Origin of the sequence: Denitratisoma sp. (assembly GCA_032027165.1) — a bacterium.
GTDB lineage: Bacteria > Pseudomonadota > Gammaproteobacteria > Burkholderiales > Rhodocyclaceae > Desulfobacillus.
This window is the reverse complement of sequence record JAVSMO010000001.1, coordinates 3142573-3198435: the sequence shown is the minus strand read 5'-3', so window position 1 is coordinate 3198435 and position 55863 is coordinate 3142573. Positions and strand designations below refer to the sequence as shown.

The following is a 55863-nucleotide window of genomic DNA, read 5'->3' as shown; positions in this document are numbered from 1 at the left end:
TGGCGCTGGTTGCCGTCACCTTCAACACCATCCGCCTGCAGATCCTCACGCAGGGAGCGGAAATCGAGGTGAGCCGGCTGCTGGGCGCCACCGACGCCTTCATCCGGCGGCCGTTCTACTATTTCGGCGCCCTGCAGGGCCTGGCGGGTGGCCTGGTCGCCTGGGGAGCCGTACTCGTCGCCACCTTGCTGCTGCGCGGGCCGGTCGCCGACCTGGCCGACCTGTATGGCGTCGAGTTTGCACTGCACATCCTGCCCCTGCCCGATTCGGTCCTCCTCTTCGGCCTGGCCGCCCTGCTCGGCTGGGCCGGTGCCTGGCTTTCGCTTTCCCGCCATCTATGGGACTGATTTATAAAACAACAGGTTAGAAACAACCCACAGGGGGAACTTCCCCCTCGCTTAGCACTCTATGTGATGGAGTGCTAAAATGATTACAGGAGGTTGAATCCTATGACGCATGTCCTGAATCTGCCCGCTGTACCCGTTGCCGTCGGCAATCTGGAAAGTTATATCCAGGCTGCCAATCGCTTTCCTCTTCTCAGTGAAGCGGAAGAATTGGATCTGGCGCGGCGATTCCGCCGGGATGGCGACATCGAGGCGGCGCGTGGATTGGTGCTTTCGCATCTTCGCCTGGTGGTTTCGGTGGCACGCGGCTATCTGGGCTATGGCCTGCCGCATGCCGACCTGATCCAGGAAGGCAACGTGGGCCTGATGAAAGCAGTCAAGCGCTACGATCCCGAGCGAGGCGTGCGGCTGGTTTCTTTCGCCATCCACTGGATCAAGGCCGAAATCCACGAATACATCCTGCGCAACTGGCGGCTGGTGAAAATCGCCACGACCAAGGCGCAACGGAAGCTGTTTTTCAACCTGCGCAGCCTCAAGCAGGGCCTCAACACCATGAGCGGCGAAGAGGTCGGCGCCATGGCGAGGCAGCTCGGCGTGAAACCGGAGGAGGTGCGCGAGATGGAAATGCGCCTGACCGGCCGCGACATCGCCATGGAGGGCAGCGCCGAGGATGATGACGAGGCGTTCGCGCCGATCGCCTATCTGGCCGATCCGGCCGAGGAGCCTTCCGAGGCGCTGGCGAACCGCGAGATGGAACGCCTGCAGGACGAAGGGCTGAAGCACGCCCTGTCGCAACTGGACGAGCGCAGCCGGCGCATCATCGAGCGTCGCTGGCTGGCTGAAGGCGAGGCGGCGACCCTGCATGAACTGGCCGGCGAGTACGGCGTTTCCGCCGAGCGCATCCGCCAGATCGAAGCGAAAGCCATGCAAAAGATGAAGGGCATGCTGGCGCACGCTGCCTGATCCTGCGAGGCTGAAAAACCAAAGGCCGCTGCGGAATCCGCAGCGGCCTTTCTGTTTCTGGGATACGCCTACTTCCCGGCTATCAGGAGCTTGAGGTCCTTGGCGATCACCTCGGGTTTTTCGCCATGCTTGATGTAAAGGCGCAACCGGCCCTGGGGATCGTAGACATAGCTGCCGGCCGAATGGTCCACCGTGTAGGTCGTCGGCGTGCTGCCCGGCTGCTTTTTGTAGAAGACGCGGAACGCCTGGGCGGTTTTCGCGATGGTCTGCGCATCCGCATAGAGCCCAAGGAAGCTCGGGTTGAAAACGGGCACGTATTGCGCCAGCAATTCCTGTGTGTCGCGCTCGGGGTCGACCGTGACGAAGAGCACCTGCACCTTGGCGGCATCCGCACCGATCAGTTTCATGGCCTCGGCCATGCCGGTCATGGTCGTCGGGCAGACATCCGGACATTGCGTGTAGCCGAAGAAGATCACCACCGCCTTGCCGCGGAAATCGGCCATCGTGCGCGGCTTTCCGGTGTGGTCGGTCAGCGCGAAGTCCCGCGCATAATCCGCTTCGCTGATATCGGTATTGCCGAATTGCGGCTGGCTGTCGCAGCCGGCCAGCAACAGGGCCAGCGTGAGAAAAAGCAGTCGAAGCATCAGAACTTGAAGTAGTGATCCACCAGCAGGGCGGCGAACAGCGCCGCCAGATACCAGATGGAGTAGCGGAAGGTCTTGTGCGCCAGCTTGTCGCTGTAGGCCCGGAACATGCCGATCGCATAGGCGAGGAACACTCCGCTCAGCACCACGGCGCAGGCAAGATAGATGAGGCCGCTCATGCCGATCATGTAGGGCATGAGCGTGACGCCGAACAGCAGGATGGTGTAGAGCAGGATCTGCAGGCGGGTGTATTCCGGCCCGTGCGTCACCGGCAGCATCGGCATGCCGACCTTGGCGTATTCCTTCGTGCGGTAGAGCGCCAGCGACCAGAAATGCGGCGGCGTCCAGACGAAGATGATGAGGAAGAGCAGCAGGGCTTCGGAGGTCACCTCGCCCGTCACGGCAGCCCAGCCCAGTATCGGCGGCATGGCGCCGGATGCGCCGCCGATCACGATGTTCTGCGGCGTCGCCGGCTTCAGAAAGATGGTGTAGATGATGGCGTAACCGACGAAGGTCGCCAGGGTCAGCCACATGGTCAGCGGATTGACGAACCAGTACAGCAGGGACAGGCCGATGCCGCCGATCACGCCGGAAAACAGCAGCGTCTGCCGGGAATTGACCTCGCCGCGCGGCAGCGGGCGGCCGCGCGTGCGCGCCATGACGGCGTCGATTTTCTGTTCGATCAGGCAGTTCACCGCTGCTGCCGCACCGGCGATCAGGGCTATGCCGGTGGTGGCCGCCACGAGAACCACGGGAGGCACGGCGCCCGGCACCGCGAGGAACATGCCGATGACCGCGCAGAACACGATGAGGGAAACCACCCGGGGCTTGGTCAACTGGAAATACTGGTACAAGCGGTACCCCAGAGTTTGTTCGGGAGAGGGTAAAGCCTTCATGCAAGCCCCTGGCTGGCGGTTGGCCGCCGGTTCAAAGGTCGGAATTTACCACGGCGGGCCCCGGGAATAAACCTTGTTTGGACAAGGTTTAACGCTCTCAACATTTAGCCCGCACCAATGCGGGATGGGCGCAACAGGCGCTGCAGATCCTTGATCATGCGGGTCGGATCCGGTTTTTCCGGAAAGCGCATCATCAGATTCCCCTGCGGGTCGACCACATAGAGATGGGCGGCGCGATCGACCGGCGCCGGAAAAGCGGCCAGCACCTCGCTTCCCGCCGCGCGAACCACCAGGGTGCCCTCGTACTCCGCCAGCAGGTCGGGGGCCGGACGGCTTTCGTCCGACACCAGCCAGACACGCTCCAGGCGCACCATGTCCTTGCCCTGCGCCAGCCGGATCTGGCGCATGGCATACAGTTTTTCCCGGCAGCGCGCCTCGCAGTTGCCGGAATCGATCTGCAGCAACAGCCACTTGCCCTTCATTTGCTCAAAGCGGAACTCTCCGCCGGGCAACAGGGGCAGCGGCTGCGCCGGCAGGGGAGCCGGCTGCAACAAGTCCCCGTGGTTCATGCGGGCTGCCGGCGGCGAGAGATAGTAGAAAAACAGCGCGGCCACGATCGGAAAGGCGCTCACCAGCCCGACGCCGAGCACGATGAGCTTCTGCTTATGCTTCATGTTTCCTGCGCTCCACTGAAAAAACGACGGCTGCAGCCGCAGCAGCGGCGGCCGCCAGATACCATACCAGGGCGAATCCCCAATGCTTCAGGGCGCCGCTGTCCGCCGGCAGCCAATCCCGTACGAGTCCGTCACCTGCCGCGTCGGTTTGCAACAAGACGACCGGTTGCAATTCCAATCCTGACCATGCCCGGAAGCGCTCCAGCGACAGATGCTGCCAGACCACGCCCTGGGCACGATCAGGTGCCAGCTCGAATGTTTTCTCCAACGGGAGCCGCGCGATTCCCTTCACCTCCACCGGCGTTTCCGGCAGCACAGGCAATCGCGGCAGTTCGCTACGCAAGCGGGGCGCGGCCACCCAGCCGCGGTTCACCAGGATTCCGATGTGTGCGCCCTCGATGCGCAAGGGTGTGACGACATGGTAGCCGGCAATTCCGTTATGCGTCCTGTTGTCGATGAGGACGGTCTTCTCGCTCACCCAGTGGCCGCGCGCAGCGACCGGCTGTCGGTCGAGCAAGGCAGCATCGATCGGCGACGTGGCGATCTGAATCGGCGCACGATGACGGGCGCTCTCGATCCGGTCGAAGGCGCCCTGCTTCTGCTCCGCACGGCCGCGCTGGAGATTGCCGATCATGACGGCTGCAACAGAAAAAGCCAGCGCGGCAAGCAGGGGAACGAAACGGAAGGCAAGGCGGATTTTCAAGCGTGGCGCCTGTGGCGGGAGGAGAAGTGATAGGCTAGACCGTCCCGAAGGATATTCCAAACATGCGCATCGTCGTCATCGTATTCCTCGTCGCCATCGTCGCCAGCCTGGCCTCCGCACTGGTGTTTCTGTTTCGTGACCAGGGCCGCGACCGCACGCGCATGGTCAAGGCGCTCGCCGTGCGCGTCGGGTTGTCCATCCTGCTTTTCGTTCTGCTTGTCGCAGGCTACTATTCCGGCCTGATCACCGGCAAGCTCTAAAAAATACGCCGCACGGCGTGCGGCGCATTTCGTCACTGCGGGCGGCACCTCCGCCCGACGATTCGCTATAGCCAATACACCACGACGAAGAGGAACAGCCAGACCACGTCGACGAAGTGCCAGTACCACGCCACCGCCTCGAAGGCGAAGTGATGATCCGGCTTGAAATGGCCGGCCATGACGCGGAAGAAGATCACCAGCAGCATGGTTGCGCCGATGGTCACGTGCAAGCCGTGGAAACCGGTCAGCATGAAGAAGGTCGAGCCGTAAACGCCGGTGGTCAGCTTCAGGTTCAGTTCCTGATAGGCATGAACGTACTCATAGACCTGCAGGCTGAGGAAGATCAGGCCGAGGGCGATGGTGAGCATCAGGCCGAGCTTCAGTTGCCCGCGCTTGCCGGCGACCAGACCCCAGTGCGCCCAGGTCAGGGTGGCCCCGGAGGACAGCAGCAGCAGGGTGTTGATGAGCGGAATGCCCATCGCGCCCATCGGCGTGAACTGCTCGGCGAACTTCGGCCCGGCGCTCGGCCAGTCCGCGTTGAAGCCCGGCCACAGGAGCTGCTGCTCGGGGCTCGCCAGATCGGGCACGGAAAGCACGCGGACATAGAACAGGGCGCCGAAGAAGGCGGCGAAGAACATCACTTCCGAGAAGATGAACCAGCTCATGCCCCAGCGGAAGGAGACATCGACCTGCTTGTTGTACCTCCCATGCTCGGATTCATCGATGACCCGGCCGAACCAGCCGAACAGCATGAACAGCAGGACAACGAAACCGGCCAGCACGACATAGGGGCCGAAGGCGATCTTGTTCATCCATAGCACGGCGCCCGAAGCCAGCAGGAACAGGGCGGCTGAACCCACCAGCGGGAAGTGCGACGGCTCCGGAACGAAATAGCGGGATGCCTGCTGATTCATGTCTACCTCCAGATCGTTGTGTTTTTACTTTATGGCGACGAATTGCACAAAGGCCACGATTGCCAGGACGAACACCGCCACCACGATGATGCCGGCGACGATCACCTGGCCCGGGTGCAGCCCTGCGGCATCCTCCTCGTGCATCCGGCGGTGCCGCACGCCGAACAGCGCCGACAGCACCGTCCTCAGCACCTGAAGCGGCCCCGCTCTGCGCGCGCCCATCATGGCTCCGGCATTCATGCGCCCGGCCTGCGCTGCTGTGGCGCGGGCTCGGCCACCGCTCCGGCCACCTCGAAGAAGGTGTACGACAGGGTGATCGTGTTCACATCCGTCGGCAGTGCCGGATCGATGACGAAGACGACGGGCATTTCCCGCGATTCTCCCGGTCCCAGCGTCTGCCGCGCAAAGCAGAAGCACTCCATTTTCTTGAAATGTGCGGCGGCCAGCTGCGGACCGTAGCTGGGGATCGCCTGGCCGGTCACCGGATGGTTGCGCGTGTTGCTGACGCGATAGACGACATGTACCAGTTCGCCCGGATGCACCGAAACGCTGGTCTGGCCCGGCTTGAAGCTCCACGGCAAGCCGTGCAGATTGGCATCGAACTCCACGGTCACCTTGCGGCTGGTATCGATCTGGGTGTTGCGCAGCGCATCGTCCGGGTTGAGCAGGTTGTTGATGCCGGTGACCTCGCAGAACTTCTGGTACAGCGGCACCATGGCATAGCCGAAGCCGAACATGAGCCCGGCCACCGCCAGCAGCCTGACGAGGACGCGCCGGTTGTCGGCGTTCCGGTTCGCGCTCATTTGAACAACCAGTAGCGCAGGACAAAGCCGGCGAACATCGCTGCCGCCACCGCAGCGAGGATCAGCGCCGTCCTGCGGCTTCTCTCGTTCTGCATTGGGCTCACAAGTGGCCTTTCCCCGCGGCCACCACCGGCGGCTCCTCGAAGGTGTGGTAGGGCGCCGGCGAGGGCACCGTCCACTCCAAGCCGGTCGCACCCTCCCAGGGCTTGGCCGCCGCCTTCTCGCCGCCGCGAATGGCCTTCAGCACCACATACAGGAACAGCAGCTGGCTCAGGCCGAAGCCGAATGCGCCGATCGTCGACACCTGGTTGAAGTCGGCGAACTGCAGGGCGTAGTCCGGAATGCGGCGCGGCATGCCGGCCAGACCGAGGAAATGCTGCGGGAAGAAGGCGATGTTGAAGGAGACGATGGACAGCCAGAAGTGCCACTGGCCCAGCGTCTCGTCGTACATGTGGCCGGTCCACTTCGGCAGCCAGTAGTACACCGCCGCAAAGGCCGAGAACAGCGCCCCTGCCACCATCACGTAGTGGAAATGGGCGACCACGTAATAGGTGTCCTGCAGCTGCACGTCGATCGCCGTGTTGGACAGCACCAGGCCGGTGAAGCCGCCGATGGTGAACAGGAAGAGGAAGCCGAGGGCGAACAGCATGGGGGTTTCGAAGGTCATCGACCCCCGCCACATGGTGGCCACCCAGTTGAACACCTTCACGCCGGTCGGCACCGCGATCAGGATGGTGGCGTACATGAAGTAGAGCTGGCCGGCGACCGGCATGCCGACCACGTACATGTGGTGCGCCCAGACGATGAAGGAAATCAGCGCGATCGAGGCGATGGCGTACACCATCGAGGTGTAGCCGAAGATCGGCTTGCGCGCGAAGGCCGGGATGACGTGCGAGACGACGCCGAAGGCCGGCAGGGCGATGATGTACACCTCGGGATGGCCGAAGAACCAAAAGATATGCTGGAACAGCACCGGATCGCCGCCGCCGGCCGCGCTGAAGAAGCTGGTGCCGAAGTGGCGGTCCGTCAGGATCATGGTGACGGCGCCGGCCAGCACCGGCATCACGGCGATCAGCAGGAAGCCGGTGATCAGCCAGGTCCAGCAGAACATCGGCATGCGCATGAGCGTCATGCCGGGCGCGCGCAGGTTGAGGATCGTCGTGACGATGTTGATCGACCCCATGATCGACGACATGCCGAGGATGTGCACCGCGAAGATCGCCATGTCCATGCCGATGCCCATCTGGATGGACAGCGGCGGATAGAGCGTCCAGCCGGTGCCGGCGGCGCCGCCGGGCACGAACATCGAGGCCGTCAGCAGGATGCCGGCTGGCGGCAGCAGCCAGAAGCTCCAGTTGTTCATGCGCGCAAAGGCCATGTCGGGCGCGCCGATCATCATCGGGAGCATCCAGTTGGCGAAGCCGACGAAGGCCGGCATGATCGCGCCGAACACCATGATCAGGCCGTGCAGCGTGATCATCTGGTTGAAGAATTCCGGCTGGACATACTGCAGGCCCGGCTGGAACAGCTCGGCGCGGATGATCAGGGCCATCACCCCGCCGACCATGAACATGGCGAAGCTGAACCACAGGTACATGGTGCCGATGTCCTTGTGGTTGGTGGTGGTGATCCAGCGCATGATCCCCTTCGGATGATGCGAATGACCGTCCCCGTGTGCGTGACCTGCGCCGTGAGCGTGGGTGGCTTCCATCTTGTCTCCTTGTCCGCGAATTCGGTTTATTTGCGCGCCGCCTTGATCTCGGCAGGCTGCACGACGTCGCCGGTCTTGTTGCCCCAGGCGTTGCGCTCGTACGTCACGACGGCCGCGATGTCGCCGTCGCTGAGCTGGCCGCCGTAGGCCGCCATGGCGGTGTTGGGCTTGCCGTGCAGGACGATGTCGATGTGCGCCGCCTTCGGTCCCGTGGCGATCTTCGAGCCGTCGAGCCCCGGGAAGGTGGGCGGCAGACCCTTGCCGTTGGCCTGATGGCAGGCCACGCAGTTGGCTGCGTAAACCTTCTCGCCGCGGCTCTTCAGCTCGTCCAGGGAATAGGTTTTCGCGCCCTCGTCGGCCGCGGCGGCCATCTGCTGCTTCTGCGCCCCGACCCATTGCGTGTATTTCTCGGCCGAGACCACCTCGACCACGATCGGCATGAAGGCGTGGTCCTTGCCGCACAACTCGGCGCACTGGCCGCGGTAGATGCCCTCCTTCTCCGCCTTGAACCAGGTATCGCGCACATAGCCCGGAATGGCATCCTGCTTCACCGCCAGGGCCGGCACCCACCAGGAATGGATCACGTCGGTCGCCGTGGTCAGGACGCGAACCTTCTTGCCGACGGGGACGACGAGATGCCGGTCGACCTCGAGCAGATAATTGCCGCCCTTGGCCGCCGCGCCGCGAATCTGCTCCGGCGGCGTGGACATCAGGCTCATGAAGCGGATGCCCTCGCCCTCGCCCTTGAGGTAATCGTAGCCCCACTTCCACTGGTAACCGGTCGCCTTGATGGTGATGTCGGCCTGGGCGGTATCGCGCATGTTGAGCACGGCCTTGGTGGCGGGCCAGGCCATGCCGATCAGGATCAGCAGGGGAATGACGGTCCAGGCGATCTCGACCAGGGTGTTGTCGTGAAACTGGGCGGCCTGATGGCCCTTCGACTTGCGGTGGGCGAACACCGAATAGAACATCACCGCGAAGACGCCGATGAAAATGACGACGATGATGATCATCATCAGGTCGTGCAGGTCGATCACCGTCTGGGCGGCCTTGGTGGCGGGCGTCTGGAAGTTGAGTTCCCAGGCGGCCAGCGCCATGCCCGACCAGGCCATGAGCGCAAGGCCCGCCAAACGCGACTTAGTCTTGTTATGCATTCCCATCAGCCACTCTCTCCTTGAAGGTTGTTCGTCGCGTTTCGAGCAGACATGGCATGTGCGCCGGCCGGGGAGGACGCCCTGAACGTCGTTCCCATCGGCAGGCACTATCCACTCAGAAATCCCCCGGCGCAGATCGCGCGACCATCATTATTTAGATATAAAGTTTCCAGTACGCTAACACGCGGCCCGGATTCTTTCAAGAAGCATTGATCCAGATCAAAAACACTTAGGGATTGTGGGGATTTAACTCGCCCGGAAAGGCGAGGATGGGGGGGGCTTCGGGCGCGCGCCCTCAGCGGCCGGCGGGACGGCGGTCAGCGGGAAGCGAGGGCTTCGAGCAGCCGGCCATGCACCCCGCAGAAGCCGCCATTGCTCATGACGAGCACATGATCGCCCGCGCGGGCAGCAGCCGAAACCGCCGCGACAAGGGCGTCGATATCCTCAAAGACCTGCGCCCGCTCGCCGAGCGGCTGCAGGGCACCGCGGACATCCCAGCCCAGGCCGGCCGCGTAACAGAACGTCAGTTCGGCCTCGCGCAGGCTGTCCGGCAATTGCGCCTTCATCACGCCCAGTTTCATGGTGTTGGAGCGCGGTTCCAGCACCGCTAGGATGCGTCCGCCAGCGATACGCTGACGCAAGCCGGCGATCGTCGCCGCGATGGCCGTCGGGTGATGCGCGAAATCGTCATAGACCGTCACATTGCCCGATGTGCCACGAACCTCCAGTCGGCGCTTGACGCCACCGAAGCACGCCAGCGCCTCCAGCGCAGCGGCCGGCGGCACGCCGGCATGCCGCGCCGCGGCAACGGCCGCCAGCGCATTCGCCCGGTTGTGGGCGCCGGCCAGCGCCAGACGCAAGCGGCCGACCTCGCCGCCCGCGAAACTCACGATGCAGGAACCGTCCGGGGCCAACTCACCCAGATTCCACCCATCCGCGTTGCCGAACCACTCGACCGGCGTCCAGCAACCGCGCTGGAGAACCCGCTTCAGGCTGGCTTCGGCCGCATTAGCAACGATCAGGCCGGATTTAGGCAGGATCCGCACAAAATGGTGAAATTGCGTCTCGATGGCTGCAAGATCGCTGAAGATGTCTGCGTGATCGAATTCAAGATTATTCAGGATTGCGGTCCGCGCCCCGTAATGAACAAACTTCGAGCGCTTGTCGCTGAAGGCCGTGTCGTATTCGTCCGCCTCGATGACGAAGAAAGGGCTGGAAGTCAGTCGCGCCGACACGCCGAAATCCTGCGGCACGCCGCCGATGAGAAAGCCGGGGTTCATCCCGGCGTGCTCCAGGATCCAGGCCAGCAGCGACGAGGTGGTCGTCTTGCCGTGGGTCCCCGCGACGGCCAGCACCCATTTGTCGCGCAACACATTCGCGGCCAGCCATTGCGGGCCGGACACATAGGCCAGCCCCTTGTCGAGAATCTCCTCCAGCAGCGGATTGCCGCGGGAAATGGCATTGCCGATCACGAACAGGTCGGGCGCCAGTCCGGCCTGCGCCGCGTCGTAGCCCTCGATCAGTTCGATACCCTCCGCCTCGAGCTGTGTGCTCATCGGCGGGTAAACATTGGCATCGCAGCCGGTCACGCGATGGCCGGAAGCCCTGGCCAGCAGAGCGATGCCGCCCATGAAGGTGCCGCAGATGCCGAGGATGTGGATATGCATGGCGATCAAGCTAGAATAGCGGCGAATTCTAACCGATCCCTCAGCGTCGCCCGCCATGTCCCATCATGATCGGAACTCCCTGCGACTCAACGCCATGCGGCGGAGCATTGCCGCGCTGGCGGCCCGCCTGATGGCCGAGGATGGCATTGCCGACTACGGCCTGGCCAAGCGCAAGGCGGCCCGCCAGCTCGGCGCGCCCGAAACCGAAGCCCTTCCCAACAACGCCGAAATCGAGGCTGAACTGCGCGCCTACCAGGCGATCTATCAGGAGGAGGAGCAGCGCGAGCGCCTGCAGGAAATGCGCGAAACGGCCGTCGAAGTCATGCGCCTGCTCGATCCCTTCCGGCCTTACCTGACCGGCGCGGTACTGGACGGCACAGCCGGGCGCTATGCCGAAATCGAACTGGAAGCCTTCCCGGACAGCAGCAAGGAAGTGGAGATATTCCTGCTCAACCAGGGCATTCGCTTCGAGCAGAACGAACCCCGGCGTGGCGGGGCAGAGGCGCCAGAGTGCGTACTCACATTCGACTGGAATGATCTCCCCGTAAGGCTGTCCCTGTTCGAGCCGGATGCCGAACGCGCCCATAAGCGCCGCAATGGCAGGATTTCCGAACGCGCCCGCCTGTCTTCGGTGGAAGCCCTGCTGGGTGCCGCTGCAGCATGAGCCGGGTGGTTCGCCATTCCCTGCTGATCATTGCGGTCTCGACCTTAGCCGCAACTGCAGGTTACTTTTACGGCAGGCCGCAGCCGGTATCCCCGCCGCCTCGCGAGTCTGCGCCGACCGCCGATGCGCCAGCCCGCCTGCTCGCCCTGACCCTGCCCGACCTGGAGGGCAGACTTCAATCGCTGTCGCAATGGAAGGGCAAGGTACTGGTGGTCAATTTCTGGGCAACCTGGTGCCCGCCCTGCAAGGAAGAAATGCCGGAATTTTCGAGAATCAGCAGTAAATACGCCGCGAACGGCGTCCAATTCATTGGCATCAGCATCGATTCCGCAGAGAAAGTCCTGGCATTCCGGAAAGAGATCGAGATTTCCTATCCGCTTCTCATCAGCAATCTGGAAACGCTCGACCTCTCAAGCGATTTAGGCAATCGCGCCAAGGCCTTGCCATTCACGGTCATACTTCGTCCGGACGGTACGCCGCAGCAAGTCAAGTTGGGCAAATTCGCCACGCCGGATCTGGAAAAAGCCATTCAGTCGGCGCTCCTGCCGAACTGACTTTTCAGGATAACACCCGCAAATCTGGACAAATTGCTGCGATTTGCGGCAAACTTGCGCACATGAATGCCAAGAAAGCCCGCCCAAGCACAACCAAGAATGCCAAGGGCAAGCAACGCATACTGGTCCTGCATGGGCCGAATCTCAATTTATTGGGTCTGCGGGAGCCGGAAATCTACGGACGCGAAACGCTGGCGGACATCAACGCAAGCCTTGCCAGGCAGGCCAAGTCGGCCTCGGTCGACCTGATTACCTTCCAGAGCAACCATGAGGGCGACCTGGTCGACCGCGTCCAAGCGGCCCGCAGCGAAGGGGTGGCCTTCATCGTCATCAACCCGGGCGGCTACACCCATACCAGCGTCGCCCTGCGCGACGCGCTGGCTGCAGTGGCCATACCGTTCGTCGAAGTGCATCTGTCCAATATCCACGCGCGAGAACCCTTCCGCCGGCATTCCTATTTCTCGGACATCGCCGCCGGCGTCATTTGCGGCCTCGGCAGCCACGGCTACCGGCTGGCCCTCGACTACGCGCTCAACCGCATTCGCTAGTTATCGTTCCGCAGCGGGGCTCCTGGACGGCCGCTGCGGCGTTCTTTAATGGAGGGAGAGAAAAAATGGACCTCAGAAAACTGAAGGCCTTGATCGATCTGGTGGAAAAGTCCGGCATTGCCGAACTGGAAATCACCGAAGGGGAGGAGAAGGTGCGCATCGCCAAGCAGGGCGGTTCAGCGCCAGCGCCCTCCTTTCATATGCACCACGCCAGCCCGGCGCCGCAAGCAGTGCCCGCCGCACCGGCTGCCGCGCCAGCCGAGCCGGTCGCCGCCGAACCGGAAGGCCATGCCGTCAAGGCGCCGATGGTCGGCACCTTTTACCGCTCTTCCGCGCCGGGCGCCCAGTCCTTCGTCGAAGTCGGCCAAACGGTCAAGGCCGGCGACACCCTCTGCATCATCGAAGCCATGAAGCTCATGAACGAGATCGAGGCGGACGCCTCGGGCGTGATCAAGGCCATCCTGGTCGAAAACGGCCAGCCGGTGGAGTATGGCCAGCCCCTCTTCATCATCGGCTAAATTCCCGCCATGTTCGAAAAGATCCTCATCGCCAACCGCGGTGAAATAGCCCTGCGCATCCAGCGCGCCTGCCGCGAAATGGGCATCAAGACGGTGGTCGTGCATTCCGAGGCCGACACCGAGGCCAAATACGTCAAGCTCGCCGACGAATCGGTCTGCATCGGACCGGCTCCCTCCTCGGCCAGCTACCTCAACATCCCGGCCATCATCTCGGCGGCCGAGGTGACGGACGCCGAGGCCATCCATCCCGGCTACGGCTTCCTCTCCGAGAACGCCGACTTCGCCGAGCGGGTGGAGAAGTCCGGCTTCGTCTTCATCGGCCCGCGGCCCGAAACCATCCGGCTGATGGGCGACAAGGTGTCCGCCAAGGACGCCATGAAGGTCGCCGGCGTGCCCTGCGTGCCCGGCTCGGACGGCGCCCTCCCGGAAGATCCCAAGGAGATCGTCAAGATCGCCCGCGCGGTCGGCTACCCGGTCATCATCAAGGCCGCCGGCGGCGGCGGCGGGCGCGGCATGCGCGTCGTGCACACCGAGGCGGCGCTGCTCAACGCCGTCACCATGACCCGCGCCGAGGCGCAGGCCGCCTTCGGCAATCCGATGGTGTACATGGAGAAGTTCCTGGAGAATCCGCGCCACATCGAGTTCCAGGTGCTGGCGGATTCCTACAAGAACGCCGTCTGGCTGGGCGAGCGCGACTGCTCCATGCAGCGCCGCCACCAGAAGATCATCGAGGAGGCGCCGGCGCCGGACATCGCCCGCCGCCTCATCACGCGGATCGGCGACCGCTGCGCCGAGGCCTGCCGCAAGATCGGCTACCGCGGCGCCGGCACCTTCGAGTTCCTCTACGAGAACAACGAGTTCTACTTCATCGAGATGAATACCCGCCTGCAGGTCGAGCACCCGGTGACCGAGTTCATCACCGGCATCGACCTGGTGCAGCAGCAGATCCGCATCGCCGCGGGGGAAAAGCTCGCTCTCCGCCAGCGCGACATCGAGCTGAAGGGCCATGCCATCGAGTGCCGCATCAATGCCGAGGACCCTTTCAAGTTCACGCCCTCGCCGGGGCGCATCGTCTCCTACCATCCGCCCGGCGGACCCGGCATCCGCGTCGATTCGCATGCCTACAGCGGCTACAACGTGCCGCCGCACTACGACTCGATGATCGGCAAGCTGATCGCCTACGGCGACACCCGCGACCAGGCCATCCGCCGCATGCGCATCGCGCTTTCGGAAATGGTGGTCGAGGGCATCAAGACCAACATCCCGCTGCACCAGGAACTGATGCAGGACCACCGCTTCGTCAAGGGCGGCACCAGCATCCACTACCTCGAGCAGAAGCTGGCCGCGAAGGACGAGGCCGTCAAGGGCAAGTGACGCCGGCCCATGTGGCTCTCCGTCTCGATCGCCACCGACGCCGCGCATGCCGAGGCGCTCTCCGACGCCTTGCTGGCACTGGGCGCCGTCTCGGTCGGCGTCGAGGATGCCGATGCCGGCACCGAGCGCGAGACGCCGCAGTTCGGCGAACCGGGCAGCTCGCCGGCGCCGCTGTGGGCGCATAGCCGCGTCGTCGCGCTTTTCGAGAAGGATGCCGACATCCCCCTGATTGCCGCGGCAGCGGCGGGCGAGGCAGGCCTGGCAGCCACCCCGCCATACGAAATCGCCGAAGTCGCCGAGCAAGACTGGGTGCGGCTGACCCAGTCGCAGTTCGAGCCGATCCGCATCAACGAAAGGCTGTGGATCGTGCCGTCCTGGCATGACGCGCCGGATCCCGGCGCGATCAATCTGGAACTGGATCCGGGGCTGGCTTTCGGCACCGGCAGCCACCCGACGACGCGGCTGTGCCTGGAATGGCTCTGCGCTCATGTGCAGGGCGCCGCCAGCGTGCTCGATTACGGCTGCGGTTCGGGTATATTAGCCATCGCCGCAGCAAAGCTCGGTGCTGGCCGCGTGACGGGCGTCGACATCGACGAGAACGCCCTCCTCGCGGCAGCCGGCAACGCCGAGCGCAACGGCGTGACGCTGCACCTGGTGCATTCCGCTCAGCCCCTCGACATGCAATTCGACATCGTCGTCGCCAACATCCTCACCAATCCGCTCTGCGTGCTGGCCCCCCTGCTCGCCGGGCGCACCCGGCCGGCCGGGCGGATCGCGCTCTCGGGCATCCTGTCCACTCAGATCGAGCAGGTCCGGCAGGCCTATCGGCCCGCATTCGACCTGACCGTCTGGGCCGAAAGGGAGGGTTGGGCCCTGCTGGAGGGCGTGCGGAAATGATGCTGACCCGCTGCCCGACGTGCAGCACGGCCTTCCGCGTCACCCCGGAGCAGCTCAAGGCGCGCGCCGGCAAGGTGCGCTGCGGCCATTGCAAGGCGGTATTCAATGCGCTGGAGTCGCTGGAGGACGCGCCGCCTGTCGCCGAGGCGGCGCCGCAGCCCGCTCCTGCCGCAGAGCCCATTCCGGCGGCTCCCGCCACAGCGCCTCCCGCCGAAACAGCCGCACCGGAAAATATTCCACCCGAGCCGCGCGCAGACGAGGCCGGGGCAGAAGCAGAGGCGGCTGAGGCCGAGGCGGATACGGCCGCTACCGGATCCGTCGACATCCTGCTCGAGGACATCCAGGCAACTGAGGTGCCGCCGCCCGCCCGGCAAGGCGGCACGTATGCCTGGGCCGCGGCCGGCGTGCTCGCGCTGGCCCTGCTGCTGGCGCAGGCCGTCTATGTCTTCCGCGCCGAACTGGCGCTCTCCCAGCCCGACTGGCGTCCGCAGCTGGAGGAACTGTGCAGCCAACTCGGATGCGACATTCCACTGCCGCGCAAGACCGATCTGGTCAGCATCGAGGCCTCGGACCTGCATCCCGATCCGCAGCAGAAGAACCTGCTGGTGCTGGCGGCCACGCTGAAGAACCGAGCACCCTTCGTGCAGGAATATCCGCACCTAGAGGTAACATTGACCGACATGCGCGACCAGCCGATGGTCCGCAGGGTTTTCGCGCCGGCCGAGTATCTGTCGGAGGGCGCGAATGTCCGCGCCGGCTTTGCCGCCAACGGCGATCTGGCGGTCAACCTCTGGCTCGACACCGGCAATGTCGGCGCCAGCGGCTACCGGCTGTACCTGTTCTACCCCTGAGCAACCCCCAACCTAGGAGAAAAACCATGACGACCGTTACCCTTGCAGGCAATCCCATCCATCTCAGCGGCGATCTGCCCAAGCCCGGCAGCGCCGCGCCGGCCTTCTCGCTGGTCGCCGCCGACCTGCGCGACCTGACTTTGAAAGACTTCGCCGGCAAGCGCAAAGTGCTCAACATCGTGCCAAGCCTGGACACCCCGGTCTGCGCCACGTCCACCCGCAAGTTCAACGAGCAGGCTGGCAGCCTGCCCAACACCGTGGTGCTGGTGATCTCGGCCGACCTGCCCTTCGCCATGAAGCGCTTCTGCGAGACCGAGGGCCTGAAGAACGTCGTCTCGCTGTCCACCATGCGCGGCCGCGAGTTCCTGAAGAACTACGGTGTCGGCATCGAGGACGGGCCGCTCGCCGGCATCACCGCGCGCGCCGTCGTCATCATCGACGAGAACGACAAGGTGGCCTACACCGAGCTCGTGCCCGAGATCAAGCAGGAGCCGAACTACGACGCGGCCCTTGCCGCACTCAAGTAATCGACAAGGAAAGGATCCCCGCGCAATGAGGACGCTGATCTGCGGCTCGATGGCCTACGACACCATCATGGTGTTCCATGACCGCTTCAAGAACCACATCCTGCCCGACCAGCTGCACATCCTCAACGTCGCCTTCCACGTGCCGGATATGCGGCGCGAGTACGGCGGCTGCGCGGGGAACATCGCCTACAGCCTCAAGCTGCTCGGCGGCGAGCCGCTCATCATGGCCACCGTCGGCGAGGACAGCGGGCCCTACCTGCAGCGGCTGGAGCGCCTGCAGCTCGACCGCAGCCACGTCAGGGAGGTGCCCTCGACCTTCACCGCCCAGGCCTTCATCACGACCGACCTGGACGACAACCAGATCACCGCCTTCCATCCGGGGGCGATGAACCACTCGCATTTCAACCATGTCGCCGATGCGCAGGGACTGACTATCGGCATCGTTGCGCCCGACGGGCGCGACGGCATGATGCAGCATGCGCAGGAATTCCACGACGCCGGCGTGCCCTTCATCTTCGACCCCGGCCAGGGGCTGCCGCTCTTCAACGGCGGCGAACTGCTGAACTTCCTGCAGCTGGCCGACTACTGCTGCGTCAACGACTATGAGGCCAGGCTGCTGTCGGAGAAAACCGGCAAGCCCGTCGAGGAATTGGCCGGCATGGTGGACGCCTTCGTCATCACGCTCGGTGCCAACGGCGCGGAAATCCATGCCGGCGGCCGGCGCCTCGCCATCCCCAGCGTCAGGCCGGACGACCTGATCGACCCGACCGGCTGCGGCGACGCTTTCCGCGCCGGACTGCTGTATGGCATCGCCAGCGGCATGGGCTGGGAGAAGGCGGGACGCCTCGCCTCGCTGATGGGCTCGATCAAGATCGCCCACCGCGGCGGGCAAAACCACAAGCTGGTGCGGGAGCAGATTGCCGGGCGCTACGAGGCCGCGTTCGGCGAGAAGCCCTGGTAAAGGTCCGAGCTACAGCGCCGCGCGCAGCTGTGCGGCGACGCGCTCCAGTTCTTCGCGCGAGGGATTCTTCACCGGCCAGGTGAACGTCAGGCCGTCGTTCTCCCAGCGCGGCAGCACATGGATGTGCGCATGAAACACGGTCTGTCCGGCCGCGGCGCCGTTGGCCTGATAGACGGAAATGCCGGCCGGCTTGAACACCGCCTCGATGGCGCGGGCCGCGCGCGCCGCCGAGCGGAACATCGCACCCGCCAGGGCCTCGTCCATGCCCTGCAGGTTCTCGACATGCGGCTTCGCCGCCACCAGCATGTGGCCGGGATTCACGCTGCCGATGTCCATGAAGACGAGGGTGTGCTCGTCCTGCAGCACCACCGTCGCCGGAATCTCGCCGCGCACGATCTTGCAGAATACGCAATCGTCCAATTTCTCCTCCATCACGTAACGTCTTCGCCCGCACAGTCGATCTGGAACACTTCCCGCTCAGGCAGGCGCACCGCCGTCAGATGCCGCCCCCACAGGCAGCCCGAATCGAGCGCCAGCAGGTTCGGCTCGATGCGGAGTCCCAGCGCCGACCAGTGACCGGTCACCAGGACATGGTCGGCACTCCTGCGACCGGGCACGGCGAACCACGGCAAATAACCCTCCGGCGCATCGGCCAGCTCGCCCTTGGTCTTGAATTCCATGACGCCGTCCGGCGAGCAGAAGCGCATCCGCGTCATGGCATTCACGATCACCCGCAAGCGCGGCCAGCCGGTCAGGTCATCACCCCATGACGGCGGCTCGCTGCCCCACATGTTGGCGAGGAAGTCGCGGTAGTTCTCCGCCTGCAGCGCTGCCTCGACCTCGCCAGCCAGTCGTTGCGCCTGCGCCACCGTCCACTGCGGCAGCAGGCCGGCATGCAACAGGGCATGACCGTCCTCGACATGCATCATGGGGCAATGGCGCAGCCAGTCGAGCAATTCGTCGCGGTCGTGCGCCTCCAGAATGGCATCCACCGTATCGTCATGATGCTTCTTCGAGTAGCCCTCGGACAGCATCAGCAGGTGCAGGTCGTGGTTGCCCAGCACCGTGATTGCAGCATTACCCAGTTCCTTGACGAAGCGCAGCGTCTCCAACGAATGCGGGCCGCGATTGACCAGGTCGCCGACCAGCCAAAGGCGGTCGCGCGCCGGATCGAAGCGGGCCAGGTCGAGCAGGCGGCGGAAGGAGTCGAAGCAGCCCTGGATGTCGCCGATGGCGTAGGTGGTCATGTCAGGAACAGGGCGGCAGCGGGGTGTGCCGGCATACGGCCAGACTGAACATACTTCACCAGTTCTCCCGCAACCTCATCCACCTTGAAGCCGCCGACCCGAACGGATGCCGGCAAGTCGCTGCCGCGAACGATCGACCTCACATAACCTTGAATGAAAACCCGCTCGATGATCTGGATGTCGCCAAGCTCGTAATAGGCGGACATCCCGAGCACATAGTCCGCCTTCACGAAGTCCACGAACGATATCGGCAGCATGCCCGCCCTCAGCAAAGGCAGATTGGCGGCAAGGCGGGAAGTCCTCTTGTTGCCGTTTGCGAAGGCCTGCAGATAAGGAAGGCGCGTCATCAGATAAAGCGCCGCCGCAACAGGTTCCAGTTTCACGGCCGTATCGACAACCAGTGCCAGCGCCCTGCCAATGTAACCTGTCCCGGGACGGAAAGGCGGCCCGTAGGCTGACCGCCCCAGCCGCACCTCCTCGTATTCCCTCGGCACGCCGAGTTGCCCGTCGGGCAGGAAATGCTCCGAATCCGCAGCATCGGCAAGCCCATGCCGGTCTGTAAGCAGGGAATGAAGCCGGCACAAGGTTTCGACGGTAAGTTCGCGGTGCGACCACAGATACTCGATGGCATTCTTGTGATTGAGAATGAGCAGCGCATCCTCGACCGGCTTGTCCGGATTGCGTTGGCCGTATTCGATCAGCGCCTGGGTATCGATGGCCGAGTAAGTGCCGCCCTCGAGCAACGACGAGGCCCATGAAAAATCGATCAGGAAATCCGCCAGAAACTTCCTGTCGAGCGGGCGCGAAATGGCATTGAGCTTGCGCAACCGCGCCGCCTTTTCCGGGGAGATCCCGGGTTCCGGCAATAGCTGCTCTTCACGGAAACCAACGGAGGGCCGCGCCTGCCAGTCGGTTTCAAAATAGCGCCGTATATCCTCCTCCGGGAATTGCGCCCCAGAAACATAGCGTATGCCAGGCCCCTTCCCGATCGCCTTGATGCGCCCTTCAGTCACCAGATCTCGCAGGCGGCGATTGAGCGTAGATCGGCTGATTCCGGCAAACCGTGCCCCCAAAGCATCGGGGGTGGCCCCATAAGGCCCCGCGACGACAATGGCTCGCATCAGATCTTCCGCAGACAAGGCCTTTGTTCGCGCCATTTTGACAATATTATTGTTTCCCTAACACATTGTAATATTAAGAATAACAATCCATCACGTCAAATTATCCGGAAAGCAGGAGATATGCGTCTTTTCATCGTGGCCTGCAATCTCTGGCCAGGGTGGCCTACCCGGCGTAGCCGTTCGGATTCATGCTCTGCCAGCGCCAGGCATCCCGGCACATCTGCTCTAGGCCGCGCTCGGCGCGCCAGCCCAGCAAGCGGGCGGCCAATTCCGGGTCGGCGTAGCAGGCGGCGACATCGCCCGCGCGCCGGGCAACGAAGCGATAGGGGATATCCCGGCCCGAAGCCTGGCGGAACGCCTCGACCACTTCCAGTACGCTGTAGCCGCGCCCGGTGCCAAGATTTGCGGTGATCACCGCGTGGCTTGTCGCCAGCTTCTCCAGCGCCGCCAGGTGGCCGCGGGCGAGATCGACGACATGAATATAGTCCCGCACTCCCGTGCCGTCCGGCGTCGGGTAATCGTTGCCGTACACATTGAGCGCCTCGCGCCGGCCCACCGCCACCTGGGCAATGAAAGGCACGAGATTGTTCGGCACACCGCCCGGATCCTCGCCGATCAGACCGCTCTCGTGGGCGCCGACGGGATTGAAATAGCGCAGCAGCGCGATCTTCCAGGCGGAGTCGGAACGGAAAAGATCCTGCAGGATCGACTCGACCATGACCTTGCTGCGGCCATAGGGGTTCGTCGGCCGCAACGGATGATCCTCGCCAACCGGCACCGCATCGGGGTCTCCGTATACCGTGGCCGACGAACTGAAGACCAGTTGCCTGACCCCGGCTTCAGACATCGCCTCGCACAACGTCAGCGTGCCGCCGACGTTGTTCTCGTAGTAGTCCAGCGGTCGCGCAACGGACTCCTCGACCGCCTTCAGGCCGGCGAAATGCAGCACCGCGCCGATGGCGTGTTCGCGGAACACCGCGCGCAGGGCTGCCGCGTCGCGCACGTCGCATTCGTGGAAGGCGACCGGCCGGCCTGCGATCCGCTCGATCCGCCCAAACACCTCGCGGCGGCTGTTGCACAGGTTGTCGACCACCACCACGCCATAACCGGCCTGCAGCAATTCAATACAGGCATGGGAACCGATGTAGCCGGCGCCGCCCGTTACCAGAATCGTGTTTGCGGATTTCATAAGCTCATTCCGGCTGGCGGGGTCGATACTCCGGGACGAACCGCGTCAGGTGTTGCTTGACGGCCTGTTCTCCCTGCGGCGCACCCAGCAGCCAGGCCACAAGATCCGCCATCTCCACCGCCGACAGCGCAGCCTGCGCCCGCGCGATGCGCAGCTTGGGATGCGGCGTCGGCAGCGTATGTTCGCCGTCGGCGAGCAGCTCTTCGAAGAGTTTTTCGCCGGGGCGCAAGCCGGTGAAGACGATCCTGATCTCCTCCTCGGTGTAACCGGAGAGCCGGATCATGTCGCGGGCCAGATCGACGATCTTCACCGGTTCGCCCATGTCGAGGACGTAAATTTCGCCGCCCTGCCCCATCAGGCCGGCCTGCAGCACCAGCTGCGCCGCCTCGGGAATCAGCATGAAGTAGCGGATGATGTCCGGATGCGTCACCGTCACCGGCCCGCCGCGGGCGATCTGCTCGCGGAACCGTGGAATCACACTGCCGCTGCTGCCCAGCACGTTGCCGAAGCGGACCGTGACGAAGTGCGTGCCCCCGCTCTCCGCCTGCAAGGCCTGGCAGACCATCTCCGCCAGGCGCTTGCTGGCGCCCATCACGTTGGTCGGATTCACCGCCTTGTCGGTGGACACCATGACGAACTTGTCGATGCCGGCCGCCATCGCCGCGCGCGCCACGCGCCAGGTTCCAAGCACATTGTTGCGCACCGCCTGCCAGGCGTTCTCGTTTTCCATGAGCGGCACATGCTTGTAGGCGGCCGCATGAAACACCACATCGGGCCGATACGTGGCAAAGGCGGATGTCAGGCTGGCCTCCTCCTTGACGTCGCCGACAAGGCAAACAATGCGAACTTCCGGGAAACTTGCGGAAAACTCCTGCTCGATGCGATAGAGGGCGAATTCGGACTGCTCGAACAACACCAGCTGTGCCGGCGCATAGTTGGCGATCTGGCGGCACAACTCGGAGCCGATCGAGCCCCCGGCGCCGGTTACCAGCACCCGTCGGCCCGTCAGCAGGCGGTGCAGCCCCTCGTCGTCGAGCTGAATCGGATCGCGGCCGAGCAGGTCTTCCAGTTCGACCTTGCGCACCTGCGAGACGGACACCTTGCCCGACAACACATCGGCCATGGCCGGCACGGTCAGCACAGTCAACCCCGCAGCGCCCGCCAGTTCCGCCGCCCGGCGGCGCTGTGCGGCCGACACGTTCGGCATGGCAATGATGGCATGCGTCACGTCGAGGCGCCCGGCCTGTTCGGCCACGGCAGCAAGCGGTCCGAGGATCGGCACGTCGACGAGGCGCCTTCCGTGCTTGGCTGCGTCGTCGTCGAGCAGGCCGACCACCCGCCACGCCGTACTGCGCGACAGATCCTTGAGCAGCATGGCCGCAGCGTCACCGGCGCCAAGCACCAGCACCGGCTGCCCGTCGTGCAGGTTCCGCGAGAAGAGGTGACCATCCTTCCAGGCCCGATACAGGAAGCGGTTGCCGCCCATCGCCAGCAGCAGCAGGATGGGGTGCAGCAGCAGGATCGAGCGCGGAATGCCGGCCGCCTGGATCATGTAGACGATGCCGGCCGTGGCAACCGCCCCCAGGCCCACCGCGATCAGCAGCCGGCGCAGATCGCCCATGCTGGCATAGCGCCAGATGCCGCGGTACAGACCGAACTTCAGGTAGATCACCGCATAGAGCGGCATCACCCAGGCCAGTGCCTTCCAGGAGGTCGCCACGAAATCCGGGGGGGTATCGAAATTGAAGCGGATCCAGTAGGCAGCCAGCCACATGAGGGCCGTCGCCGTCAGGTCGTGAATGAATGCGAGCAGTGCGCGCCAGTTCATTATTTATGTATCGCCCGAATTCCCAGCCATGCCAGAAAAGTCAGCCACGCCGGCACGGCGATCCACTGCATCCAGGCCGGCAATGCCAGCAGCGCCACGGCCATCAGCACGCCTGCCACCATCAGGGCGGCCCAGCGCAGCGTCATGCCGCGGTGTCCGTAGCCCATCTGCACCATGCGCTGATAGACATGTTCGCGATGCGCCTCCCACACGCGCTTTCCTTCCAGCGCGCGCCTCACCAGCGTCGCCGACGCGTCGAGCACGAACGGTGCAAACGCCAGCAGCGGGAACCACAAGGGCCAGGCGCCCTGCCATGACCCGACCAATCCCAGCCCGCCTGCCAGAAACCCTAGGGGGATCGATCCCACGTCCCCCATGAAGATTTTCGCCGGCGGCCAATTGAAACACAGAAAGCCGGCGCAGGCTGCCGCCGCCGAGGCGCACCACGTGGCCATGTTCGAGTCGCCGGCAATGGCGAAGCCCACCGCATAGGCCGCGAATCCCGCCACTCCCTGGCTTCCCGCCAGTCCGTCGGCGCCATCCATGAAATTGTAAAGGTTCGTCATCCAGCCGACGGCCAGCATCGCCGGCAGCCACCACCAGGCCGGCAGCGCGACCAGATGGCACAGTGACGCGGCTGCACCCAGATGCGCCGCCAGCCTCAGCCAGAACGGCAGGTGCCACAGGTCGTCCGCCAGCGAGAGCAGTGCCAGCCCCAGCACCATTGCCAGCAGGAGGTTCGGCATTCCAAGCCAGACTCCGGTCGCCAGCAGCGCCAGGACGATGCCCAGCCCGCCGCCATGCGGCGTCGGCCGTTCATGCAGGGATCGATGGTTGGGCCGATCCAGGCCGCGATCCGCAAATTTCAGGCGCAGCCGGACGATCGCCCAGGAAAGCGCGAAGGAAACCGGCACGGCAAGCCACAGCTTGCCTGTCATCATCGCCTCAGTTCAGCGCAAGTCATACCAGACTCCACGACCGCTGCCGTGTTGATTCAATACGCCGCGTTCGACCAAGGCCCGGAAGTGCTGCTTGAGGGTATTGCGACTGGCGCCTGTGAGCCTGATCGTCCCGCCGATCGTCACACGGCCATGCTCTCGAGCAAACTCGACAATCCGGAGCTGAAGCTCTGGCATGGCCGCCAGCACGATCTTCTCCCGCTCGATCTTCTTCTCCAATCGCTGTACCTGCTCAGCCAGGGAACGGAGGAAGAACACCAGCCACGGTTGCCAATTCGGCGACTCCGTGCGGATCGTTCCCTGGGTTTGGCGCAGCGCCAGGTAATAGGCTTCCTTGCTCTGTTCGATCACGCTTTCCAGCGAGCTGTAAGGCACATAGACGTAGCCGGCCTGCAGGAGCAGGAGTGTTGTCAGCACGCGGGAGAGCCTGCCGTTGCCGTCCTGAAAAGGATGAATTTCCAGAAACACAACGACGAACAGGGCGATGATCAACAAAGGGTGCAGGCGGGCCCCATCCACGCTTTGGCGTTCCTGATTCACCCAGGACACGAGTTCCGTCATCAGGCGAGGAGTGTCGAACGGTATTGCGGTCTCGAACACGATTCCGATCTGCGACCCATGCTCGTCGAAGGCGGCGACGCTGTTCGAGCTGGTCTTGTAGTTGCCGCGATGCCATGCGTCCTTTTCGCTGTGGCGCAGCAGTATCTGGTGCAACTGCTTGATGTGGTTCTCGGTGAATGGAATGTCGCGCCAGGACGAGAACACCAGATCCATCAGCTCGGCGTAACCGGCCACCTCCTGCTCGTCACGAGTGGAGAAAGACCTGATTTCCAGATTCGACAGAAGTTGCTCCACCTCACGATCGGACAGCTTGCTGCCCTCGATGCGAGTGGACGAGCCGATGCTTTCGATGGTGGCCACGCGCCGCAGGGCAGACAGACGATCGGGCGCAAGCGCACCCAAGGCGCGCCAGGCACCTTTGAATTCGTCGATCCTGGTGACGAAACTCAGGATTTCAGAAGTGATTTGTATCGTTTCAGAACGAAGCATGCGCCAATGCTACGCCCATTTACGCCCATTTTCCAGAAATGGGCGTAAATGGGCGGGATTCAGCCCGACATCTGCACTAACCAATCCCCAGCATCTCCCGCACGCCCTCCGCGAGGCCGATGCCAGCATGCCAGCCGAGCTCCCGGTCGATGCGGGCCGGCGAGTAGCAGGCCGACCCGAGCAGCCGATCCGTCACTTCCGAATTCAAGGGCAATGTCCGGCCGGCGAGTTTTCCCAGGCCATCGCCCAGCCATCCGCCAGAACGCAAAAGGACTGCCGACACCTGCCAGCGCGCGGGCGGCTTTCCAAGCGCGCGGCGAATCGCATCGTAGATCTCGCGCCCCGAATACGCCCTCGGGTCGGCCACGATGTAGGTGCGCCCGTTCGCCGCCGGCGCCTGCGCAACCAGGCGCATGGCCGCCACCACATCGCCCACATGCACCAACGAGCGGCGGTTGCCTGTCTCCGGCAGCGGCGGGAACCAGCCGGCACGAATGCCGCGCGCCATGCGCTCCAGATTGCCTCGTCCTCCTCGGCCATACACCATCGCCAGCCGCAGATTCACCACGTGCATGCCGTACTTCGCGCCCGCCTCCAGCACCGCCTCTTCGGCTGCGCGCTTGGCGCGGCCATAGGGCGTGTCCGGCTCGCCGGGCCAGTCCTCATCGACGCAGGCGTCGCCAGGTTCCGCCATCGCCTTGACGCTGGACAGGAACACGAAGCGGCGCACCCCCGCCTCGCCCGCGGCCATGAGCAGGTTGCGCGTGCCCTCGAAATTGATGCGCCGGTGTGCGTCGGGATCCGATGAAGAGAAGGCGTGGGCGTAGCCGGCGCAATGGAAGATGCTCTCGACGCCCTCGCAGGCCACCCGCAGCGATGCCGGATCGAGCAGGTCTCCCACGGCTGCGCCCGGTATCGCGCCGGCGCGGCGGACCAGCGCCCGGACATTCCCCTCACGGCTGAGTGCCTCCGTCAGTCGGCCGCCGACGAACCCGCTCGCACCCGTGACCAATGCCGGCATTCAAGCCTCCTTGCGGCCGGAAAGCGCTGTGTGCGCCGTCCCGCCGCGACTGACTTTTTCAGCGCTTGCCGCAATGTAGTGGCTGCTGCGGAAGAGGAAACGTTTTTCCACCCCATGCCACATCAGCACCGCGCCGGCCGCGACGGCGACGACCACCGCCGACAGGAACAGTCCGGGGCTGCCGCCGAACCAGCCCGCCTGCACGAACAGCTGGATGATCGGGAAATGCAGAATGTAGACGCCGTAGGAAAAATCGCCGTGCTTGCCGAAATTCCCGACATAGGGGAACAGTCCGAAAAACACCACGACGACCGCCAGGGCGAAGGGCTCGAACGCCGGCAACGGGACAATCCGGTCGACCGCCAGCACCGCAACCGCCGCCGCCAGAAAGTAAGCCTTGTGGCGGACGAAGAACGGCAGGTAGTAATAGAGGAAGGCGCCGGACATGAAGTAGGAAAGCTGCCCCGGCAGCTGCCGCGCGAGTTCGTGGTAGAGCCCGCTGCCCGTGCGCTCCGCCGCCGCCGTCAGCAAGGCGAAATAGGCCACCGAGGCGATGTAGACAAACAGCAGCGCCGGAAGACGGGGCACCTTGCGGAACAGGTAAGCGAACACCGGCACCGAAACGTAGAACATGACCTCGATCTTGAGGGTCCACAGCGCGCCGTTGACCGCAGACATGTGGTTCGCCTCGAAGACGCCTGGCAGGGTCGGCTGCAGGAAGTTCAGGAAAACGAGGTTGGCCAGAACGTACTTGAACCAGGCGGGCGAGAAATACTCCGCGAGCGGGCGCGCGCTGGCGAACGCCAGACCGAGTGCGCACAGCATCACCACCGTCAAATACGCCGGATAGATGCGCCGGACGCGCTTGCCCGCGTAGGCGCCGAGCGACGTCGAGCGCTCGTGGCTCATGAAAATCAGGAAGCCGCTGACCACGAAGAAGGCCTTCACCGCCACGGCCGTCGACAGGAAAGAGGCGATCCACGCCAGCTCGCGGAAGCCGGAGAGCTCGTAGGCATGCACCAGGCAGACGGTGCCGGCGAACAGCAGGCGCAGCAGGTCGAAGTTGTTCCTCGCCAGCCATTGCTCCGGATGCGACACGTCCGGCTCCGTCACCTTCGCGCCCCGGCCGCCGGCAGCCTGCCCCAATGCCGGATGAAATAGCGCGCCATGCTGCCGAGGTGCCAGGCCAGATGGCGCAGGTTGCGGTGGCTGGCGCGCTGCGCCGCATGCACCGCCGCGGCCTGCGGGCAGAGCACGATCTTGCGTCCCGCGTTCCACAGACGGATGCACAGGTCCACGTCCTCGTAATAGAGGAAGTAGTCCTCGTCGAAACCGCCCAACGCTGCATAGTCCGCCGCGACGAACAGCATGAACATCCCCGCCACCCAGTCGGGATGGAAAGGCGGATCGCTTCTCGCGTATCGGTAGCGCCCGTCCGCGACGCCCAGCAGTTTGGCGAACAGGCCGAGAAAGCCGGGGAAATGCCGAGCGCTGTCCTCGATCTCGCCGGCCGGGCTCGTCACCGCCGGCGCGCACAAGGCGACGCCGTCCTTCAGGCAGCCGAGCAGTGCCGGAAAGGGATTCGCGTCGAGCCGCACGTCCGGATTCAGGACGCAGTAATACGGCGCGTCGCAGTGCGCGAAGGCCGCATTGTGGTTGGCGCCGAAGCCCTTCGGCGCCGCGTTGCGCAGCACGACGATGCGGTCGGACAGCGCGACCGGAACCACCGGCTCCTGCTCGGGCACGTTGATCGTCAGGATCACGCGCGTCACTTCCGGGCAGCCGGCCAGGTCGCCCAGCAGCGCATCGATCATGCGGCCGTGGCCGTGGCTGACGATGGACACCGCAATCAAGGCCGTCCTCCCGCAGCGGCAAGCACCGCCTCCCGATAGACGCCGAGGACCCGCAGGGCATTGCCGTCCGCATCGAAATGCGTCTCTGCCAGCTGCGCCGCATTGCGGCCCAGCTCGGCCCGCTTCTCCGGGTTGGCGTAGAGGGACAGGATCGCCTCCGCCAGCTGGCGCGGCTCGCGCGGACGCACGGCCAATCCCGTCACGCCGTCGACGATGGTGTCGCCCATGGGCTTCGACACGGCTGCGATGCTCGGCACGCCGAAGAACGCCGCCTCGAATATCGGGCGTCCCGGCGCATCGAAATGGCTCGGGAAGCACACCACGTCGAAGCGGCGGTAAACGCTCGCCAGATCCGTCGTGAACGGCCAGAACTCGACCGCGTCCGACAGCGCCAGGGCTTCGATCCGCGCCTTCAGCTCCTCTTCGATCTCCTGCGACAGCCCGAGCCGCCGCAACACGAAGTCCCTCAAGGGCGAGCGGCGGCGCATGCTCTGGCCGACGAAAACAAAGCGGATGTCCGCCCCCTGCGCCCGGCACAGCGCGGCCGCCTCGACGAACTCCAGACAGCCCTTGGCGCGGGACAGCCCGCCCACCATGCCGACGGTGAACCTGTCATGCGCCGCAGCGGCAGACTGTTCGCCCCGCGTGACGCGCAGGCCGTTGTGGATCACCACCGTATCCAGCGACGGATCGAGGCTGGCCTTGACCGTTTCGTCGATGGCGATCAGCCGCGCCGCATTGTTGCGCAGCACCGCAGAGACCAGCCGGCCGCGCCAGCCCCGCAGCGGCTGCTGCACCGAGCGGACATGCACGATCACCGGACAGCCGAACAGGCGCCGCGCCAGCCAGATCGCCGGCAGCAGCGTCAAATCGTTGATGTGCACCAGGTCGACGCGGCCCCATTTCCGCTTCGCCGCCAGCAGGCCGCGCAGCGTCGTCGGCAGATAGGCCAGTTCGCGCAGCAGGACCAGCCAGCGCCAGCCCCGGTAATGGCTGTAGCGCGTGTTGTCAAACTGGGACACGCCCCCGCAGCCCAGCACCGCTACGCCCGCAGCCTCGAGGATTTCCTGGAACTGCCCGCTTCGCGTCAGCACGCGGGGCAGCACGGCGCCTGCCGGAAAACTCCGGATCAGTTCCAGCAGGCTACGGGATGCGCCGCCGAACGGCGCGGCGTGGTGCACGTAGAGCACCGTGATCGGCTTATCCGTGTGAGCTTGCGGCAAGCTCATTCGGTCAAGCCAGCGCCACCTGGAACCGCTTCACCCAGGCGGCAAAGCTGATCATGCGCCAGACCGTGAAGTCGAAAGGGCGTCTGCCGGCGATCACGTCGTCGGCAAGCCGCAGCGCCTCCGGCCGCAGCACTCCCTGCGACGCGGCCACCGCCTCCCCGACCGCCTGCCGGAATGCCTCCGGCGCCTCCTCGCGCATCCAGTGCTCCTCCGGCGTCACGAAACCCAGCTTGCTCATCCTGGTGCGAATTGTCTCCGGCAGCACGCCGCGCAGGCCCTCGCGCAGAACCCGCTTGGTCACCCCCCGATGGATCTTGCAGGCATCGGGCAGGCCCAGCACGAACTCCACCAGTTTGTGGTCGAGGAACGGCACCCGCGCCTCGATGGAATGCGCCATGGAATCGCGATCCTCCCAATGCAAAAGCATCTGCAGGTTGCTGCGCGTCAGCTGGCGGTAGGAGAGCTCGCCGATCGACATCGAAGCTCCCGTCTCGCCACGCATCGGATCGCACGGCGCCGCCCCCAGCCGCTGCAGATCGAGCCAGGCCGGCGCAGCCGTCTCCTTTCCGACCATCGCCCGCAGAGGATAGCGCAGCGCCGCCGGCAGCAGGGCGTCGGCCAGATACTTGATCGCCCACAGCGGGCCGTGGCCATGCACCTGCCTGGCGGCGCGTATTTCCCGCCAGAGCTCGATCCAGCGCAACTGCCGGAACAGGCTGGCGTACAAGGCGCCGTGGTAGCCCTGATACCCCGCAAGCTGCTCGTCCGCTCCCTGCCCGTCGAGCATGACCTTCACCCCATTGTCCGCCGCGAGGGCGAACACCGACCACTGCGCGAAGATGCTCGTCGAGCCGAACGGCTCGTCCTGATGCCAGGTGATGCGGTCGAGCTCGTCGAACAGGCGGCCGAGATCGGGGTAAACGTAATGCGCCTCGATGCCGGTGTGCCTGACGACTTCCTCCACATACTCGCGCTCGTCGAAGCGCGGAATGGCCGAGCACGACGAAAAGGCGTGCTGCCGCTCCTGCACGCCCTCCCCTCGCAGCAGGTCGTTCATGGCGCACACGATGGAGGACGAATCGAGGCCGCCCGACAGGCACGAGCCGACGGGCACGTCCGCCCGCAGGTGCGCCCGGACGGAAGACTCGAAGCGTTCCCGGAAGCGCGCCGCGGCCTCCGCCAGGCCGCCCGCGAAAGGGCTGCCGGCAAGCCGGTACCACTCGTGTGACGCCAGCCGTCCCGCCGGCTCGACAGCCAACGGTCGCCGCAAATCGAGCCGCACCGATGTCCCCGGGCGCAGCTGATAAACGCCGCGGAACATCGTCTCGTCGGTATGGTCGAGGATTCCCCAGGCCAGGAAATCGTAGGCGCGCTGGCCGTTGAGCACCGCCCGCCAGCCCGGCAGCACGGAGAACTGCTTGATCTCCGACGCGAACGCCACAATGCGATCCGGCGCCGCCCAGTAATACAGCGGCTTGATGCCGAAGCGGTCGCGCGCGGCGAAGAGCGTCGCCTCGACGCGATCGACCAGCACGAAGGCAAACATGCCATCGAGCCGCTCCAGGCACGCCTGCCCCCATTCCGCATAGGACGCCAGCAGGACTTCCGTGTCGGACCGGGAGACAAAGCGATGCCCCGACGACTCGAGCTCACGCCGCAACTCGAGATGGTTGTATATCTCGCCGTTGAACACGATCCAGTAGCGTCCGTCCCGATAAGACATCGGCTGGTGCCCGCCCGGCGAGACATCGAGAATCGACAGGCGCCGGTGGCCGAGCACGGCGCGCGCGCCTTGCGGCACGGTCGCGCCCGACACCGGCGCGTAGGGCAAGGACGCCGCGTAGCACGCCGCCGGCGTGTCCGTGCCGCCGCCGCACGAAGCGGCCAGGTTCGCTCCCTCGAAAGCCGCCCATCCCTCGTCGTCCGGGCCGCGATGCCGGATCGTGTCCAGCATCGCCTGGATTGAAGGCGACGGCTGGTCCCCGATTCCGAAAAGAGCGGCGATTCCACACATGATTGGTTATCGCAAGGACATTAGGATTTCAGCGCCCCACGAATCATTCGCAGGAGTTCCTCTCCCGACTCCTGCGACGATAGCTGACGCGCTGCGCGATGGGCATTGTCCTTGAACCGCCGGACTTGTTCCGTGGTGAGCCCATTGAGCAGTTTTGCCAGGGTGGCCGGGGAAAAGTCCTCGGCCACCAGGCCCAGGCCATGGTCCGAAACCAGACGGGCCATCTCCGGGCTCGGCCCGATGGCAATGCCCAGCCGCCCCTGAACGAACTCGAAAAACTTGTTCGGCAAGGCATGCATGTTGTTGAAGTTGCTGAATGGCAGAAGGTATACGCCGATGTCGTACCGATTCAGCACCGACGGAATTTCCTGCAAAGGCACCGGTTCGACAAAGCGTATGCGCGGGTTGCGGCCTGCCCGCTCGCGCAGCTCCCCGAAATATTTCGCATCGGTGCTCACCAGCATCAGATCGAGGGTGAATCGTTCGTCCAGGAAATCCATCAGATCGATCATCAGCTCGATCTGTCGCGATCGATTTATCCCGCCATGGTGGATCAGGCGAATCCGTCCCTCCTGCACCTCGGATGGCTGCAGATCCCGATATTCGGCCGCATTCATCACTATCGAGCAACGAACACTGAAATTGCGTTCGTACTCGTCTGCGATTCCCCGGGAAACGGTGCAGACCGCATTGGCGCGCGACAGATACTTGCGGCATAACCAGGACTTGTAGCGCTGGAAGAACAAACGCCATTTCCATCCTTCCATCTCCCTCGGCGAGTATTCATGTGCATCCAGAATGACCGGGGCACCCTTGGCAATTTCCAACGCAACCGGCAGCGCCTCTACGTCGTTGGCCAATACCAAGTCGAATTTCTCGCTGGAGAACTTGTCGCGTGCCGCAATGGCGGCCGGACGTTTCCAATAATGAAAGGTGAAGGCTCCGGAAAGAAGCTGGATTGCCTTGGCCGCCTTGTGCACAAAAGATCGCCCGTCCTCCGGCAACATCGCCATGGAAACACCGGCCATCTGCAGGCGGCCGAACCCCGCCACTACCAGTTCGAACTCGTCCTTCAGGAGCGCCAGCTGACGACGAACTCTCGGGTCGGTCTCAATCGTCGAAAACGATATGATCAGCAGCCGCCGCATGTCGTCAGTGAGGGCGAAGCCTGCGAATCAGTCCCAGCCCGGCCTTTGCAGCACGCAGGGCGATCGGGTGGCCGTCCAGGGCCTGCCGGACGTTCTGCCTGATGGCCTGGGCCCGCCACTTCCTGGCATATTTTCGCGGCATCTCTTCCTGATATTTCCTGATGGCTGCTTCGACGGGTGCCGCAGGCGAATGGACGTTTTTCCGTCCTAGGCATTCGGTTATCAGACCAACCAGGCGCTCGGCTTTTGCCGAATATCGCAACTCCTTCGTGTCCAGAATGGTTGCCCGGCAGTTTGCCGTCAGTTGCCCGACCAATCCGTGGTCGCGCATGGCTGCAGCGACATTATCGAAGTCAGAAGCATCGGCACGAATCGGAATGTAGTGTTCCCACGGACGAACGATGCCGCTGTAATCGCCTTCCACCAGGATTTGGCAGCTGTTCAACACTGCGGCCTCAAGCACGCGCGGAGAGATCGCCGTGAACTCGTATTTCCCGTCGAGCCCCTTGAAGAACTTCTCCTCAATTTCCTCGAAGGTGGCGGCCGGGTGTTCCTTGAGATATGCCCGGATTCCCCGTTGAATTTCACCCCGCGGATCCAGGAGACTGCTGCCGCTGTTCGCTCCGAGCGTAAACTTGCTGTCGTTGATGAAATCCAACCATTTCCTTCCCAGCAACGTCCCCTGATCGCCCAGTACGATATCCGTTACAAAGCCATGCGGGCGAGCAGCGGCCTCAACGGCAGGCCCGATTCTCCATTTCGTCTCACCCAACCGGCCGAAATATGGCGGAAGCTTCTTGGCGCGATAGCCTATGTCGATGCGTCTTTCCAGCCAGGGCTTCAATTCGAAGCTCAGCAACGATTCATCGACATAGCCTGTGTAGCCAAGAACAACTCTTCCGATCTTGCTGTACTTAGGAAAAAGCACATCCCAGTGCTTCGCGACCACCGAAACGACGACATCCACCCCCCATTCACACATCCACTCATCGAGCAGTTCGTTGCAGTCGTATTCGTCCTGGGGTAGCGCAATTTTGACGGCATTGGATTGCCGTACGAAGTCATAGGCAGACTTCAGCCGCTGGAAGCGTTTTGGTAGCGACCAACGATGCCAAAGAAAAGTGACATCCAAAATAATGGCGTGAAACGCCACAGTTTTTACATATTCGGGCAGCTCAAGCGCAACGTCATGGTAGATGTAATTATGTCTTGGTAAATTTCTGGAAAGGCAATAGACGTGTCTCGACAAAAAATCTGCAGTGTTAGATGGATTTCCCAGTCCGTGCAGAACGAGGATATTCAACCGATCCATTAGTTGTCAGCCAAGCACGCCACTTAACTTTTTACGCTTGGCTAGCATCAATGAAATGACGATGCCAAAGCTCCAAGCTTATGAGTGCCCACAGATTTCTGCCATAATCACTTTGTGAATCAAGTACCGCATCCAGCGGGATTTTTTCTCGTAAGTACGGTCTCGTCTGTGCTTGGCTTGTCCCCAATAAGTCCCCGATAAAATCACGCGCAAGACCTCCGCGCTTCAACCAGAGATTCAATGGTACTGGGAACCCCATCTTGTCTTTTCGGTCTCTAATTACTGTCGGCAACTTCGGCGAAAATACCGATCTGAGTAGCCGTTTCAACTCACCGTTCTTAAACTTAATATCTGCTGGAATAGTTGCAGCAAACTCCACGAGCGGATGATCAAGGAACGGCACTCTCGCCTCAACCCCGTGGGCCATGCTCATTCGGTCTTCCACTTGGAGAAGTGCCGGCAGGAGCGTTTTGAAATCAAAATGCGTCATTGAATCAAAATATGACTCACTACCAACGTTACTACCCCAATAAATCTCTTTGAATTCCTCAAAGGTATTTGTCTGATCGAGGACGTCTGTTGTCAGTATCCCTCCAAAGGTATTAGCGCGGTTAACAAGACGCCAATAACGCTCGTCACGCTCTCCAAATAATCCTTTCGCCCAAAATTCGCGCAGCATCGGCTTGTATTGGCGCAATGTTTCCAGATTGGGAATGATCGATTCATAGGTCACCAGATAATTGCCGCTGTGCAGAGTGCCTTCGATAGCACCCTTGATGCACTGTTCGAAGTACGCCACAAGGTAGCGCGCATATCCCCCGAAAATCTCATCGCCGCCCTGTCCGCCCAGCACGACCTTGATGCGTTCGCCAACCCGCTTCGAAACCATGTACTGGGGAAAGGATCCTGGGCCGGCAGTCGGCTGATCCAGATGCCAGATGACCTTGGCTATATAATCAACAAAGTCCTGCTCGCCAATATCCGCGACATGCAATTGCATATCGCGCTCATCAGCAAGAGCCTGTGCATAACGCGACTCATCGAAATTCAAACCCTCTGTAAAGCGCCCGTTGAAAATTTGAAAACGCGTTCCGGGCCTTACATCGCGCGCCAATACAGCAAGCAAACTTGAATCAACACCGCCGCTGACATAACTACCAACTTCGACATCAGCGCGCAGATGAACGCGCACAGAATCTTCCAGCAAATCGACCAACCGCTCTGTAAACCATTTTTCCGTGTGGTCGTAATCGATCTCGTAATGAACTTCCCAGTAACGCTTCGGCCGTGGTGTTTCTCCTGGTCTGCACTGCACGAGATGGGCTGGTGGCAGTTGCCAGACTCCATCCATTAGATTCTTCTCGCCAAGGCAGAATTGGAAGGTAAAGTAGTCGGAAAGAGCAGCCTTATTTATCTCGCGACGATCAAGAAAAGGTAATATGGCCTTCAACTCTGAAGCAAAATATAGACCTGATGATGACTTGGCCCAATATAGGGGTTTGATGCCAAAACGATCTCGCGCCAAGAACAATTTCTTTTCAACGTCATCCCAGATCGCAATCGCAAACATTCCGCGCAATCGACTGACGCAATCAGTTCCCCACTTTTGAAATGCTCGGAGAATTACCTCAGTATCAGAATGTGTGCGGAATGCTTGTAACCCAAGTTCTTCACGTAGCTCTATGTAATTGTAGATTTCACCGTTATAGATGATGGTAAATCGCCCATCATCGCTTTTCATTGGCTGCGCTCCAGCCTCCAAATCGATGATTGACAATCGCACATGCCCCAGCCCTATCTGGCCATTTCCAGACACCCAGGTACCTGCACCATCGGGGCCCCGGTGACGGAGAAGGGTCATTCCCCTTCCCAACTCGCTCGTAGATGTTTGTATTAAGCGAGGTTGGTTTAGGACAAAGCCGAAAATTCCACACATATATCTGCCTTACTATTCAACTATGGCCGCCGTAAGCTGCCAAACTCTAGAATAGTACGTATTCGTTGTGCTACAGGGCGCAACACTTTTCGCACCTGATCCGGCAGCTTGCTCCAAATAAATTGAAGGAAATAAACAAAGCGCATGCTGTTTTGTTTGAGCACCCGTGCTGTTACGCATGAATCTGCGCCCATCACAACTATTTCGAGCACAGCGCTCGGTTCGTCAGATTTCCGAATCAGAACTTGAAGCGTGTCAATGGATATATCTTCTAGGGAGCAATCAATCTGTTGGAAGGCCTTTCTACTTAAATTTTCCTGAGTCCATTGCTTCGCAATCTGCCCCTCCTTTAAGCCAACGATTTCAAAAATCTTCGGGGGAGGCGCACATTCTGTATCCCAGCGAATAGCCACACCTTCAACCTTAATGGTTCGCTCTAAAACAAACTCGATACCACTAGCATTGGCGTCAAGCTCTGGGCCTTTTATGGTTGGACGGTTAGCTCTCTTTGCTGAAAAGAAGAACGAGTGATCATGAAATTTTTGTGTATTCCAGCTTTGAATCGCTGGAAAGTGGGCTTTTAGCCATTCAAACTCTTCGTCCAGGTAGGCATTCTTTGCTGCCACAAAGGAGGGACGCCACTCCTCCTGCATAATCCGATCTACAAGCTGGACCATGGCCCTATATGAATACTTCTCGTTTTTTGCCACTTCCTCGTAGGCTTGCTGGATAATTTCGCCTGCAGCTTCTGGAGAGCGTAGGATGCGGACCACCTCATCCATGTTTGAATGATCTCGCTTAAGCGGAACATAATGACGCCAAGGCGTAAGCACACCTGAATAGTGCCCCTCATACAGAATCATGAGTGTTCGTAATGCTGCCGCTTCAAAACAACGAGGGGAGATCACGTTCATCATGATCTTGCCGTCTTCGTCTTTAAAGTACAGATCATGAAGTCTGTCGAAACTCTCATTAGGGTGCCGGCTAAGATGTGCTTCAACATTCCGCTGTATGTCCCCTGTAAAATCACAGACGCTCGCTCCGCTTTCTGTACCTAGAGTGGCTTTACAGTTCGTAAGAAATTCAATCCAGTGATCTCCATAAATGCGGTCTTCTTCGCTACAAGAAATATCCACCTTAAGCCCATACTGCGGCGCGTCCGCAAGAAATTTCTCAGCGATTTGCCATTTTTGCAGTGTGTGTGATCCCATCCAGGCAGGCAACTTCCGCGCCCGATACCCCACATCTAGATTTCTCTCAGTGTATGGTTTAACAGTAATGTTCACTAAGTCCTGTGGCACGTAGCCTGCCAAGACTGTCGTCTTTCGAACTCCCGGCAATTTCGTTGGGCTATAGACCTGATCGATAATTTCAGGTCCTGTTAGAGGAAAGAGTGCGTGAATGCCCATATAGGCAAACGCGTTCACGGTATCGTTAATCCATCGGTAATCGTCTTGCACAAACGCTGCCTTAAACCCCGCAAATTCTCGAATACGAAGTCGATCGGCCGGTGAAATGTAGTTGTCGTAGGAAGCAATAAGGCTGTAATGAAATACCAATGCGTCAAATCGAGACAGATCCAACCACTTCGGCAAATTTCCAAGTATGGAAAGTATGTAGTAATCGTTCTCAGAGTGGTTGGGGAACGCAAAAATGTGATCGAAAATCGTCCCTGCAGCACCCGGATAGTAATTGCATAGAAGCAATACTTTCTTTTTCGATTGGCCACCCAACTTCTCTTCTCCGACAAAGATATTCCGGTCAGGGCAGCCTGATCAGCTTGAAACCCCAAAGTCGCGCCAGATGCGAAAATTGATCCGGGTTGAAAGCTTTCACAACAGGCAAGACCTTGCTATGAAAATCACTGTGTCCGGTAGCGTTTGACGCGCCTACAAGAGAGGGGTAGACAGCCCTAGTTAGGAAATCGAAACAGCCAGTATGAAATTCGTCCTGAAACTCGAAGTTCTGCTCTAAGAAAACCTTCATTTCTCCCAAGCGGCTGTAATAGTTAATCTTGGCTGGAGCAAGCGGGTCAATACCCGATTTTCTACGCAGCCTATTTAACTCTTCAAAACCGTCAATGTAACCCTCCACAAGCAATAGGCGGCCGCCAGGCTTCAAGGCTTTACGCATATTGTTGAGCGCAGCTTTCTGCTCCTCAAAATCACGGAGATTGATAAGCACACGAACGCATACAATAGCGTCATAAGGTCCTTGCCAGAACTTGGGCTCCAATACATTGTCGTGGAAAAATCGATTGTTCTTTTCGCCATACTTGTTCTTAGCTTGAACAATCATGTTTTCTGCGTAATCGAAACCATCTACATAGGCCACGTTTTCGCGGAGTATGTTGGTCAAAAATCCATTGCCACAACCTACCTCGAGTACCCGGTCAGTACTCTTTACATGCTGAAGTAAAAATTCAGTTTCCAATTCGCGCTGTGATACGTCGGCAATGTTCACTAGTTCAGCATTGGCTTCCCGCACCGCTCTTTCGTTCCAGTGAAAATCAGTCGAACTTTTTGCCATTTCTCTTCTCCTTAATTACTTGCTTAACCGCCTCAACAATATACACGAATATTGCAGAGGCATATTTCTCGTGACCTAGTTGGCTTAAATGCAACACGTCAGGCTCAGGCAGTAGCATGGTGCTCAACTGGTCTCTATCAACGTTTGCAAACGCCTTTTCAATATCACATAGGATGACATTTGCCTCCTTAGCTACTTCCCTAACGATTTCGTTGTATTGGACACGCCGCTCCTCCAACGTCTGTCCGCAAATCAGTTTCCGGTGACGAAGTGTTGGGTGATTTGTGGACAAGATAATATGCGCCGCACCAAATGCCCGTGCGCGGGCGATCATTTCTAACAAGTTCGCTCTATATGCCGCCTCAGATACTCTGGGTAGCCCGCGGTCTGTGTCCCAGCAATTACAGTCGTTCAAGCCGAATTGAAGAGTCATTACATTAGGCTGCAATACCTGCACGTCTCGAGGGAAACGCTCTAGTCCTTGCCGGGTAGTTTCACCAGAAATCCCCCGGTTGAAAAAGTGAAGCTGGTCCGTGTCGATCAGGTCTGATGCGAAGGTACGTATCTCACGTGTAACCCGCTCTGTCCACCTTTGAGAATGGTGAACATATTGCCCTTCTGTAATGGAATCTCCCATGAATACAATCGTAATCGGCTCTATTTGCACAGCTACACCCCCTCGTTACCTACCTTATTGATTCGAACACAAAATAACAGCGTCATGAAGCATCGTTCATTGAAGTGATTATTCTTCTTTTTCTAGCGATCACAACAATCTCTAATGGCTTCATCACCGCCCTTCCTATCCAATTTGGGATTTTGCTCACGTCGCTTTCGCTTGGGTAATACCTTTTAAGCAGCGCCGCTAGCTTTCTCTTTCCGATTCCTTCCTTAAATGGAGATCTTCTGCGATAGAAGTAGTACCCGTCATAATGAATGCGTTCGATCTGAAAACCCGCTTGGTTCAAAATAAGCGAGAGATTGCGTTTTGAGAAATTCCGCAAGTGTGCAAACTTGTATTTGCATCCCAACAGCTTAGAGTACTGAAGCATGTTGTCTTCAAAAGGGACTCGCAACGCCATTAGCCCATCAGGTTTGAGCGCGATATTCACACTTAATAAGAAATCAATCGGATTGATAACGTGTTCAAGAATGTCCGATGCGACAACCAGATCAAACTCTTCCTTAAACGGAAGATTCTCAGCATTCGCCGCCATGCACTCCACATCCACAGTGGATTTGACGTATTTTAAGAACGGGATTGAGATATCAACTGCCGTGATATTGGCAGAATCGTATTTTTCCTTAAGCTTTCTAAGCAAAAATCCCTGACCAACACCAACCTCGAGAATAGATGCATAGCCATCTGCTCCTAAATATGTAATTAACTTCGCTGCTTGATTATTTAAGTACGCGCCGTCAACAATTTCCTGTTGTAGATCTCCCTCCGACAGATTTTTATAGTTGCTTACATAATCAACAAATGAACTGTCGCTTTGATCGGAATTTGATAGATAAACCGGTATGCCGTCATGTTGTTGTGGCTCCCAACCGCAAGCCTCGCAAGAAACACCTGGGGCTCGCAATTCATTCCGGCAATTTGGGCATAGTCGCATTGATTGCTACCTTGGTCATTGGTTAGTGTCTAGGTGCTGACGTTGTTCATGTGTCGGCTCGAAGCACCATTCAGCTGAGGGGATAAACGCCCCCCCCAAAATTGACAGAGAGTCCGGCATTTCAATGCTGATAGAAAAGCTTCTGCTTAACAAATCATATCGACACGCAGTATTTAGTTGTTCTAATGGCGTGTTGTCTAAAATGCTTATACCGATGGTGTAGTCCCCGGGCCCAATTTGAACTGGGTTCAATATTATTTCTATCTGCCGATGTTCACCTTGTGTAATTTCAAACTGATCGGGTGGGCTGAAAATTCGCGCAACCCCGGCACCAAGGTGATTATCAATAGCTATTCCATAGCGGCAGTGATAACTACCTCCCCTCTCGGCCAAAACGGAAATAATAACTTTAGCGGGCCTCAGGGCAACCAATTGATTCGTACGCCCTCTTTCGGTAACCACCGTAAATCCGCATACTTTCAAGCCAGGTTCGGATTCCCACCGGGAGACTCCACCAGGAGCCACAAAATCGAATTGATTGCCGATATTTACAACGGGAAAACTAGGTGTTTCCGCGTGCGGGAGAAATCCTGGTGCGTTTAAAAAGACTTCCTTAGGTAGTTTAATTGATCGAGCAATAACCGATTGGAAGGGCTCAGTTGGGGTATTGATATTAGCTGCGGATGAATCGTTGGTATTTTTCTGTTTCGCTGCTGTGACATCACCCATTGCTCTTATGATAGGGCCATGCAAGTACTCCTCATAAGCCTTAACAACGAGAAATGCCTCGCCTCTCATGCGCAAACAACCTTCATCAAGCCAGATAGCCTCATCACATAGCTCAAGCACCTGTTGCATGGAATGCGAAACCAGGAGCATGGTGCACCCAGACGTTATCAATCGCTCAACTCGTTTTTTGGATTTCGCTACAAAATATGCGTCTCCAGCCCCAAGAACTTCGTCAATGATCAAAATATCTGGGCGAATTGCTGTAGCCGCCGCGAACATCAAGCGTGCCTGCATTCCCAGTGAGTAGGTTTTGAACGGCTGATCTAGGAAATCGCCCAGTTCGCAGAATTCGATGATGCCATCCATCGCCTGCTGGTATTCGTTGCGATTCAGTCCATTGTACTGAAGAGATGCTTCGACGTTCTCTCGGCCGGTGTATTCCGGATGGAAACCCAAGCCGACATTCATCAGTGCCTGTACCTCACCATTTACCTCGACAGTGCCACTGGTCGGGGCAAAGTTTCCACAGAGCAACTTCAGCAGAGTGGTTTTACCAGCCCCATTTCGGCCAACAATTCCTATTCTGTGCCCGCGTGGCACTTCCAAGTTGATGTTATCCAGCGCGATGAATTCCTTGCAAGGTACCCTCGGTTTGATGCCAAAGCGATGCAAACCCAGTATGTCGACAAGCTGGTCTCGTTGGCTGCCATGCAGTTTGTATATTTTTGATACGTTCCGCAGTCTTATCGCGTAATCGTTAGGCATAGTCAAAGAACACGAATTTTGCTTTTAGGAATACGGCGTAGCCCAGCAGAAAGCTTCCCAGTCCCAGAATAAGCGAGCCCAGCACCGGCGTCAGGTCTGGCCAGGTACCGTATGCAATCAATTGCTGGAATACCAGAACAAAGTAGGACAAGGGATTGAGATAGATGATGAACTTCATGGCCGATGGCACCATTTCCGGGGTGTAGGCAAACGGGCTCAAGATCATCATCAGCATGACTATCAGACCTAATGCGTGCTGTATGTCCTTTGCTACTAACGAAAACAAGGAAAGCAACCAGCCTAGCCCCACTGCAAACATAACCAGCAACAGCCAAAACACGGGCACCAATAGGATGGCTTGCCAACTGGTTCGACCTAGTACAAACCCCAGTATCAGTGTAATCACCAGCCCAGACACTCCTGGTACGTGGGCTGCCAATGCTGACCGTAGCGGAATCAGTTCCGCAGGAAATACGGTATTCAGAAGTAAGTTTTTGTTGGCGGTGAGCGAACCAGTTGAGGATGTAAGTATCGCGCTAAAGGCCAACAAGGGTACCAACCCGGAGAAGACCAGCAAGACATATTGCCATTCGGTTAGGCCAGAAGGCCGTACCTTGAAGATAACGGCATAAAGTCCGGCAAAAATACTGAGTTGCAGCAAGGGGAACAGGAAAGCCCAAAAGATGCCTAAGACTGAGCCTGTGTACTGCTGACGCACATCCAACATCACGCCCTCCAGCAGGCGACGACGATAGCGCGTGAGGTTACTTAAAGATCGAAATACGCCAGTACTCGAACTCATACTGTGCTGTCCTTAATCGGTTAAGAGGTCACCTGCGACATCAGCTTGTCGTGCTTGGCAATACTGCATTTAATCAGTTCAGCATTCGCTCTGGTCCACTCAACTGTACGGCGCAGTCCTTCGCGCATCTCCACCTGTGCGGCAAATCCGAGTTGGCGTTGCGCCTTCTCAGTGGAAGCGAAGCGTTTGCCGGAGCGATCCCAATCCCGTGCCGGCCGCAAGTCCAGGGGAGTCTTGTTGCCGGTGTATTCGTTGATAATCGTCGCCAATTCCAGGACGGTGGTCTCCCGGCCCGTAGCCAGGTTGTAGACTTCGCCAGCCGCACCCTTCAAGGCACAGGCCATCAGGCCGCGCGCCATGTCTTCAACGAAAATGAAGTCGCGGCTGGTGTTGCCGCCATTGTCCAGCGGCAAAGCCTCGCCGTTCAGCGCGCGCCAGATGAACGTAGGTGTCACGTTGCGCCAGACGGTATGCACCGTCCCGCGCCATTGCCCTGCCCCGAGGATTTCGCGCGGGCCGTAGACGTTAGAAAACCGGGCCTTGACGATGGGCAGCTGATAGCGCTGGAAATAGTAGTTTCCGTAGAGCTCGCCGATGATCTTGGAAATCGAGTAGGGGCTGTCGTGGTAAAGAGTAACCGGCTGATCCTCAGTCGTCGCCGTCGGCGCGTCATAGGTCTTCTCGGCGACGGCGCAAGCGGCGGCGGCATAGACGACCTTCTTGATGTTCTTGATGTTCTTGAGGCGATCGAACAACTTCAGGGAAGTGAGCGTGTTGTTGTCGTGATCCGCCATCGGGTCGGCGATGGACGACTGGTTGCCGTGGTAACAGGCGAGATGGAAGGCATAGTCAAGGTCCGCAGGCAGCGCGGCGAGAATCCTGTCGTCGGTGATCGAGCCGAAAACGAAGCGGGCGCGCGCATCGGCGGGAATGTTGGCCACGTCGGACGACAGCAGGTTATCGACTATGATGATCTCGCGCGGGTTCTGCTCGAGAATCTGGTGGACAAGGTTGCTGCCGACAAAACCCGCACCGCCAACCACCAGCACGCGCGAATTCGAAAAATCAGTATTGCTCATGGGTCTCACTTAGCGGCCGAAGCCTTCAGGTGTGAATAAACGTCGGAAATGCCGTATTGGTCATACCACTGCAACTGCCGGCGGATGGTATCGGCAAAACTAACCTTGGCCTGCCAGCCGAAGGATTGCAAAGTGGCCGATGCATCGAGCGAGACCACGGGCACATCATCCGCGGCGGGCGGGACGATGGGCACGTCGATGCGACCCAAGCCGAGATACTCTGCGACCAGGTCGAATATCTCCTTGATGGAGTGTGCTTCACCGCTGGCGATATTGAATGTCCCGACGGGCGCATCCGCCTTGATGGCGAGATCCATGAAGGCAAGAAAATCGCTCATATCGAGGAAATCACGCGCCGTGTCCGAACAGAAGCAGCCTTGCCCGGCCTTGAGGCGCTTGTAGAAGGTAGGAATCGGGCCAATGGCCAGCCTCGGGCCGGTGACGTTGGCGATGCGCAAGGTCAGCGTCGGCACACCCGAGAGCAGCATGAATTGCTCGCCCGCCGTCTTGGTGATGCCGTAGCTGGTGAACGGCGCCGTGGGGTGGGTCGCCGGAATCGGCAGTTGCTGCGGCCGGCCATAGCAAAGCGCCGTCTGGAAATTGACCAGGCGTTCCACGCCGTTGGCCTTCGCGGCCCGCGCCACATGGATGCTGCCGGCCACGTTGGTGCGGGTGTCCTCGATCCAGTCGTCCGGGTCTTTATAGGCAGCGGCCGAATGCACCACGATCTCCGGCCTGAATGCGGCGAAGCATTCGTTGACCACCGACTCATCGGCAATACTGCCTTCCCTGACCGTGAGCCCCTGCACTTCGGGAACGACTTCACGCTTGCCGGTGACGAAATTGTCGATGACGAAGATTTCATGGCCTTGCGGCAGCCAGTGCTCGATGAGATTGGAGCCCAGGCAGCCCGCACCGCCGGTGATGAGAATACGCATGCTCGAGTGCCTCGCTTATTTTTTGTCCTGCAACAGACGAAGGTGGGTGTACTCGCCCAGGGTGCCATGCTGCTGGTAGTAGGCAATTGCTTCGGAAACCGTCGTTTGCAGCGGCGTGAATTCGATCTTGCCGAAATCCTGGAAGGTGCGGGACGGATCGAGCAGGATCGAGAAGACGTCGTCCGGCCCGAGCTCCTTGACGTCCGCCTGGGGCCTGCCCGGCACATTCATGGCTTCGACCACGGCATCGTAGAGCTCCTGGATGGCGACATCCGTGCCGGAGGAGAAGTGATAGGCGCCATGCCCGACGCCATCGCAGGCCTTGACGGTAACGGCGGCAAGATCCTTGACGAACACGAAGTCGCGGCGCGACTTCGTGACGAAGCACTTTTTACCGTCCTTCAGGCGCTGATAGAAGATCGGCAGCGGGCCGGCCACGTTGCGCGGGCCGATGACGTTGGCCAGCCGGAAGGTGACGAAGTCGATTCCCGAAAGCTCGATGTAGTACTCGTTGGCCGTCTTGGAAATCGCGTAGCTGCTACCCGCCGGGTTGCGCGGATGATCGAGGCGGATGGGCTGCTGCATCGGCTTGAGGCCGTAGCACAGCGCCGTCTGGTAGTAGATGAAGCGCTTGACGCCGCATTTCCTGGCGAGGTCTACCATGAGCGACCCACCGACGCAGTTGGTCAGCGTGTCGTTGTACCAGTCATCCGGATCCTTGTAGGAACACGCTGCATGAATGATCACATCAGGACGCATGTCGCCGATCAGTTGCTCCATCAGCGGCTTGTTGGCAATGCTGTCGATGACGACAGTCAGGTTTGGGTGATCGGCAAGGTGCTCGCGCCGGCCAGTCGCCAGGTTGTCGACGACGATCACTTGGTCGCCGCGCGCCAGCATCATTTCCACGACATGAGAACCGATTTGACCGAGGCCGCCGGTTACGAATGCTTTCATTTTTACCCCCTACACCAAATTAAAAAGTTGAAATAGATCTTTAAGCTAGCAGCGCAACAATTTTTCCCGCCGCATCGCCATCGCCATAAGGTTTATCTTCAATCGCAATGCGCGCCTTGCTCATCACGCCATCCGTTGCGGCCAGGATGGCGGGAGCCGAAGCGCCGACCAGCCGGTTTGCTCCTGTACTGACCGTTTCCACCCACTCGGTTTCATCGCGCATGGTGATGCATGGAACGCCATAGAAAAACGCCTCCTTCTGCACCCCGCCCGAATCGGTGAGGATCACCCTGGCGGCCTGTTCCAGGGCAACCATGTCAAGGAACGGCAACGGTTCAGTGACCTTGACGCCGGCCAGCTTGCCGGCCAGGCCGTGGTCGGCAAGCAACTTGCGCGTGCGGGGATGCAGCGGCAGCACTACGGGAAGCCTTTCGGCAATCCTGCCCAATGCCGAAACAATGCCGCTCAGTCTTTCTAGGTTGTCGGTGTTTTCCGCGCGATGGCAGGTCGCCAGGGCAAACCCGCCTTCCGGAAGGTTCAGTTGCTGGAGGCATTTGCTCTGCGATCTGGCCTTTTCGCGATAGAACAGGGCCACGTCATACATCACGTCGCCGACGTTATGCACCCCTTTTGTGATGCCTTCGGCCTGAAGATTTGCGACGGCCGTTTCCGTCGGGCAGAAGAGCATCGCAGACACGCGATCGGCAAGGATGCGGTTTATTTCCTCAGGCATCCGCATGTTGAACGAGCGCAGCCCCGCTTCGACGTGGGCAACGGGCATGTGCAGCTTGGCGGCAGCAAGCGCACCGGCCAGGGTGGAGTTGGTATCCCCGTAGATGAGCACCCAGTCGGGTTTTTCCTGCAAAAGAACGTTTTCGACGGCTTCGAGCATGCGGCCCGTCATGGCGCCGTGATTGCCGCCGGATATCTCCAGGTTGTAGCGCGGCCGGGGAATGTCGAGCTCGTCGAAGAAGACCTTCGACATGTTGTCATCGTAGTGCTGGCCGGTATGCACAAGCACTTCCTCGATCCTGCCGGCATGGTGATCGCGGATGACCCGTGAGATCGCCGCAGCCTTGATGAACTGCGGACGCGCGCCGATGATCGTTACGATTTTCATGGATTCAGGAAACAATTTGCGAGACCGCCTGAGACAGCGCGGAAACGATTCGGTCTTGATCGGATTCGGACAGATCCGGGCCCATCGGCAGGCTCACCACCCGACTGGCAACCCGCTCCGAATGGACAAGCCCGGCATCATCCGACTTGTAGGCAGGCTGGCGGTGGAGCGGGACGGGGTAATGCACGGCGGTCGGGATGCCGGCGGCCTTGAAGGTGTCGAGGACCTGCTCGCGGTTGTCGACGAAGACGGTGTATTGGGCGTAGACGCTTGTTCGGTCTGAGTGGACAGTGGGCAGTTGGCAGTTATCAGTGGGCAGTTTGCAGTTGGCAGTTATCAGGTTGTTGTAGCGGGTGCCTAATTCCATTCGGCGTTTTATTTCCCAATCGAAGCGATCAAGCTTGGCGAGGACGATGGCGCATTGGAGGGTGTCCATGCGGCCGCCGACGCCGACGCGGGTGTGGTAGTAACGCTTTTCCTGGCCGTGGACACGTATTTCGCGCATGGCCTTCGCCAGCGCGTCGTCGCTGGTGAAGATGGCGCCGCCGTCGCCGTAGCAGCCGAGCGGCTTGCTCGGGAAGAAGGAGGTGCAGCCGATGGTGGAGAGGTTGCAGCTCTTGCGGCCCTTGTAGCTGGCGCCGAAGCTTTGGCAGGCATCCTCGATCACCGGCAGGCCGTGCTTCGCGGCGATAGCGTTGATCTCGTCCATGTCGGCCGGCTGGCCGTAGAGGGACACCGGCATGATGGCCCTGGTGCGCGGCGTGATCGCGGCCTCGATCAGGGCGGGGTCGATGTTGCAGGTGTCCGGCTGGATGTCGACGAACACCGGCTTGGCGCCCAGCAGGACGATGACCTCCGCCGTGGCGACAAAGGTGAACGGCGTGGTGATGACTTCGTCGCCGGCGCGGATGCCCAGCGCCATGAGGGAAATCAGCAGGGCCTCGGTGCCGGAGGCGACGGTGATGCAGTGCCTGGCGCCGGTATAGGCTTCCAGCTTCTCTTCGAGCTCACGCACCTCGGGGCCCATGATGTATTGGCCGTGATCGAGGACGCGCTGGATGCGGGCGTCGATCTCCTGCTTGAGGGCGGCGTATTGGGCTTTTAGGTCGATGAAATGCATTCTAGTTGGCAGTTGGCAGTTGGCAGATATCAGTGGGCAGTTGTCAGTTTGCGGGGATGCAGGTGGTTGGTGTTATTTGATATTTGGTGTTGCATTCGGGGCAGGCGGTGTCCCCTGTGGCGTTGGGCAGGCGGACGCCGCAACGGCACATCCAGCCGATGCGGCGGGCGGGCGTGCCGACCATCAAGGCGTAGGCCGGCACGTCCTTTGTGACGACCGCGCCGGCGCCGATGAAGGCGTATTCGCCGATTTCATGGCCGCAAACGATGGTGGCATTGGCGCCGATGGAGGCGCCGCGCCGGACGCGGGTGCGGCGGTATTCGTTCTTGCGGCTGACCGCCGAGCGGGGGTTGTTGACGTTGGTGAACACCATGCTCGGCCCGCAGAAGACGTCGTCCTCCAGCGTGACGGCATCGTAGATGGAGACGTTGTTCTGCACCCTGACGTTGTTGCCGATCGCGACGTCGTTGCCGACGAAGACGTTCTGGCCGAAGGAGCAGCGCTCGCCGATGCGGGCGCCGGAACAGATGTGCACCCAATGCCAGACGCGGGTGCCCTCGCCGATCTGGGCACCCGGGTCGACGATGGCGGTGGGGTGGGCTTCGAAGGGCATGGGCTCAATAATCCAGCGGCAGCGAGATCCGCTTTCCGTCACGGGCGGAGAGATAGCAGGCGATCAGGGTTTCCAGCGACTTGAGACCTTCGCGGCCGTCCGTTTCCGGTTCGGCTTCGCCGCGCAGCACCTTGATCACGTTGTCGTAGTAGAGCGGATGGCCGAAGCCGTAGACCGAGGTCGTTTCGTAGCTGGCCGACTTGACCTTCTCGTCGTCGGCGTCGGGCTCCGCGAACTCCCAGTGCTGGATCTCGTTCACGGCGACGCCGCCGACGCGGACGGTGCCCTTCTCGCCGATGATGGTGATGCTGCCTTCCAGGTTCTTCGGATAGGTGAGCATGGTCACGTTCATCGAGCCGAGGGCGCCGGAGCGCCAGCGGATGTTCATCACGCCGGAATCCTCCACCTCGATGTTGCGGGCAAGGGTGGCGGTGTAGGCCTGCAGGCTTTCGATGGGGCCGATCAGCCAGTCGAGCAGGTCGACGTAGTGGCTGGCCTGGTTCATGAAGGCGCCGCCGTCGAATTCCCAGGTGCCGCGCCATTTCGCGCTGTCGTAGTATTCCTGCGGCCGCGTCCAGAAGACGTTGATGTTCACCATGTAGATGCGGCCGAAGCGCTGCTTCTCGACGGCGCGCTTGAGCAGCTGCAGGGTGGCGTTGCGCCGGTTCTGCTTGACGACGAACAGCCGCACGCCGGCCTGGTCGCAGGCGGCGACCATGCGTTGGCCGTCGTGCCAGCGCGTGGCCATGGGTTTTTCCGTCAGCACGTGGCGGCCGGCCTCGGCCGCCTTGATGGCCTGCTCGGGGTGCAGTCCGCTCGGCGTGGTCAGCACGACGGCGTCGGCGTTGCTGTCGGCCAGCAGGGCGTCGAGGCTGGCGTACGGCTTGGCGCCCGTCGCGGAGGCGGCCTTTTCCAGGGCTGCCGGATCGACGTCGCAAACCCCGACGAGTTCGACGCGGTCCTTGTGCTGCTCGATGGCGCCGAAGTGGTTCTTCGCGATCCGGCCGCAGCCGACCAGGGCGAAACGGAGTTTGCGGTCAAGAATGGGGGCGGGATAGTGGCGCATGATCAGGCCTTGACGACGTTGGCGGCGGGTTGGAGATAGACGCCGCGCGTGTCGACGATGAGCTTCGCGTGCCTGGCGATCAGCTCGTAGTCGAAGGCGTCGTGGTTGGTGGCGAGCACGACGAAGTCGTAGCCGGCGATGCTCTCGGGCGTCAGCGGCACGCTCTTCAGGTCGAAGTGGTGCTGGCGCATCTTCGGGAAGACGGGGACGTGCGGGTCGGAATACTCGACGACGGCGCCTTTCTTGACCAGCAGTTCCATGAGCTCGACCGAGGGGGATTCGCGCATGTCGTCGACGTTCTTCTTGTAGGCGATGCCGAGCACCAGTACGCGGCTGCCGCGGATGGCGCGGGCGCGCTCGTTGAGGGCCTCGGTGATCTTGCCCACCACCCACTGCGGCATGGTGCTGTTGATCTCGCCGGCCAGCTCGATGAAGCGGGTGTGCAGGCCATATTCGCGCGCCTTCCAGGTGAGGTAGAAGGGATCGATGGGGATGCAGTGGCCGCCGAGGCCGGGGCCGGGATAGTAGGGTACGAAGCCGAACGGCTTGGTCGCCGCGGCACGGATGACCTCGTGGATGTCGATGCCCATGCGGTCGGCGATGATCTTCATCTCGTTGACCAGGCCGATGTTCACGGCGCGGTGGATGTTCTCGAGCAGCTTGGTCATCTCGGCGGCGCGGGTCGAGCTGACCGGCACGACGCGGTCGACCGCCACGCCATAGAGGGCCATGCCGGCCTTCTGGCAGGCCGGCGTGGTGCCGCCACAGACTTTCGGGATCGTCCGGGTGACGAAGTCGGGGTTGGCGGGATCTTCCCGTTCCGGGGAAAACACCAGGAAGACGTCTTCGCCCACCTTGAAGCCGCGCGACTCGATGCGGGGCTTGAGCTCCTCGTCGGTGGTGCCGGGATAGGTGGTGCTCTCGAGGGAGACGATCTGGCCGCGGCGCAGATGCGGCGTAAGCGAGTCCATCGTATCGAGGACGAAGCTGAGGTCCGGCTCGCGGTAGCGGTTGAGCGGCGTCGGCACGCAGATGATCAGGGCGTCGGCCTCGGCACTGCGCGAGAAATCGGTGGTGGCCTCGAAGCCCTTGCTGCGGGCAGCAGCGATGGCGGCGCCGGAGATATGCTCGATGTAGCTCTCGCCCTTGTTGAGGCGGGACACTTTCTCGCCGTCGATATCGATGCCGAGCACGCGGAAGCCGACTTCCGAGTAGCGCAGCATAAGGGGCAGCCCGACATAGCCCAGGCCAACGATGCCGATGGTCGCGCTGCGGTTTTCAATCTTGCCGAGAAAGTCGTCCAGAATCATGTTGGCATAACCGAAAAAGGTGGAATTTTATCATTCAGGTTGTCGGGCTGAAGCCCGACCTGCGGAGACATCCGGCGGTACGGCTGCGTCGAGCTCCTGGCGCAGCCGCTCGATTTCCTCGCGCGCGGCCTGGTATTCGACTTCCTTGAGTCGCAGAAATCGCCGCGTCAGGTCCAGCTTGGCGGCGATGCCGCTGGGCGTCAGCAGGTAAGCGTAGGCCAGCTTGTTGTCGCTGCGGCGGAAGTTGTTGGCCTTGACCAGGCCCTTGTCAAGCAGGGCCTTGAGCAGGTAGTGGGTCTTGCCGAGGCTTACCCCCAAAACGCGGGAGAGCTCCCGCTGGCTAATCTCAGGCTGCTCCTCGATGAGACGCAGGACGCGGTAATGGGCGGTTTCGCGGGGGGTCACGGCTATCCGTTCAACAGTTGAACGGGCTGCACTTTAGCACAGCATCATGGGTCGGACAAGCACCCGCCCGTAGGCGGCCGCCCTATTTCGCCCGGTCGGCGGACAGGCGAACCTGGGCGCTCGCCTTTTCGGATTCGGTGGTGATCGAGATGAACAGCCAGCCGCCCCGGCTGCCGTTCTGTTTCATGAAGTAGGCGCCCTGCCGGTATTTGATGCCCGAGGATACGATCTCCCGCTCCGCTTCGGGCTCGAGGCTGTGATCCGGCGCCCGCGCTTCCTTCAGCGCCTTTTCGAACAGCTCGGCGGCCAGCCTGGCATCCGCGCGGCGGGCCCAGACCTCGCAATTGCCGCCGGGTGCCAGCAAAATGAGGAAGTCTCCCAGATCGTTCGCCGCCGACCATACCTCGCCGGGCCCCTGGAGGATGGCCTTCGTGAAATCGGGCGCCGTGCGGCCATAACCCTTGGCACGCACCCATTCACCCAGCGCCTTCTCGTCGCCCCGCAGATTGAAGCAAGACTCCATGAACAGTTCGTTCGCCATCCTGGCCTGCCGCTCCGCAGCAGGGGCGGGAGCTTGGGCAAGGGCGGTGCCCGCAAGGAAAAGCATCGACAAAAACAGTGGGGTTCGCATATGAGGAAAGGAAGGCTGGTCGTCAGCAGTTGAGGGGGCTCACGCCCACCCAGGTTTCGCGCTTGAACCGAATGGCGGGAATGAATCTCTCCACGCCATCCACCGCGATAGGCGGGCTGCGCAACTCGAAAACCTCGGCGGAGGTGTCGTCCATGTAAATGAGCACGTTGAAATAAGGGCTCGCCGTCGGTGCGGCATTGCCCCGGGGATAGGGCTCGGTCAGGGCCTTTTCCCTGTCGTGACGGAAAACCTCCAGCGAAACGACGGGAATCGGCCTGCCCTGTACGCTGTCGCGGAGCTCGAAGCGCTCGGACAGGAAGCGCACGGTTTGCGTCGGAAACGGATAGAGCGACAGGGAAACGAATTGCCGCCCCCGCACGGCGCTAACATGGGCCGAGATGCGGACATTGTCCACCGTAAACTCGACGCGCGACGGGAGCGGAACGCAGCGGCCGGCGATGACGCGGCCGCCTTCCACCGAGGGCAGATAGTAGACGGCTGCGTTGGGTGCGCAACCAAGCAGGCCGATGACGAACAGCAGGATCAGCGCCGACCTCATTCCGGCTACACCTTGTAATAGCTCCGATACCACTCGACAAACCGCCGCACGCCCTCCTCCACCGGCGTCGCGGGATCGAAGCCGGTGGCGGCGCGCAGTTCGGCGGTGTCTGCGTAGGTCGCCGGCACGTCGCCGTCCTGCATGGGCAGGAAGTTCTTCTCTGCATTGCGCCCAAGCGCCTTTTCCAGCGACGCGATGTAGTTCATCAACTCCACCGGCTCGTGATTGCCGATATTGAAGACGCGATACGGCGCCCAGCTGCTGGCGGCATCGGGGCGCTCCTTGTCGAAGGTCGGGTTGGGCTGGGCCGGCCGGTCGAGCACGCGCACCACGCCCTCGGCGATGTCGTCGATATAGGTGAAGTCGCGCTGCATTTTCCCGTGGTTGAAGACGTCGATCGGGCGCCCGGCGAGGATGGCGTCGGCAAACAGGGAATACGACATGTCCGGCCGCCCCCACGGGCCGTAGACCGTGAAGAAGCGCAGGCCGGTGGTCGGCAGGCCGAAAAGATGGCTGTAGGTGTGCGCCATCAGCTCGTTCGACTTCTTGGTGGCGGCGTAGAGGCTGACCGGGTGGTCGACGCTGTCGTGCTCGGAGAACGGCATTTTCGTGTTGCCGCCGTACACGCTGGAGCTGCTGGCGTAGACGAAGTGCTTCACCTTGCCGTGGCGGCAGCCCTCGAGCAGGTTCACGAAGCCGACCAGGTTGGACTGGGCGTAGGCGTGCGGATTCTGCAGCGAATAGCGCACGCCGGCCTGCGCGGCGAGGTTGATGACGCCGTCGAAGCGCTCCTGCGCGAAGAGGGCGGCGACGCCGGCGGTGTCGGCGATGTCGAGCCGGACGAAGCGGAAACTGGGCAGGCCGGCCAGTTGCGCGAGGCGTGCCTCCTTCAGGCGGACGTCGTAGTAGTCGTTCAGGTTGTCGATGCCGACGACCTCGTCGCCGCGCGCCAGCAGGCGCAGGGCGACGTGCATGCCGATAAAGCCGGCGGCGCCGGTGATGAGGACTTTCATGCGTCGGGTTCCCGGGAAGGCATGGCTTATAATTCCGTTTTCAGGCGCACATTCTAAACGACAAGCCCCAGGCGCCCCGCATGCGCTCGATCCTCCTCGTCAAAACCTCTTCCCTCGGCGACGTCGTGCACAACCTTCCGGTGGCGAGCGACATTCGCGCGCGCTTTCCGCAGGCGCGCATCGACTGGGTGGTGGAGGAGAGCTTCGCCGACATCCCGCGCCTGCATCCGGCCGTGAGCAAGGTGATTCCGGTGGCGGTACGGCGCTGGCGACGCGCGCTGCTGTCGGCCGCCACCTGGCGCGAGCTGCGTGCCTACCGTGACGCGGTACGGGCGGAGCAATACGACTTGGTGCTGGATACGCAGGGGCTCGTCAAGAGCGCCCTCCTCGCCCGCCAGGCGCCGGGCCAGCGCGCCGGCTATGCCGCCGAGGCGGCGCGCGAACCCCTGGCGGCGCGCTTCTACGACGCCACCTACGTCATCCCGAAGAACCTGCACGCCGTGGAACGCAACCGCTGGCTGGCTGCCGCCGCGCTCGGCTACGAATTGACCCTGCCGCTCGACTACGGCATCGCCGCCGCGCCGCTCGCCGCACCCTGGCTGCCGGCGCAGCCTTACTGCGTGCTGCTCACCGCCAGCAGCCGCGCCGACAAGATGTGGCCGGAGGCCGACTGGCTCACCCTTGCCGCGGCGCTGAATGCGCGCGGCCTCGCCTGCGTGCTGCCCGGCGGCAGCGCCGAGGAGCGCGGCCGCGCCACGCGGCTGGCCGGCGGCATGGCGCAGGCGCTCGCCGCGCCGCCGATGGGCATCGCCGAACTGGCGCAGCTGCTGGCCGGCGCGCGCCTCGTCGTCGGCGTGGACACCGGCCTCAGCCACATCGCCGCCGCCCTGGGGAGACTGACTTTCTGCCTGTTCGCCGGCTCGCGCCCGGAACTGACCGGTGTCTATGCCGGCGAGACGGCGATCAACCTCGGCGGCGCCGGTGCGCCGCCGACGGCCGCACAGGTCATCGAAGCGGTGACGGGGCGGCTGTGATGGCACGCTTTCTCTACAACCTGGCGCTGCTCGTTTTGCTGCCCTACGTGTGGCTGCACCTCTGGCTGCGCAGCCGGAAGCAGCCGGAGTATCTGCAGCATGTCGGCGAGCGTTTTGGGCGCTACCCCTTCTCCCCGCGGGGAGAAGGGGTCATATGGCTGCATGCGGTCTCGGTCGGGGAGACGCGCGCCGCTGCGCCGGTCGTGGCGGCGCTCAAGGCGCGCTACCCCGGCCATCGCATCCTGCTCACGCACATGACGCCGACCGGCCGCCGCACTTCCGAGGAACTGTTCGGCGACGGCGTCGGGCGCGCCTACCTGCCCTACGACTATCCGTGCGCCGTGCGGCGCTTCCTGCGGCATTTCCGGCCGGCCATCGGCGTCGTCATGGAGACCGAACTCTGGCCGAACCTGGTGGCCGTGTGCCGGGACATGGGCATCCCCCTGCTGCTGGCGAATGCCCGCCTCTCGGAGAAATCGGCGCGCCGCTATGCGCGCTTTCCGAACCTGACGCGCGGTGCGCTGGAGGGTCTCGCCGCCCTCGCCGCGCAGTCGGAGGCGGACGCCGCCCGCCTGCGCGCCTTGGGTGCGCCGCAGGTCGAGGTGCTCGGCAACGTCAAGTTCGATCTGTTGCCGCCGCCGGAGCAGCTGGCGCAGGGCGAGGCGCTGCGCCAGGGGATGGGCGCGCGCCCGGTGCTGCTCGCCGCCAGCACCCGCGAGGGCGAGGAAGCGCTCCTGTTCGCGGCGCTGGCGCAGCATCCGCTCGGCGAGGCACTGCTGGTCATCGTGCCGCGCCATCCGCAGCGCTTCGACGAGGTCGCCGCGCTTGCCGCCAGGGCCGGCTTCGCCGTGCAGCGCCGCAGCGAGAACGCCCCGGTCGCGGCGCGAACGCAGGTGCTGATCGGCGACAGCATGGGCGAGCTGTTCGCCTACTACGCCGCCTGCGACGTCGCCTTCGTCGGCGGCAGCCTGCTCGACTACGGCAGCCAGAACCTGATCGAGGCCTGCGCCGTCGGCCGGCCGGTGCTGATCGGGCGCTCGACCTACAACTTCACCCACGCGGCCGAGCAGGCGCTCGCCTGCGGCGCGGCAAGGCGGATCGGCACGGCGGGGGAGCTTCTGGAAACTGCGAACGAACTGCTGCGCGACGAGGACGCGCGCCGGCGCATGGGGGAAGCGGGCAGGGAATTCGCCGCGCGCCACCGCGGCGCGACGGCGAAAACGCTCGAGTTTATTTCTCGAGCAATGCGTTGATCGCCTGGACGTCCTCTTCGCCCAGGCTGCCGGCGGCGGCTTTCAGGCGCAGCTGCGCCAACAGCGTGTCGTAGCGCGCCTTGGCGAGATCCCGGCGGGTGGAGTAGAGCTGCTGCTGGGCGTTCAGCACGTCGATGTTGATGCGCACGCCGACTTCGTAACCCAGCTTGTTCGATTCGAGGGCCGACTGGCTGGACACCAGCGCCTGCTCGAAGGCCCTGACCTGGGCCATGCCGTTGGTGACGCCGAGGTAGGCCTGGCGCGCGCCGAGGGCGGCGCTGCGCCGGGTGTTGTCGAGGTCGGCACGCGCCTTCTCGCGCAGGGCGACCGCCTCGCGGTCCTTCGACATCACGGCACCGCCGGCGAAGATCGGCAGGTTGAGCTGCAGGCCGACTGTGGACGTGTGTGTGTCGTAGCCTGGGCCGGTGATGCCGGCTGTCAGCGAGCCGGTGGCGGAACTGCGGCCGCGCGTGGCGACCAGGTCCAGCGTCGGCAGGTGACCGGCGCGCTGCTTGTTGATTTCCTTGTCGGCGATCTCCAGCGCCGCCTCCTGCGCCTGCACCAGCGGGCTGCCGGCCTCGGCGGCCTCGACCCACTTGCCCATGTCGTCGGGCTGCGGCCTCTGTAGCTGCACCTGGCTGCGCAAGGGCGCCAGCACTTCGTGCACCTTGCCGATCACCTGGCGCAGGGCCTGGCGCTTGATCTCCAGATCGTTCTGCGCGGCCAGTTCCTGCGCCGTGGCGAGGTCGAAGCGCGCCTGGGCTTCGTGCGTGTCGGTGATGGTGGCGGT

The 55863-nt window shown here is 61.7% G+C and carries 59 protein-coding genes (2 of these 59 cut by a window edge); 14 read left to right on the top strand and 45 right to left on the bottom strand.

Translation table 11 applies throughout. The features are described 5' to 3' along the window. Positions 1-347, top strand: partial view of a permease-like cell division protein FtsX gene (gene ftsX / locus ROZ00_15635; GenBank protein MDT3737661.1) — the final stretch only. 550 nt of this gene lie to the left of the window's left edge; the window shows 347 of its 897 coding nt (coding positions 551-897); its start codon lies beyond the left edge, outside the window; the stop codon is at positions 345-347. A gap of 102 nt (positions 348-449) precedes the next feature. Next, positions 450-1307 (top strand): RNA polymerase sigma factor RpoH, encoded by an 858-nt coding sequence (rpoH, locus tag ROZ00_15630; protein MDT3737660.1) that lies wholly within the window; start codon positions 450-452, stop codon positions 1305-1307. Between the two features lie 68 nt (positions 1308-1375). On the opposite strand, the gene ROZ00_15625 is transcribed toward rpoH, so the two are convergent. The 4 genes from ROZ00_15625 to ROZ00_15610 form a co-directional block, all read right to left on the bottom strand. Then, positions 1376-1951, bottom strand: a complete 576-nt coding sequence (locus ROZ00_15625; GenBank protein MDT3737659.1) for an SCO family protein — start codon at positions 1949-1951, stop codon at positions 1376-1378. Beyond that, entirely contained in the window at positions 1951-2847 is an 897-nt protein-coding gene (gene cyoE, locus ROZ00_15620; protein ID MDT3737658.1) for a heme o synthase, read from the bottom strand. The genes ROZ00_15625 and cyoE overlap by 1 nt, the downstream gene beginning before the upstream one ends. A gap of 104 nt (positions 2848-2951) precedes the next feature. Next, positions 2952-3521: a hypothetical protein gene (locus tag ROZ00_15615; protein ID MDT3737657.1), complete on the bottom strand. Its 570-nt coding sequence runs from the start codon at positions 3519-3521 to the stop codon at positions 2952-2954. Continuing rightward, complete coding sequence (locus ROZ00_15610) at positions 3511-4224, bottom strand: SURF1 family protein (protein ID MDT3737656.1); 714 nt, start codon at positions 4222-4224, stop codon at positions 3511-3513. Before ROZ00_15610 ends, ROZ00_15615 begins: the two co-directional genes overlap by 11 nt. A gap of 62 nt (positions 4225-4286) precedes the next feature. Between ROZ00_15610 and ROZ00_15605 the strand changes: the two genes are divergently transcribed. Beyond that, on the top strand, positions 4287-4484 hold the full coding sequence (locus ROZ00_15605) for a twin transmembrane helix small protein (protein MDT3737655.1): 198 nt from the start codon (positions 4287-4289) through the stop codon (positions 4482-4484). A gap of 65 nt (positions 4485-4549) precedes the next feature. Here ROZ00_15605 and ROZ00_15600 read toward each other — a convergent pair whose 3' ends face one another. From ROZ00_15600 to mpl, 7 genes are all read right to left on the bottom strand, one after another. Further along, the gene (locus ROZ00_15600) at positions 4550-5398 is read right to left on the bottom strand and encodes a cytochrome c oxidase subunit 3 (GenBank protein ID MDT3737654.1); all 849 of its coding nucleotides are present in this window, start codon (positions 5396-5398) and stop codon (positions 4550-4552) included. 24 nt (positions 5399-5422) lie between these two features. Then, entirely contained in the window at positions 5423-5638 is a 216-nt protein-coding gene (locus ROZ00_15595; GenBank protein ID MDT3737653.1) for a DUF2970 domain-containing protein, read from the bottom strand. Continuing rightward, positions 5635-6201, bottom strand: a complete 567-nt coding sequence (locus ROZ00_15590; protein MDT3737652.1) for a cytochrome c oxidase assembly protein — start codon at positions 6199-6201, stop codon at positions 5635-5637. Before ROZ00_15590 ends, ROZ00_15595 begins: the two co-directional genes overlap by 4 nt. After that, the gene (locus tag ROZ00_15585) at positions 6198-6296 is read right to left on the bottom strand and encodes a cytochrome oxidase small assembly protein (GenBank protein MDT3737651.1); all 99 of its coding nucleotides are present in this window, start codon (positions 6294-6296) and stop codon (positions 6198-6200) included. Before ROZ00_15585 ends, ROZ00_15590 begins: the two co-directional genes overlap by 4 nt. 5 nt (positions 6297-6301) lie before the next feature. Further along, on the bottom strand, positions 6302-7840 hold the full coding sequence (gene ctaD / locus ROZ00_15580) for a cytochrome c oxidase subunit I (protein MDT3737650.1): 1539 nt from the start codon (positions 7838-7840) through the stop codon (positions 6302-6304). 98 nt (positions 7841-7938) lie between these two features. Beyond that, a complete protein-coding gene (gene coxB, locus ROZ00_15575; GenBank protein MDT3737649.1) occupies positions 7939-9066 on the bottom strand; it encodes a cytochrome c oxidase subunit II in 1128 nt (375 codons plus the stop codon). Positions 9067-9383: 317 nt separating this feature from the next. After that, positions 9384-10733, bottom strand: a complete 1350-nt coding sequence (mpl, locus tag ROZ00_15570; GenBank protein ID MDT3737648.1) for a UDP-N-acetylmuramate:L-alanyl-gamma-D-glutamyl-meso-diaminopimelate ligase — start codon at positions 10731-10733, stop codon at positions 9384-9386. Between the two features lie 94 nt (positions 10734-10827). Here mpl and ROZ00_15565 point away from each other — a divergent pair, with 94 nt between their 5' ends. The 9 genes from ROZ00_15565 to ROZ00_15525 all read left to right on the top strand — a co-directional run bounded on the left by ROZ00_15565 (position 10828) and on the right by ROZ00_15525 (position 17627). Next, positions 10828-11397: a nucleotidyltransferase gene (locus ROZ00_15565; GenBank protein ID MDT3737647.1), complete on the top strand. Its 570-nt coding sequence runs from the start codon at positions 10828-10830 to the stop codon at positions 11395-11397. Beyond that, on the top strand, positions 11394-11951 hold the full coding sequence (locus ROZ00_15560; GenBank protein MDT3737646.1) for a redoxin family protein: 558 nt from the start codon (positions 11394-11396) through the stop codon (positions 11949-11951). Before ROZ00_15565 ends, ROZ00_15560 begins: the two co-directional genes overlap by 4 nt. Before the next feature lie 62 nt (positions 11952-12013). After that, the gene (gene aroQ / locus ROZ00_15555) at positions 12014-12499 is read left to right on the top strand and encodes a type II 3-dehydroquinate dehydratase (protein MDT3737645.1); all 486 of its coding nucleotides are present in this window, start codon (positions 12014-12016) and stop codon (positions 12497-12499) included. A 65-nt stretch (positions 12500-12564) separates the two neighbouring features. Beyond that, a complete protein-coding gene (gene accB / locus ROZ00_15550) occupies positions 12565-13017 on the top strand; it encodes an acetyl-CoA carboxylase biotin carboxyl carrier protein (protein MDT3737644.1) in 453 nt (150 codons plus the stop codon). 9 nt (positions 13018-13026) lie between these two features. After that, complete coding sequence (accC, locus tag ROZ00_15545) at positions 13027-14391, top strand: acetyl-CoA carboxylase biotin carboxylase subunit (GenBank protein ID MDT3737643.1); 1365 nt, start codon at positions 13027-13029, stop codon at positions 14389-14391. A 9-nt stretch (positions 14392-14400) separates the two neighbouring features. Beyond that, positions 14401-15288, top strand: coding sequence for a 50S ribosomal protein L11 methyltransferase (gene prmA, locus ROZ00_15540; protein ID MDT3737642.1), 888 nt, complete (start codon positions 14401-14403; stop codon positions 15286-15288). Next, positions 15285-16139, top strand: a complete 855-nt coding sequence (locus ROZ00_15535; protein ID MDT3737641.1) for a DUF3426 domain-containing protein — start codon at positions 15285-15287, stop codon at positions 16137-16139. The genes prmA and ROZ00_15535 overlap by 4 nt, the downstream gene beginning before the upstream one ends. A 26-nt stretch (positions 16140-16165) precedes the next feature. Next, positions 16166-16666, top strand: coding sequence for a thiol peroxidase (gene tpx, locus ROZ00_15530; protein ID MDT3737640.1), 501 nt, complete (start codon positions 16166-16168; stop codon positions 16664-16666). Positions 16667-16691: 25 nt separating this feature from the next. After that, a complete protein-coding gene (locus tag ROZ00_15525) occupies positions 16692-17627 on the top strand; it encodes a carbohydrate kinase family protein (GenBank protein MDT3737639.1) in 936 nt (311 codons plus the stop codon). 9 nt (positions 17628-17636) lie between these two features. Here the strand turns inward: ROZ00_15525 and ROZ00_15520 are convergent, their stop codons facing one another. From ROZ00_15520 to ROZ00_15360, 33 genes are all read right to left on the bottom strand, one after another. Further along, positions 17637-18047, bottom strand: a complete 411-nt coding sequence (locus ROZ00_15520; GenBank protein ID MDT3737638.1) for an HIT family protein — start codon at positions 18045-18047, stop codon at positions 17637-17639. Positions 18048-18058: 11 nt separating this feature from the next. Then, entirely contained in the window at positions 18059-18874 is an 816-nt protein-coding gene (locus ROZ00_15515) for a symmetrical bis(5'-nucleosyl)-tetraphosphatase (GenBank protein ID MDT3737637.1), read from the bottom strand. Further along, entirely contained in the window at positions 18871-19995 is a 1125-nt protein-coding gene (locus ROZ00_15510; protein ID MDT3737636.1) for a Fic family protein, read from the bottom strand. Before ROZ00_15510 ends, ROZ00_15515 begins: the two co-directional genes overlap by 4 nt. A 163-nt stretch (positions 19996-20158) precedes the next feature. Further along, entirely contained in the window at positions 20159-21184 is a 1026-nt protein-coding gene (galE, locus tag ROZ00_15505) for a UDP-glucose 4-epimerase GalE (protein MDT3737635.1), read from the bottom strand. A 4-nt stretch (positions 21185-21188) separates the two neighbouring features. Next, complete coding sequence (locus tag ROZ00_15500; GenBank protein ID MDT3737634.1) at positions 21189-23012, bottom strand: nucleoside-diphosphate sugar epimerase/dehydratase; 1824 nt, start codon at positions 23010-23012, stop codon at positions 21189-21191. Continuing rightward, positions 23012-23953 (bottom strand): glycosyltransferase family 4 protein, encoded by a 942-nt coding sequence (locus tag ROZ00_15495; GenBank protein ID MDT3737633.1) that lies wholly within the window; start codon positions 23951-23953, stop codon positions 23012-23014. The genes ROZ00_15500 and ROZ00_15495 overlap by 1 nt, the downstream gene beginning before the upstream one ends. A 9-nt stretch (positions 23954-23962) precedes the next feature. After that, a complete protein-coding gene (locus ROZ00_15490; GenBank protein ID MDT3737632.1) occupies positions 23963-25021 on the bottom strand; it encodes a DUF977 family protein in 1059 nt (352 codons plus the stop codon). Positions 25022-25097: 76 nt separating this feature from the next. Then, on the bottom strand, positions 25098-26042 hold the full coding sequence (locus ROZ00_15485) for an NAD-dependent epimerase/dehydratase family protein (protein MDT3737631.1): 945 nt from the start codon (positions 26040-26042) through the stop codon (positions 25098-25100). Then, positions 26043-27155 carry an acyltransferase gene (locus tag ROZ00_15480; GenBank protein MDT3737630.1) on the bottom strand — a complete coding sequence of 371 codons (1113 nt, stop codon included), beginning with the start codon at positions 27153-27155 and terminating at the stop codon, positions 26043-26045. Beyond that, positions 27152-27886, bottom strand: coding sequence for a glycosyltransferase (locus ROZ00_15475; GenBank protein MDT3737629.1), 735 nt, complete (start codon positions 27884-27886; stop codon positions 27152-27154). The genes ROZ00_15480 and ROZ00_15475 overlap by 4 nt, the downstream gene beginning before the upstream one ends. Positions 27887-27891: 5 nt before the next feature. Further along, positions 27892-29124: a glycosyltransferase family 4 protein gene (locus ROZ00_15470; protein MDT3737628.1), complete on the bottom strand. Its 1233-nt coding sequence runs from the start codon at positions 29122-29124 to the stop codon at positions 27892-27894. 4 nt (positions 29125-29128) lie between these two features. Continuing rightward, positions 29129-31138, bottom strand: a complete 2010-nt coding sequence (asnB, locus tag ROZ00_15465) for an asparagine synthase (glutamine-hydrolyzing) (protein ID MDT3737627.1) — start codon at positions 31136-31138, stop codon at positions 29129-29131. Positions 31139-31158: 20 nt separating this feature from the next. Beyond that, complete coding sequence (locus ROZ00_15460) at positions 31159-32286, bottom strand: glycosyltransferase (protein ID MDT3737626.1); 1128 nt, start codon at positions 32284-32286, stop codon at positions 31159-31161. Between the two features lie 4 nt (positions 32287-32290). Further along, complete coding sequence (locus tag ROZ00_15455) at positions 32291-33589, bottom strand: hypothetical protein (GenBank protein MDT3737625.1); 1299 nt, start codon at positions 33587-33589, stop codon at positions 32291-32293. A 40-nt stretch (positions 33590-33629) separates the two neighbouring features. After that, positions 33630-35534, bottom strand: a complete 1905-nt coding sequence (gene asnB / locus ROZ00_15450; GenBank protein ID MDT3737624.1) for an asparagine synthase (glutamine-hydrolyzing) — start codon at positions 35532-35534, stop codon at positions 33630-33632. A 20-nt stretch (positions 35535-35554) separates the two neighbouring features. Then, positions 35555-37267, bottom strand: a complete 1713-nt coding sequence (locus ROZ00_15445) for a glycosyltransferase (GenBank protein ID MDT3737623.1) — start codon at positions 37265-37267, stop codon at positions 35555-35557. A 28-nt stretch (positions 37268-37295) separates the two neighbouring features. After that, on the bottom strand, positions 37296-38063 hold the full coding sequence (locus ROZ00_15440; protein MDT3737622.1) for a class I SAM-dependent methyltransferase: 768 nt from the start codon (positions 38061-38063) through the stop codon (positions 37296-37298). Further along, positions 38044-38700, bottom strand: coding sequence for an SGNH/GDSL hydrolase family protein (locus ROZ00_15435; GenBank protein ID MDT3737621.1), 657 nt, complete (start codon positions 38698-38700; stop codon positions 38044-38046). Before ROZ00_15435 ends, ROZ00_15440 begins: the two co-directional genes overlap by 20 nt. An 82-nt stretch (positions 38701-38782) precedes the next feature. Then, positions 38783-39649, bottom strand: a complete 867-nt coding sequence (locus tag ROZ00_15430; protein MDT3737620.1) for a class I SAM-dependent methyltransferase — start codon at positions 39647-39649, stop codon at positions 38783-38785. A 45-nt stretch (positions 39650-39694) separates the two neighbouring features. Beyond that, positions 39695-41173: a polysaccharide ABC transporter ATP-binding protein gene (locus tag ROZ00_15425; GenBank protein ID MDT3737619.1), complete on the bottom strand. Its 1479-nt coding sequence runs from the start codon at positions 41171-41173 to the stop codon at positions 39695-39697. Further along, on the bottom strand, positions 41166-41975 hold the full coding sequence (locus tag ROZ00_15420; protein MDT3737618.1) for an ABC transporter permease: 810 nt from the start codon (positions 41973-41975) through the stop codon (positions 41166-41168). The genes ROZ00_15425 and ROZ00_15420 overlap by 8 nt, the downstream gene beginning before the upstream one ends. 20 nt (positions 41976-41995) lie before the next feature. Then, positions 41996-43054: an NAD-dependent epimerase/dehydratase family protein gene (locus ROZ00_15415; GenBank protein MDT3737617.1), complete on the bottom strand. Its 1059-nt coding sequence runs from the start codon at positions 43052-43054 to the stop codon at positions 41996-41998. Between the two features lie 5 nt (positions 43055-43059). Continuing rightward, the gene (locus tag ROZ00_15410; protein ID MDT3737616.1) at positions 43060-43992 is read right to left on the bottom strand and encodes an NAD-dependent epimerase/dehydratase family protein; all 933 of its coding nucleotides are present in this window, start codon (positions 43990-43992) and stop codon (positions 43060-43062) included. A 15-nt stretch (positions 43993-44007) separates the two neighbouring features. After that, positions 44008-44949, bottom strand: a complete 942-nt coding sequence (locus tag ROZ00_15405; GenBank protein MDT3737615.1) for an NAD-dependent epimerase/dehydratase family protein — start codon at positions 44947-44949, stop codon at positions 44008-44010. Positions 44950-44989: 40 nt separating this feature from the next. Continuing rightward, a complete protein-coding gene (wecB, locus tag ROZ00_15400; protein ID MDT3737614.1) occupies positions 44990-46069 on the bottom strand; it encodes a UDP-N-acetylglucosamine 2-epimerase (non-hydrolyzing) in 1080 nt (359 codons plus the stop codon). A 4-nt stretch (positions 46070-46073) separates the two neighbouring features. Continuing rightward, positions 46074-47189 carry a DegT/DnrJ/EryC1/StrS family aminotransferase gene (locus ROZ00_15395; GenBank protein ID MDT3737613.1) on the bottom strand — a complete coding sequence of 372 codons (1116 nt, stop codon included), beginning with the start codon at positions 47187-47189 and terminating at the stop codon, positions 46074-46076. A gap of 43 nt (positions 47190-47232) precedes the next feature. Beyond that, the gene (locus tag ROZ00_15390; protein MDT3737612.1) at positions 47233-47802 is read right to left on the bottom strand and encodes an acyltransferase; all 570 of its coding nucleotides are present in this window, start codon (positions 47800-47802) and stop codon (positions 47233-47235) included. 4 nt (positions 47803-47806) lie between these two features. Continuing rightward, positions 47807-48868 carry a Gfo/Idh/MocA family oxidoreductase gene (locus tag ROZ00_15385; GenBank protein ID MDT3737611.1) on the bottom strand — a complete coding sequence of 354 codons (1062 nt, stop codon included), beginning with the start codon at positions 48866-48868 and terminating at the stop codon, positions 47807-47809. A gap of 2 nt (positions 48869-48870) precedes the next feature. Then, a complete protein-coding gene (locus ROZ00_15380; protein MDT3737610.1) occupies positions 48871-50178 on the bottom strand; it encodes a nucleotide sugar dehydrogenase in 1308 nt (435 codons plus the stop codon). A gap of 30 nt (positions 50179-50208) precedes the next feature. Next, the gene (locus ROZ00_15375; protein MDT3737609.1) at positions 50209-50583 is read right to left on the bottom strand and encodes a MarR family EPS-associated transcriptional regulator; all 375 of its coding nucleotides are present in this window, start codon (positions 50581-50583) and stop codon (positions 50209-50211) included. An 82-nt stretch (positions 50584-50665) separates the two neighbouring features. Beyond that, on the bottom strand, positions 50666-51124 hold the full coding sequence (locus ROZ00_15370) for a hypothetical protein (protein ID MDT3737608.1): 459 nt from the start codon (positions 51122-51124) through the stop codon (positions 50666-50668). A 112-nt stretch (positions 51125-51236) separates the two neighbouring features. Next, positions 51237-51773, bottom strand: a complete 537-nt coding sequence (locus ROZ00_15365; GenBank protein MDT3737607.1) for a hypothetical protein — start codon at positions 51771-51773, stop codon at positions 51237-51239. 5 nt (positions 51774-51778) lie between these two features. After that, on the bottom strand, positions 51779-52786 hold the full coding sequence (locus ROZ00_15360; GenBank protein ID MDT3737606.1) for an NAD-dependent epimerase: 1008 nt from the start codon (positions 52784-52786) through the stop codon (positions 51779-51781). Between the two features lie 80 nt (positions 52787-52866). Between ROZ00_15360 and waaC the strand changes: the two genes are divergently transcribed. After that, entirely contained in the window at positions 52867-53820 is a 954-nt protein-coding gene (waaC, locus tag ROZ00_15355; protein ID MDT3737605.1) for a lipopolysaccharide heptosyltransferase I, read from the top strand. Then, positions 53820-55073: a lipid IV(A) 3-deoxy-D-manno-octulosonic acid transferase gene (waaA, locus tag ROZ00_15350; GenBank protein ID MDT3737604.1), complete on the top strand. Its 1254-nt coding sequence runs from the start codon at positions 53820-53822 to the stop codon at positions 55071-55073. The genes waaC and waaA overlap by 1 nt, the downstream gene beginning before the upstream one ends. Here waaA and ROZ00_15345 read toward each other — a convergent pair. Continuing rightward, on the bottom strand, positions 55051-55863 hold the 3' portion of the coding sequence (locus tag ROZ00_15345; GenBank protein ID MDT3737603.1) for a TolC family outer membrane protein. The gene runs 519 nt beyond the window's last position; the window shows 813 of its 1332 coding nt (coding positions 520-1332); the start codon falls outside the window, past its right edge — the gene reads right to left on this strand; its stop codon occupies positions 55051-55053. The genes waaA and ROZ00_15345 overlap by 23 nt on opposite strands.

Bases quoted from the DNA above. Each gene is read 5' to 3' on its own strand.
- rpoH (MDT3737660.1), top strand. From the start codon at position 450: ATGACGCATGTCCTGAATCTGCCCGCTGTACCCGTTGCCGTCGGCAAT.
- ROZ00_15625 (MDT3737659.1), bottom strand. From the start codon at position 1,951: ATGCTTCGACTGCTTTTTCTCACGCTGGCCCTGTTGCTGGCCGGCTGC.
- cyoE (MDT3737658.1), bottom strand. From the start codon at position 2,847: ATGAAGGCTTTACCCTCTCCCGAACAAACTCTGGGGTACCGCTTGTAC.
- ROZ00_15615 (MDT3737657.1), bottom strand. From the start codon at position 3,521: ATGAAGCATAAGCAGAAGCTCATCGTGCTCGGCGTCGGGCTGGTGAGC.
- ROZ00_15605 (MDT3737655.1), top strand. From the start codon at position 4,287: ATGCGCATCGTCGTCATCGTATTCCTCGTCGCCATCGTCGCCAGCCTG.
- ROZ00_15600 (MDT3737654.1), bottom strand. From the start codon at position 5,398: ATGAATCAGCAGGCATCCCGCTATTTCGTTCCGGAGCCGTCGCACTTC.
- ROZ00_15595 (MDT3737653.1), bottom strand. From the start codon at position 5,638: ATGAATGCCGGAGCCATGATGGGCGCGCGCAGAGCGGGGCCGCTTCAG.
- ROZ00_15590 (MDT3737652.1), bottom strand. From the start codon at position 6,201: ATGAGCGCGAACCGGAACGCCGACAACCGGCGCGTCCTCGTCAGGCTG.
- ROZ00_15585 (MDT3737651.1), bottom strand. From the start codon at position 6,296: ATGCAGAACGAGAGAAGCCGCAGGACGGCGCTGATCCTCGCTGCGGTG.
- ctaD (MDT3737650.1), bottom strand. From the start codon at position 7,840: ATGCGCTGGATCACCACCACCAACCACAAGGACATCGGCACCATGTAC.
- coxB (MDT3737649.1), bottom strand. From the start codon at position 9,066: ATGCATAACAAGACTAAGTCGCGTTTGGCGGGCCTTGCGCTCATGGCC.
- mpl (MDT3737648.1), bottom strand. From the start codon at position 10,733: ATGCATATCCACATCCTCGGCATCTGCGGCACCTTCATGGGCGGCATC.
- ROZ00_15565 (MDT3737647.1), top strand. From the start codon at position 10,828: ATGCGGCGGAGCATTGCCGCGCTGGCGGCCCGCCTGATGGCCGAGGAT.
- ROZ00_15560 (MDT3737646.1), top strand. From the start codon at position 11,394: ATGAGCCGGGTGGTTCGCCATTCCCTGCTGATCATTGCGGTCTCGACC.
- aroQ (MDT3737645.1), top strand. From the start codon at position 12,014: ATGAATGCCAAGAAAGCCCGCCCAAGCACAACCAAGAATGCCAAGGGC.
- accB (MDT3737644.1), top strand. From the start codon at position 12,565: ATGGACCTCAGAAAACTGAAGGCCTTGATCGATCTGGTGGAAAAGTCC.
- accC (MDT3737643.1), top strand. From the start codon at position 13,027: ATGTTCGAAAAGATCCTCATCGCCAACCGCGGTGAAATAGCCCTGCGC.
- prmA (MDT3737642.1), top strand. From the start codon at position 14,401: ATGTGGCTCTCCGTCTCGATCGCCACCGACGCCGCGCATGCCGAGGCG.
- ROZ00_15535 (MDT3737641.1), top strand. From the start codon at position 15,285: ATGATGCTGACCCGCTGCCCGACGTGCAGCACGGCCTTCCGCGTCACC.
- tpx (MDT3737640.1), top strand. From the start codon at position 16,166: ATGACGACCGTTACCCTTGCAGGCAATCCCATCCATCTCAGCGGCGAT.
- ROZ00_15525 (MDT3737639.1), top strand. From the start codon at position 16,692: ATGAGGACGCTGATCTGCGGCTCGATGGCCTACGACACCATCATGGTG.
- ROZ00_15515 (MDT3737637.1), bottom strand. From the start codon at position 18,874: ATGACCACCTACGCCATCGGCGACATCCAGGGCTGCTTCGACTCCTTC.
- ROZ00_15510 (MDT3737636.1), bottom strand. From the start codon at position 19,995: ATGCGAGCCATTGTCGTCGCGGGGCCTTATGGGGCCACCCCCGATGCT.
- galE (MDT3737635.1), bottom strand. From the start codon at position 21,184: ATGAAATCCGCAAACACGATTCTGGTAACGGGCGGCGCCGGCTACATC.
- ROZ00_15500 (MDT3737634.1), bottom strand. From the start codon at position 23,012: ATGAACTGGCGCGCACTGCTCGCATTCATTCACGACCTGACGGCGACG.
- ROZ00_15495 (MDT3737633.1), bottom strand. From the start codon at position 23,953: ATGATGACAGGCAAGCTGTGGCTTGCCGTGCCGGTTTCCTTCGCGCTT.
- ROZ00_15490 (MDT3737632.1), bottom strand. From the start codon at position 25,021: ATGCTTCGTTCTGAAACGATACAAATCACTTCTGAAATCCTGAGTTTC.
- ROZ00_15485 (MDT3737631.1), bottom strand. From the start codon at position 26,042: ATGCCGGCATTGGTCACGGGTGCGAGCGGGTTCGTCGGCGGCCGACTG.
- ROZ00_15470 (MDT3737628.1), bottom strand. From the start codon at position 29,124: ATGAGCTTGCCGCAAGCTCACACGGATAAGCCGATCACGGTGCTCTAC.
- asnB (MDT3737627.1), bottom strand. From the start codon at position 31,138: ATGTGTGGAATCGCCGCTCTTTTCGGAATCGGGGACCAGCCGTCGCCT.
- ROZ00_15460 (MDT3737626.1), bottom strand. From the start codon at position 32,286: ATGCGGCGGCTGCTGATCATATCGTTTTCGACGATTGAGACCGACCCG.
- asnB (MDT3737624.1), bottom strand. From the start codon at position 35,534: ATGTGTGGAATTTTCGGCTTTGTCCTAAACCAACCTCGCTTAATACAA.
- ROZ00_15440 (MDT3737622.1), bottom strand. From the start codon at position 38,063: ATGGCAAAAAGTTCGACTGATTTTCACTGGAACGAAAGAGCGGTGCGG.
- ROZ00_15435 (MDT3737621.1), bottom strand. From the start codon at position 38,700: ATGGGAGATTCCATTACAGAAGGGCAATATGTTCACCATTCTCAAAGG.
- ROZ00_15425 (MDT3737619.1), bottom strand. From the start codon at position 41,173: ATGCCTAACGATTACGCGATAAGACTGCGGAACGTATCAAAAATATAC.
- ROZ00_15420 (MDT3737618.1), bottom strand. From the start codon at position 41,975: ATGAGTTCGAGTACTGGCGTATTTCGATCTTTAAGTAACCTCACGCGC.
- ROZ00_15415 (MDT3737617.1), bottom strand. From the start codon at position 43,054: ATGAGCAATACTGATTTTTCGAATTCGCGCGTGCTGGTGGTTGGCGGT.
- ROZ00_15410 (MDT3737616.1), bottom strand. From the start codon at position 43,992: ATGCGTATTCTCATCACCGGCGGTGCGGGCTGCCTGGGCTCCAATCTC.
- ROZ00_15405 (MDT3737615.1), bottom strand. From the start codon at position 44,949: ATGAAAGCATTCGTAACCGGCGGCCTCGGTCAAATCGGTTCTCATGTC.
- wecB (MDT3737614.1), bottom strand. From the start codon at position 46,069: ATGAAAATCGTAACGATCATCGGCGCGCGTCCGCAGTTCATCAAGGCT.
- ROZ00_15395 (MDT3737613.1), bottom strand. From the start codon at position 47,189: ATGCATTTCATCGACCTAAAAGCCCAATACGCCGCCCTCAAGCAGGAG.
- ROZ00_15390 (MDT3737612.1), bottom strand. From the start codon at position 47,802: ATGCCCTTCGAAGCCCACCCCACCGCCATCGTCGACCCGGGTGCCCAG.
- ROZ00_15385 (MDT3737611.1), bottom strand. From the start codon at position 48,868: ATGCGCCACTATCCCGCCCCCATTCTTGACCGCAAACTCCGTTTCGCC.
- ROZ00_15380 (MDT3737610.1), bottom strand. From the start codon at position 50,178: ATGATTCTGGACGACTTTCTCGGCAAGATTGAAAACCGCAGCGCGACC.
- ROZ00_15370 (MDT3737608.1), bottom strand. From the start codon at position 51,124: ATGGCGAACGAACTGTTCATGGAGTCTTGCTTCAATCTGCGGGGCGAC.
- ROZ00_15365 (MDT3737607.1), bottom strand. From the start codon at position 51,773: ATGAGGTCGGCGCTGATCCTGCTGTTCGTCATCGGCCTGCTTGGTTGC.
- ROZ00_15360 (MDT3737606.1), bottom strand. From the start codon at position 52,786: ATGAAAGTCCTCATCACCGGCGCCGCCGGCTTTATCGGCATGCACGTC.
- waaC (MDT3737605.1), top strand. From the start codon at position 52,867: ATGCGCTCGATCCTCCTCGTCAAAACCTCTTCCCTCGGCGACGTCGTG.
- waaA (MDT3737604.1), top strand. From the start codon at position 53,820: ATGGCACGCTTTCTCTACAACCTGGCGCTGCTCGTTTTGCTGCCCTAC.